The 56301-nt window shown below is 38.8% G+C and carries 72 protein-coding genes and 1 tRNA gene (1 of these 73 cut by a window edge); 2 read left to right on the plus strand and 71 right to left on the minus strand.

What is annotated here, in order from left to right; translation table 11 throughout:
• Positions 1–272: 272 nt before the first annotated feature.
• From EHW90_RS08540 to EHW90_RS08600, 13 genes are all read right to left on the minus strand, one after another.
• Positions 273–458 (minus strand): hypothetical protein, encoded by a 186-nt coding sequence (locus EHW90_RS08540; RefSeq protein WP_124952386.1) that lies wholly within the window; start codon positions 456–458, stop codon positions 273–275.
• A 94-nt stretch (positions 459–552) separates the two neighbouring features.
• On the minus strand, positions 553–2217 hold the full coding sequence (locus EHW90_RS08545; RefSeq protein WP_124952387.1) for a Na+/H+ antiporter NhaC family protein: 1665 nt from the start codon (positions 2215–2217) through the stop codon (positions 553–555).
• Between the two features lie 15 nt (positions 2218–2232).
• Positions 2233–2757, minus strand: a complete 525-nt coding sequence (locus EHW90_RS08550; RefSeq protein ID WP_124952388.1) for a cob(I)yrinic acid a,c-diamide adenosyltransferase — start codon at positions 2755–2757, stop codon at positions 2233–2235.
• A gap of 10 nt (positions 2758–2767) precedes the next feature.
• Positions 2768–3559: a lysine 5,6-aminomutase subunit beta gene (gene kamE, locus EHW90_RS08555; RefSeq protein ID WP_009445697.1), complete on the minus strand. Its 792-nt coding sequence runs from the start codon at positions 3557–3559 to the stop codon at positions 2768–2770.
• Positions 3552–5111 (minus strand): lysine 5,6-aminomutase subunit alpha, encoded by a 1560-nt coding sequence (gene kamD / locus EHW90_RS08560; RefSeq protein ID WP_124952389.1) that lies wholly within the window; start codon positions 5109–5111, stop codon positions 3552–3554. Before kamD ends, kamE begins: the two co-directional genes overlap by 8 nt.
• Positions 5112–5122: 11 nt before the next feature.
• Complete coding sequence (gene kamA / locus EHW90_RS08565) at positions 5123–6379, minus strand: lysine 2,3-aminomutase (protein WP_124952390.1); 1257 nt, start codon at positions 6377–6379, stop codon at positions 5123–5125.
• Positions 6380–6402: 23 nt separating this feature from the next.
• Positions 6403–7437: an L-erythro-3,5-diaminohexanoate dehydrogenase gene (kdd, locus tag EHW90_RS08570; RefSeq protein ID WP_009445693.1), complete on the minus strand. Its 1035-nt coding sequence runs from the start codon at positions 7435–7437 to the stop codon at positions 6403–6405.
• Positions 7438–7449: 12 nt separating this feature from the next.
• Positions 7450–8268 (minus strand): 3-keto-5-aminohexanoate cleavage enzyme, encoded by an 819-nt coding sequence (kce, locus tag EHW90_RS08575; protein WP_009445692.1) that lies wholly within the window; start codon positions 8266–8268, stop codon positions 7450–7452.
• A 6-nt stretch (positions 8269–8274) separates the two neighbouring features.
• Positions 8275–8661, minus strand: coding sequence for a 3-aminobutyryl-CoA ammonia lyase (gene kal, locus EHW90_RS08580; protein ID WP_060930082.1), 387 nt, complete (start codon positions 8659–8661; stop codon positions 8275–8277).
• A gap of 399 nt (positions 8662–9060) precedes the next feature.
• Positions 9061–10218, minus strand: a complete 1158-nt coding sequence (locus tag EHW90_RS08585; RefSeq protein WP_124952391.1) for a PucR family transcriptional regulator — start codon at positions 10216–10218, stop codon at positions 9061–9063.
• Between the two features lie 15 nt (positions 10219–10233).
• A complete protein-coding gene (kamC, locus tag EHW90_RS08590; protein ID WP_124952392.1) occupies positions 10234–11670 on the minus strand; it encodes a lysine 5,6-aminomutase reactivase ATPase KamC in 1437 nt (478 codons plus the stop codon).
• Between the two features lie 2 nt (positions 11671–11672).
• The gene (gene kamB / locus EHW90_RS08595; RefSeq protein WP_124952665.1) at positions 11673–12686 is read right to left on the minus strand and encodes a lysine 5,6-aminomutase reactivase subunit KamB; all 1014 of its coding nucleotides are present in this window, start codon (positions 12684–12686) and stop codon (positions 11673–11675) included.
• Complete coding sequence (locus tag EHW90_RS08600) at positions 12686–13585, minus strand: DMT family transporter (protein ID WP_124952393.1); 900 nt, start codon at positions 13583–13585, stop codon at positions 12686–12688. The genes kamB and EHW90_RS08600 overlap by 1 nt, the downstream gene beginning before the upstream one ends.
• 222 nt (positions 13586–13807) lie before the next feature.
• Between EHW90_RS08600 and EHW90_RS08605 the strand changes: the two genes are divergently transcribed.
• Positions 13808–15088: a hypothetical protein gene (locus tag EHW90_RS08605; protein WP_124952394.1), complete on the plus strand. Its 1281-nt coding sequence runs from the start codon at positions 13808–13810 to the stop codon at positions 15086–15088.
• Positions 15089–15219: 131 nt separating this feature from the next.
• The gene (locus EHW90_RS08610; RefSeq protein WP_124952395.1) at positions 15220–15765 is read left to right on the plus strand and encodes a TetR/AcrR family transcriptional regulator; all 546 of its coding nucleotides are present in this window, start codon (positions 15220–15222) and stop codon (positions 15763–15765) included.
• 33 nt (positions 15766–15798) lie between these two features.
• Here the strand turns inward: EHW90_RS08610 and hydF are convergent, their stop codons facing one another.
• From hydF to EHW90_RS08900, 58 genes are all read right to left on the minus strand, one after another.
• A complete protein-coding gene (gene hydF, locus EHW90_RS08615; RefSeq protein WP_124952396.1) occupies positions 15799–17025 on the minus strand; it encodes a [FeFe] hydrogenase H-cluster maturation GTPase HydF in 1227 nt (408 codons plus the stop codon).
• Complete coding sequence (gene hydG, locus EHW90_RS08620; RefSeq protein WP_124952397.1) at positions 17003–18451, minus strand: [FeFe] hydrogenase H-cluster radical SAM maturase HydG; 1449 nt, start codon at positions 18449–18451, stop codon at positions 17003–17005. Before hydG ends, hydF begins: the two co-directional genes overlap by 23 nt.
• Positions 18433–19557: a [FeFe] hydrogenase H-cluster radical SAM maturase HydE gene (gene hydE / locus EHW90_RS08625; RefSeq protein WP_243113946.1), complete on the minus strand. Its 1125-nt coding sequence runs from the start codon at positions 19555–19557 to the stop codon at positions 18433–18435. Before hydE ends, hydG begins: the two co-directional genes overlap by 19 nt.
• The gene (locus tag EHW90_RS08630; RefSeq protein WP_060930089.1) at positions 19550–19810 is read right to left on the minus strand and encodes a TM1266 family iron-only hydrogenase system putative regulator; all 261 of its coding nucleotides are present in this window, start codon (positions 19808–19810) and stop codon (positions 19550–19552) included. The genes hydE and EHW90_RS08630 overlap by 8 nt, the downstream gene beginning before the upstream one ends.
• Before the next feature lie 209 nt (positions 19811–20019).
• A complete protein-coding gene (locus tag EHW90_RS08635) occupies positions 20020–21309 on the minus strand; it encodes an MATE family efflux transporter (RefSeq protein ID WP_124952399.1) in 1290 nt (429 codons plus the stop codon).
• A 108-nt stretch (positions 21310–21417) separates the two neighbouring features.
• Positions 21418–21954: a bL17 family ribosomal protein gene (locus tag EHW90_RS08640; protein WP_124952400.1), complete on the minus strand. Its 537-nt coding sequence runs from the start codon at positions 21952–21954 to the stop codon at positions 21418–21420.
• A 68-nt stretch (positions 21955–22022) separates the two neighbouring features.
• Positions 22023–22976: a DNA-directed RNA polymerase subunit alpha gene (locus EHW90_RS08645; protein WP_040457991.1), complete on the minus strand. Its 954-nt coding sequence runs from the start codon at positions 22974–22976 to the stop codon at positions 22023–22025.
• Positions 22977–23106: 130 nt separating this feature from the next.
• Positions 23107–23700 carry a 30S ribosomal protein S4 gene (rpsD, locus tag EHW90_RS08650; RefSeq protein WP_009445673.1) on the minus strand — a complete coding sequence of 198 codons (594 nt, stop codon included), beginning with the start codon at positions 23698–23700 and terminating at the stop codon, positions 23107–23109.
• Between the two features lie 15 nt (positions 23701–23715).
• A complete protein-coding gene (gene rpsK, locus EHW90_RS08655) occupies positions 23716–24114 on the minus strand; it encodes a 30S ribosomal protein S11 (RefSeq protein WP_007593313.1) in 399 nt (132 codons plus the stop codon).
• Between the two features lie 93 nt (positions 24115–24207).
• A complete protein-coding gene (gene rpsM / locus EHW90_RS08660) occupies positions 24208–24576 on the minus strand; it encodes a 30S ribosomal protein S13 (protein WP_060930093.1) in 369 nt (122 codons plus the stop codon).
• 30 nt (positions 24577–24606) lie between these two features.
• On the minus strand, positions 24607–24720 hold the full coding sequence (gene rpmJ / locus EHW90_RS08665; protein WP_003497809.1) for a 50S ribosomal protein L36: 114 nt from the start codon (positions 24718–24720) through the stop codon (positions 24607–24609).
• Positions 24721–24799: 79 nt separating this feature from the next.
• Positions 24800–25018 (minus strand): translation initiation factor IF-1, encoded by a 219-nt coding sequence (infA, locus tag EHW90_RS08670; RefSeq protein ID WP_007593317.1) that lies wholly within the window; start codon positions 25016–25018, stop codon positions 24800–24802.
• Complete coding sequence (locus tag EHW90_RS08675; RefSeq protein WP_124952401.1) at positions 24997–25272, minus strand: KOW domain-containing RNA-binding protein; 276 nt, start codon at positions 25270–25272, stop codon at positions 24997–24999. Before EHW90_RS08675 ends, infA begins: the two co-directional genes overlap by 22 nt.
• Positions 25269–26027 carry a type I methionyl aminopeptidase gene (gene map / locus EHW90_RS08680; RefSeq protein WP_124952402.1) on the minus strand — a complete coding sequence of 253 codons (759 nt, stop codon included), beginning with the start codon at positions 26025–26027 and terminating at the stop codon, positions 25269–25271. Before map ends, EHW90_RS08675 begins: the two co-directional genes overlap by 4 nt.
• Positions 26028–26042: 15 nt before the next feature.
• The gene (locus tag EHW90_RS08685; RefSeq protein ID WP_124952403.1) at positions 26043–26684 is read right to left on the minus strand and encodes an adenylate kinase; all 642 of its coding nucleotides are present in this window, start codon (positions 26682–26684) and stop codon (positions 26043–26045) included.
• Between the two features lie 78 nt (positions 26685–26762).
• Positions 26763–28079, minus strand: a complete 1317-nt coding sequence (gene secY, locus EHW90_RS08690; RefSeq protein ID WP_060930096.1) for a preprotein translocase subunit SecY — start codon at positions 28077–28079, stop codon at positions 26763–26765.
• On the minus strand, positions 28079–28519 hold the full coding sequence (gene rplO / locus EHW90_RS08695) for a 50S ribosomal protein L15 (RefSeq protein ID WP_060930097.1): 441 nt from the start codon (positions 28517–28519) through the stop codon (positions 28079–28081). Before rplO ends, secY begins: the two co-directional genes overlap by 1 nt.
• Before the next feature lie 16 nt (positions 28520–28535).
• Positions 28536–28715, minus strand: a complete 180-nt coding sequence (rpmD, locus tag EHW90_RS08700; RefSeq protein ID WP_007593325.1) for a 50S ribosomal protein L30 — start codon at positions 28713–28715, stop codon at positions 28536–28538.
• A 12-nt stretch (positions 28716–28727) separates the two neighbouring features.
• Complete coding sequence (gene rpsE, locus EHW90_RS08705; RefSeq protein ID WP_009445667.1) at positions 28728–29237, minus strand: 30S ribosomal protein S5; 510 nt, start codon at positions 29235–29237, stop codon at positions 28728–28730.
• Positions 29238–29254: 17 nt separating this feature from the next.
• A complete protein-coding gene (gene rplR / locus EHW90_RS08710; RefSeq protein WP_009445666.1) occupies positions 29255–29623 on the minus strand; it encodes a 50S ribosomal protein L18 in 369 nt (122 codons plus the stop codon).
• Positions 29624–29638: 15 nt separating this feature from the next.
• The gene (gene rplF, locus EHW90_RS08715; RefSeq protein ID WP_040457989.1) at positions 29639–30181 is read right to left on the minus strand and encodes a 50S ribosomal protein L6; all 543 of its coding nucleotides are present in this window, start codon (positions 30179–30181) and stop codon (positions 29639–29641) included.
• Between the two features lie 151 nt (positions 30182–30332).
• Positions 30333–30734: a 30S ribosomal protein S8 gene (gene rpsH, locus EHW90_RS08720; RefSeq protein ID WP_007593334.1), complete on the minus strand. Its 402-nt coding sequence runs from the start codon at positions 30732–30734 to the stop codon at positions 30333–30335.
• Positions 30735–30988: 254 nt separating this feature from the next.
• Positions 30989–31174 (minus strand): type Z 30S ribosomal protein S14, encoded by a 186-nt coding sequence (locus EHW90_RS08725; protein WP_008752089.1) that lies wholly within the window; start codon positions 31172–31174, stop codon positions 30989–30991.
• A 17-nt stretch (positions 31175–31191) separates the two neighbouring features.
• Positions 31192–31731 (minus strand): 50S ribosomal protein L5, encoded by a 540-nt coding sequence (rplE, locus tag EHW90_RS08730; RefSeq protein ID WP_060930098.1) that lies wholly within the window; start codon positions 31729–31731, stop codon positions 31192–31194.
• A gap of 17 nt (positions 31732–31748) precedes the next feature.
• Positions 31749–32054, minus strand: coding sequence for a 50S ribosomal protein L24 (gene rplX / locus EHW90_RS08735; RefSeq protein ID WP_060930099.1), 306 nt, complete (start codon positions 32052–32054; stop codon positions 31749–31751).
• An 11-nt stretch (positions 32055–32065) separates the two neighbouring features.
• The gene (rplN, locus tag EHW90_RS08740) at positions 32066–32434 is read right to left on the minus strand and encodes a 50S ribosomal protein L14 (protein WP_008752092.1); all 369 of its coding nucleotides are present in this window, start codon (positions 32432–32434) and stop codon (positions 32066–32068) included.
• Between the two features lie 23 nt (positions 32435–32457).
• Complete coding sequence (rpsQ, locus tag EHW90_RS08745) at positions 32458–32712, minus strand: 30S ribosomal protein S17 (RefSeq protein ID WP_007593341.1); 255 nt, start codon at positions 32710–32712, stop codon at positions 32458–32460.
• An 18-nt stretch (positions 32713–32730) separates the two neighbouring features.
• Positions 32731–32937, minus strand: a complete 207-nt coding sequence (gene rpmC, locus EHW90_RS08750) for a 50S ribosomal protein L29 (protein ID WP_008753880.1) — start codon at positions 32935–32937, stop codon at positions 32731–32733.
• Positions 32927–33364, minus strand: coding sequence for a 50S ribosomal protein L16 (gene rplP, locus EHW90_RS08755; protein ID WP_009445660.1), 438 nt, complete (start codon positions 33362–33364; stop codon positions 32927–32929). The genes rpmC and rplP overlap by 11 nt, the downstream gene beginning before the upstream one ends.
• A 1-nt stretch (position 33365) precedes the next feature.
• Positions 33366–34022: a 30S ribosomal protein S3 gene (gene rpsC / locus EHW90_RS08760; protein WP_060930100.1), complete on the minus strand. Its 657-nt coding sequence runs from the start codon at positions 34020–34022 to the stop codon at positions 33366–33368.
• A 14-nt stretch (positions 34023–34036) separates the two neighbouring features.
• A complete protein-coding gene (gene rplV, locus EHW90_RS08765; RefSeq protein WP_007593354.1) occupies positions 34037–34423 on the minus strand; it encodes a 50S ribosomal protein L22 in 387 nt (128 codons plus the stop codon).
• A gap of 26 nt (positions 34424–34449) precedes the next feature.
• Entirely contained in the window at positions 34450–34728 is a 279-nt protein-coding gene (gene rpsS / locus EHW90_RS08770) for a 30S ribosomal protein S19 (RefSeq protein WP_009445657.1), read from the minus strand.
• A gap of 14 nt (positions 34729–34742) precedes the next feature.
• Positions 34743–35591 (minus strand): 50S ribosomal protein L2, encoded by an 849-nt coding sequence (gene rplB, locus EHW90_RS08775; protein WP_040457988.1) that lies wholly within the window; start codon positions 35589–35591, stop codon positions 34743–34745.
• Between the two features lie 91 nt (positions 35592–35682).
• Positions 35683–35982, minus strand: coding sequence for a 50S ribosomal protein L23 (gene rplW, locus EHW90_RS08780; RefSeq protein WP_060930101.1), 300 nt, complete (start codon positions 35980–35982; stop codon positions 35683–35685).
• Positions 35982–36602 carry a 50S ribosomal protein L4 gene (rplD, locus tag EHW90_RS08785; RefSeq protein WP_007593364.1) on the minus strand — a complete coding sequence of 207 codons (621 nt, stop codon included), beginning with the start codon at positions 36600–36602 and terminating at the stop codon, positions 35982–35984. Before rplD ends, rplW begins: the two co-directional genes overlap by 1 nt.
• A gap of 22 nt (positions 36603–36624) precedes the next feature.
• Complete coding sequence (gene rplC / locus EHW90_RS08790; RefSeq protein WP_124952404.1) at positions 36625–37302, minus strand: 50S ribosomal protein L3; 678 nt, start codon at positions 37300–37302, stop codon at positions 36625–36627.
• 75 nt (positions 37303–37377) lie between these two features.
• Complete coding sequence (gene rpsJ / locus EHW90_RS08795; RefSeq protein WP_007593367.1) at positions 37378–37695, minus strand: 30S ribosomal protein S10; 318 nt, start codon at positions 37693–37695, stop codon at positions 37378–37380.
• A 262-nt stretch (positions 37696–37957) separates the two neighbouring features.
• The gene (locus EHW90_RS08800; RefSeq protein WP_124952405.1) at positions 37958–38500 is read right to left on the minus strand and encodes a folate family ECF transporter S component; all 543 of its coding nucleotides are present in this window, start codon (positions 38498–38500) and stop codon (positions 37958–37960) included.
• Between the two features lie 2 nt (positions 38501–38502).
• Positions 38503–39678 (minus strand): NAD(P)-dependent malic enzyme, encoded by a 1176-nt coding sequence (locus EHW90_RS08805; RefSeq protein WP_124952406.1) that lies wholly within the window; start codon positions 39676–39678, stop codon positions 38503–38505.
• Between the two features lie 182 nt (positions 39679–39860).
• Positions 39861–39943 (minus strand) — tRNA-Leu (locus EHW90_RS08810).
• Between the two features lie 132 nt (positions 39944–40075).
• Positions 40076–41218: a YkvI family membrane protein gene (locus tag EHW90_RS08815; RefSeq protein ID WP_124952407.1), complete on the minus strand. Its 1143-nt coding sequence runs from the start codon at positions 41216–41218 to the stop codon at positions 40076–40078.
• 11 nt (positions 41219–41229) lie between these two features.
• On the minus strand, positions 41230–42267 hold the full coding sequence (locus EHW90_RS08820; protein WP_034213631.1) for an electron transfer flavoprotein subunit alpha/FixB family protein: 1038 nt from the start codon (positions 42265–42267) through the stop codon (positions 41230–41232).
• Between the two features lie 12 nt (positions 42268–42279).
• Positions 42280–43068, minus strand: a complete 789-nt coding sequence (gene etfB, locus EHW90_RS08825) for an electron transfer flavoprotein subunit beta (protein ID WP_009445644.1) — start codon at positions 43066–43068, stop codon at positions 42280–42282.
• Between the two features lie 48 nt (positions 43069–43116).
• Positions 43117–44253: a putative isocaproyl-CoA dehydrogenase AcdB gene (gene acdB, locus EHW90_RS08830; protein WP_060930109.1), complete on the minus strand. Its 1137-nt coding sequence runs from the start codon at positions 44251–44253 to the stop codon at positions 43117–43119.
• 15 nt (positions 44254–44268) lie between these two features.
• Positions 44269–45399 carry a 2-hydroxyacyl-CoA dehydratase subunit D gene (locus EHW90_RS08835; RefSeq protein ID WP_124952408.1) on the minus strand — a complete coding sequence of 377 codons (1131 nt, stop codon included), beginning with the start codon at positions 45397–45399 and terminating at the stop codon, positions 44269–44271.
• Entirely contained in the window at positions 45386–46627 is a 1242-nt protein-coding gene (gene hadB, locus EHW90_RS08840) for a (R)-2-hydroxyisocaproyl-CoA dehydratase subunit alpha (RefSeq protein ID WP_009663532.1), read from the minus strand. The genes EHW90_RS08835 and hadB overlap by 14 nt, the downstream gene beginning before the upstream one ends.
• 20 nt (positions 46628–46647) lie before the next feature.
• A complete protein-coding gene (locus EHW90_RS08845; protein ID WP_009663507.1) occupies positions 46648–47424 on the minus strand; it encodes an acyl-CoA dehydratase activase in 777 nt (258 codons plus the stop codon).
• A gap of 22 nt (positions 47425–47446) precedes the next feature.
• A complete protein-coding gene (locus tag EHW90_RS08850; protein ID WP_124952409.1) occupies positions 47447–48655 on the minus strand; it encodes a CaiB/BaiF CoA transferase family protein in 1209 nt (402 codons plus the stop codon).
• A 385-nt stretch (positions 48656–49040) separates the two neighbouring features.
• Complete coding sequence (locus tag EHW90_RS08855) at positions 49041–49994, minus strand: L-lactate dehydrogenase (RefSeq protein WP_040458130.1); 954 nt, start codon at positions 49992–49994, stop codon at positions 49041–49043.
• Complete coding sequence (gene rlmB, locus EHW90_RS08860; protein ID WP_124952410.1) at positions 49984–50739, minus strand: 23S rRNA (guanosine(2251)-2'-O)-methyltransferase RlmB; 756 nt, start codon at positions 50737–50739, stop codon at positions 49984–49986. Before rlmB ends, EHW90_RS08855 begins: the two co-directional genes overlap by 11 nt.
• Complete coding sequence (locus EHW90_RS08865; protein WP_124952411.1) at positions 50736–51185, minus strand: Mini-ribonuclease 3; 450 nt, start codon at positions 51183–51185, stop codon at positions 50736–50738. Before EHW90_RS08865 ends, rlmB begins: the two co-directional genes overlap by 4 nt.
• On the minus strand, positions 51170–52579 hold the full coding sequence (gene cysS / locus EHW90_RS08870; RefSeq protein ID WP_124952412.1) for a cysteine--tRNA ligase: 1410 nt from the start codon (positions 52577–52579) through the stop codon (positions 51170–51172). The genes EHW90_RS08865 and cysS overlap by 16 nt, the downstream gene beginning before the upstream one ends.
• Positions 52580–52593: 14 nt before the next feature.
• A complete protein-coding gene (gene ispF, locus EHW90_RS08875; protein ID WP_124952413.1) occupies positions 52594–53133 on the minus strand; it encodes a 2-C-methyl-D-erythritol 2,4-cyclodiphosphate synthase in 540 nt (179 codons plus the stop codon).
• 91 nt (positions 53134–53224) lie between these two features.
• Complete coding sequence (locus tag EHW90_RS08880; protein WP_040457813.1) at positions 53225–53467, minus strand: HPr family phosphocarrier protein; 243 nt, start codon at positions 53465–53467, stop codon at positions 53225–53227.
• Positions 53468–53568: 101 nt separating this feature from the next.
• Positions 53569–53835 (minus strand): HPr family phosphocarrier protein, encoded by a 267-nt coding sequence (locus tag EHW90_RS08885; protein WP_009444566.1) that lies wholly within the window; start codon positions 53833–53835, stop codon positions 53569–53571.
• A gap of 80 nt (positions 53836–53915) precedes the next feature.
• A complete protein-coding gene (locus EHW90_RS08890; RefSeq protein WP_207667038.1) occupies positions 53916–54563 on the minus strand; it encodes an epoxyqueuosine reductase QueH in 648 nt (215 codons plus the stop codon).
• Positions 54560–55792, minus strand: a complete 1233-nt coding sequence (gene rpoD, locus EHW90_RS08895; protein ID WP_124952414.1) for an RNA polymerase sigma factor RpoD — start codon at positions 55790–55792, stop codon at positions 54560–54562. The genes EHW90_RS08890 and rpoD overlap by 4 nt, the downstream gene beginning before the upstream one ends.
• Before the next feature lie 214 nt (positions 55793–56006).
• A protein-coding gene (locus EHW90_RS08900) for a MurR/RpiR family transcriptional regulator (RefSeq protein ID WP_009444569.1) crosses the window boundary here: on the minus strand, positions 56007–56301 show its end. The gene runs 563 nt beyond the window's last position; the window shows 295 of its 858 coding nt (coding positions 564–858); its start codon lies off the right edge, out of view; it ends in the stop codon at positions 56007–56009.

Genomic DNA, 56301 nt, shown 5'->3' on the forward strand with positions numbered 1-56301 from the left:
TTTTTGCAATAGGAAGAAATATAAATAAATATCATCGTTTTCTCCATGCAAAACTAAAGAAATTTGAAGGGAAAATACAGGAGAAAACAGCATAGTAAAAAATGCAAAAGCAAAATTTATGCCAAGGGGGTTTTATGCCCAAAAATAGACAGCATTATAGAAAAATAAAATATCCTGACAAAGTCACAAAGCAAAAACGCCTTGTATTTGTCAGGATATTTTTATTTAGTTCTGTGGGAAGTAGAAATGCTTATTTCCCGACAGCCCCTTTATTATTTCTTATCTTCAATCCTTCTTTTATCATTTTGTCCTTTGGTCTTAAAGTCAAAAGCCAACCTCATTCTGAAGTTTATATGCTGACTTAATACAAGTGAAATAACTCTTGCTATAAACAGCAATGTCACCATAAAAACCGCAAAAATTATAAAAGTATTCAGTCTTTCATCTGATTTTTCCATTATTACCTCCTGTATGTACCATTAAGCTTCTTAATATAAGAGTATCACAAAGTGAAAAATCCCTCAACCTTTATGGGATTGAGGGAAGTTTTTATTAAGCTGCGTTTGCTACGCCTTGTTTTGAACCTTCTTTTGATGTAACTTTTTTGATAATGAACAGTACACCTACCATCAATGCTACCGCGATTATAAGTGATATAACCACATTTCTTACGAAAGCTGCGATTATATAGCTTACAAACGATACAGCTGCAACCAACATTGCATATGGCAACTGTGTGTTTACGTGGTTGATGTGATTTGACTGTGCACCGGCACTCGCCATAATGGTCGTATCTGAAATAGGTGAGCAGTGGTCACCGCAAACAGCACCTGCCATACATGATGAGATTGAGATTATCATCATCTGCTGATCCTTGCCTGCGAATACTGCAACAACTATAGGAATAAGGATACCGAATGTTCCCCATGATGTTCCTGTTGAGAATGCAAGGCAAACTGCAACAACGAATATAATTGCCGGAAGAAGTATCTGCATACCTGCTGCCGAATGCTCCATCATAGCGGCTACGAACTGCTTTGCACCAAGTACATCTGTGATAGCCTTCAATGACCATGCAAATGTAAGAATAAGTATTGCAGGTACCATTGCCTTAAATCCTGCCGGTAAGCATTCCATACATTCTGTAAACTTAAGTGATCTTCTTGAAATATAGAATATCAATGTGATAATAAGTGCTATAGAGCTACCCATTGAAAGACCTACTGAAGCGTCACAATTTGAGAAAGCCTCTACAACGCTTGCACCGCTGAATATTCCACCTGTGTAAAGCATACCTACTACACAGCAAACAATAAGTGAAATGATCGGGAAGAGCATATCTACAAGTTTACCGTCCTTATGGCCTCCTCTGTCAAGCTCCTCAAACTTCTCTTCTCCTGTTGTGAAAAGATCGCCTTTCATTGCATTCTCTTCGTGAACCTTCATAGGACCGAAATCAAACTTCCAGAATGTTATTACAAGCATCATTACGATTGTAAGAAGTGCATAGTAGTTGAAAGGGATTGCCTTTACAAAAAGTCCGAATCCGTCTTCACCGTCAACAAAGCCTGTAACTGCAGCTGCCCATGATGAAATAGGTGAAATAATACATACAGGAGCCGCTGTAGCATCTATCAAATATGCCAACTTTGCTCTTGAAACCTGATGCTTATCTGTAATAGGTCTCATAACGCTACCTACTGTAAGGCAGTTAAAGTAGTCGTCGATAAAGATAAGACATCCGAGAAGGATTGATGTAAGCTGTGCACCTACTCTGGTCTTGATTCTTTTAGATGCCCATTTACCGAAGGCATCAGAACCGCCTGTTTTATTCATAAGTGCAACAACCATTCCCAAGATAACAAGGAAAATCAATATACCTACATTGTAGCTGCTTGACAGTACTGAAACCATACCTTGCTCAAATACCGCCTTCATAGTTCCTTCAAAGTTAAACCCTGATGCCAACATACCGCCGAAAATCAATCCGATTGCAAGTGAGCTGTATACTTCCTTACTTATAAGTGCAAGCACGATAGCTACAAGCGGCGGTACCAGTGACCAAAACGTTGCATACAGAGCAGGCTTCGGTGCTTCCGCCTCCGCTCCGAAAACAACTATCGGACACATAACTGCAATAAACAATGCTAAACATAGCACGTATGATTTTTTATCTCTAAAAAACCTCGGTTTACAAGTGTCATTCCCACTATTCATACCGTTTCCTCTCTTTTACATTTCTATACCGACACGGGCCCTTTGCCCCTTGTCAAACGGATGCTTAACCTTTTGAAAATGTGTAAAATAATCAGCAAGTTCTGCTATCTCATTTTTAGGATTTCTTCCGGTCATGACAATTTCGAGATTTTCAGGGCGGGATTTAAGAAAATCCGTCAATGTATCATGATCCACCATATCAAGATTGTAAGCATCTATTACCTCATCCATTACCAATAGGTCATATTTACCTTCAGTGGCAAGATGAATAACGTCTTTTAAATGATTTGTGAAAAACTCCTTTGCTTTAAGTTTCTCAGCATCAGTCATATTAAATGTAAACCCAAAATTAGTTTTTTTTGTATAAACTTCTATATTATCTATTTTTCTAAGCACCTTCAGCTCGTTTGAAGTATCACTTTTTAAAAATTGTGTAAACAGGACTTTTCTGCCGCTACCTGCACATCTTACCGCCAGCCCTACAGCTGCAGTTGTCTTTCCTTTACCGTCGCCTTCGTATACGTGAATAAGTCCTGTCATTTTTACTCCTTTACTTGCCTAAGCCTCTTTTTACCATTTCAGTAACAGCAAATGTTGCTACATCGTCTGCAAACTTTCCGGTTCCGAATCCGGCATCATAGCCAAGTTCCTTAGCAAGCTCATATGTGATTCTTGCACCTCCACATATGAGAATATACTTATCTCTAAGGTCTTCAGCCTCCAAAAGTTCTACAAGATTTGTAAGGTTCTTTATATGAATATCCTTTTGTGTGACTGTCTGTGAAACCAGTAATACGTCTGCATTAAGTTCTCTTGCCTTTTCTATGAACTCTTCATTGGTAACCTGTGCACCTAAGTTATATGCATCAATCATCTCATATCTCTCAAGTCCGTAGTGTCCGGCAAAACCTTTTCTGTTCATTATAGCGTCTATTCCTACAGTATGTGCATCTGTACCTGTGGAAGCTCCGACAACAACTATCTTTCTGTGGAAGTTCTCTTTGATAAATTCATTGACTTCTTCCATGCTCATTGTCTCTTCTTCAACTGTCTGCACATGAATATTGGTATAATCAACACTATGTACTAAGCTACCATAAACCACAAAAAATGTAAACTCCGCATCAAGCGATCTTCTATATGCCACATTGACATCTGAAAGTCCCATCTTCTTTGCAAGTATTCTTGCCGCCTCTTCACCTCTCTCATCATTCTTTATGGGAAGTGTAAAGCTGACCTGAACCTTACCGTCGTTCATGGTATCGCCGTAAGCCTTTACCTTTGTAAGGTCAAGTGTCTTATCAAAGTCGACCTTATTTAGATTATATAAACCGCTACTCATCTTTTACCTCCTTCTTCATAAGAGGAATAAATGGGTTGAAGTATACACTATCTTTTACAACGACTCCGTCTAATCCCTTACCTCCGTTGAAAGGTCTCTTTATATCTGCAAATGTTCCCTTTTCAAGTGTAGCAAACAATCCCTGTGTCTCAATATCCGATAAAAGATTTGCAGCCTTTGTAAGGACTTCATTTGCTCTGTTTCTAATGATACCGTTTTCCTTGAACTCGATTTCTTCTCCCAAATCCTTCATTGTTCTGAAGATATACTGTGCATTTTCTATTGCAAGCGCTCTGTCTGACATAAACGGAGTATGTATAGCCTCTGTCATCATTCCGAGAAGATGTATCTTTTGATGTGTCAGTATGGTCACCATATTAAAGAGTGCATCCTGTACATGACCGCGGAAGATATTTCCTGTCATGAACTTTGTAGGAGGCATATATTTAAGAGGTGCCTTAGGGAAAATTTCTCTTGCCATCTGTGCCTGTGCAAGTTCAAATAAGAATCCGTTTTCGGCATCAGGTGAAATCTCAAATGCGTGACCGAGACCCTGCTGCTCAGGCGGCAATCCGGCTTCAAGAGCGAACTGCTCATTCAAAAACTGTGATGCAAGTACTGTATGTGCTTCTTCTATGGCATCTGCCGTAGTAAGGTAGTTATCCTCACCTGTATTTATGATAACGCCTGCAAATCCGTTGATGATTCTTGAGAAATACTGATCAACCAATGTTCTTTGCATATTTATATCTCTGAAAAGAATTCCGTAGAGTGCGTCATTAAGCATTACGTCAAGTCTTTCCATAGCACCCATTGCCGCTATCTCAGGCATACAAAGTCCTGAACAGTAGTTACACAGTCTGATATATCTGTGTTCCTTTTCACCTACCTCGTCAAGTGCCTTTCTCATAAGTTTGAAGTTTTCCTGTGTAGCATATGTACCGCCGAATCCTTCTGTGGTGGCACCGTACGGAACATAGTCAAGAAGACTCTGTCCTGTAGTTCTGATAACAGCTATTATATCCGCTCCCTGCTTTGCAGCCGCTACCGCCTGCGTGATATCCTCATATATATTTCCTGTTGCAACAATCAAATATATGTACGGACCCTTTGTATCTCCAAACTCTGCCAAGTATTCGTTTCTTTTATCAACATTAACCTGAATCCTATCCACCATAGTCTTTGCTACAGGTACAATTGCATCCTCGATTTCCTTTGATGAATGAATCTTTAATTTTGATAAATCTATCTCACCTTTGTCGATACCCTGTGCTATCTCATTCGGTGTAAGTGACAGCTCAAGCATTGCATTTCCAATCATGAATGCCGCACCCATCGGAAGAAGCTTATGTTCCACCATGTGGTCCACTACCACATTCGGTAGCGGAACCTCCACGCTGTTTACTCCGTCAATCCCTAAAAGTCTGCATACCGTTCTCTCTACAGCTACTGTAGTATGTTCATCAATAAAGGCTTGGACATCCAGCGCAACATTTTTTGCACTATTTCTAGCTTTAGAGATTAAACTTTGATCAAGTCCAAGTTTACTCATGTTTTTATCTCCTATTTTTTCTCATGTGATCTTCTAAATCTTGCCAAATCAGCCGGCTCAATTGTCATAGCATTTCCTTGCTCAAGTCCTGCCACTCCGCCTAACTGCTTTTCTCTCTTGCCCTTGCAAATATCACAGTTGCAATGATTCTCATAATGCTCAGGCTCTGTATATGTTGTGATAACACCTTCATAGTTTCTAAGTATTACCTTGCCCGGACTCTGTGAAATAACATAGTTAGGCATAACAGGTGTCTTTCCGCCGCCTCCAGGTGCGTCAACAACGAATGTAGGAACACAATATCCTGATGTATGTCCTCTAAGGCCTTCTATGATCTCAATACCCTTTGAAACCGGTGTTCTGAAGTGTTCAAGTCCCTGTGAAAGGTCACACTGATATATGTAGTAAGGTCTTACTCTGATTTTTACAAGCTCATGCACGAGATCTGTCATTACATGTACACAGTCATTTACACCTGCTAAAAGCACTGTCTGATTTCCGAGAGGGATACCTGCATCTGCAAGTCTTGCACAAGCCTCTGCAGACTCTTTTGTAATCTCGCTAGGATGATTGAAATGTGTGTTGAGCCAAATCGGATGATATTTCTTAAGCATATTTACAAGCTCAGGTGTAATTCTCTGAGGCATAACAACCGGTGTTCTTGAACCGATTCTTACAATCTCAACGTGATCTATTTTTCTAAGCTCTGAGATAATGTACTCAAGCTTTTCATTGCTGATAAGAAGTGCATCACCGCCTGAAAGAAGTACATCTCTTACCTCAGGATGTCTTCTGATATAGTCAATGCAGGCATCTACCTGTGATGTAGGTACGCTTGTATCATTTTGTCCTGCAAATCTTCTTCTTGTACAGTGTCTGCAATACATTGAGCACTGATCTGTTACAAGGAATAATACTCTGTCCGGATATCTGTGTGTAAGACCGTGAACAGGTGAATCTGTATCCTCATGTAAAGGATCCGCAAGGTCCGCATCAGCTATATGAAGCTCTGATACTGTAGGGATTGCCTGCTTTCTTACAGGATCGTTCTCATCATCAAGATCTATAAGTGAAAGATAGTATGGTGTGATAGCCATTCTTAAGTTCTCAAGACATCTCTTTACACCTTCTTCTTCCTTCTCGGTAAGCTTTACATACTTTTTTAAACTCTCTACATTTGTGATTCTGTTTCTAAGTTGCCATTTCCAGTCATTCCACTCATTGTCCGGAACGTCCACGAATAAACCGTTTTCTCTACTATTTCTCATTTGATTCCCCTTACTTATGTGTATTAAACGTACTTTTTCTCGAATACTTCTCTGATTGCAGGATTTTCACGAATTTCTTGCAATGTTATAACATCATGTCCCTTTGTATATCCGTTTCCGATGATCATATCGATATCTTTACCTACGCCCTCTGCTCCAAGTGCTGCCTTTGTAAAGCTTGTAGCCATTGAGAAGAAGTATACGCATCCGCCGTCATGTACAGGAAGGATTGCACTCATCTCACAGTTATTTACATTTACACAGCATATTGAAACATCATATTCTTTTCCGTCATTAAGCTCCAATGCCTTTTCAAGTACATCTACAGGAAGTGCCGCACTTGCCTGGAATGCCTCATGGCAAAGTCCCATCTTCTTAAGTTCTTCCACGCCTTCTTTGCTGTAGTCCATAGCCACTACCTTACCTGTAGGTCCGACTCTCTTCATAGCTTCATAGCAAACAAGCATTCCGCTCTTTCCGGCTCCGCCAAGTACCAACACGCTCTGTCCCGACTGAACAAGCTTGGCTGTTTGAGCAGGCGCTCCGGCTACATCCAGTGCTGCAAGTGCAAGAGGCTCAGGTAAATCATCAGGGAGTTTTGCATACAATGCACTCTCAAATAATACGGCCTGACCGTCAATGTCCACTCTGTCTATCTCAGGGTGAATAGCCTTGATCTTATCAATCTTTAAAGGTGTCATAGAAAGTGATACCAAAGATGCGATCTTATCACCAACCTTAATGTCTGTCTTAAGGTCCTCACCGATATAGCTTACCGTTCCGATAAACATTCCGCCTGAACCTGTTACAGGATTTTGCATTTTTCCTCTCTCATTTACGATATCAAGGATCATCTGTCCTATCTTTTCAGTATCCTTATTGCAAGCTTCCTCAATCTGTGTAAATGAAGCCGAATCGATGTTCAATGAAATAACGTCACAGATAATCTCATTTGAATATCTCTTTGTCATATCATTGTCGATTTTCTTTGCCGCCTGTGTCAAAACCCCTTGCGGTTCAATAACTCTGTGAATACCGTACTTATTTCCCTTTAACATACTTTCTCCAATCTATTTTAAACCAAGTATTTTTCTTGCTTCATCCGGCGTAGCTATTTCTCTGCCAAGTTCCTTTGCCAGTCTCACGACCTTCTCAACCAGCTCTCCGTTTGACTTTGCCATTACGCCCTTACTAAGATATATATTATCTTCAAATCCTACTCTTGCATGTCCGCCCATAAGAATAGCCATTGTTACCATCGGAAATTCCGCTCTTCCAACTCCTGAAGCGGTCCATGTTGAACCCTGCGGTATGCTCTCCGCCATAAATAATAAATCTCTCGGTGTTCCTGAAATACCGCCGTTTACGCCCATTACAAAATCGAAATGCATAGGAGCTTTTATAAAGCCCTTTTTGTGAAGACGAATTGCCATATCCACCATACCCTTATCAAATACTTCGATTTCAGGTTTTACATTATGTTCATTCATCTTCTTTGCAAAATCCACAATCATATTTTCAGTGTTGACAAAGATCTCGTCTCCACCGAAATTGCAGGTTCCGCAATCAAGTGTTGCCATCTCAGGGTTAAGATCAATCGGTGCAAGTCTTTCTTCATTGCTCATACCCACCGCACCGCCTGTAGAAGGCTGTATAATAACATCCGGCAACTCTTTTCTTATAGCATCAATACATTCTTTGAATCTGTCCGCACTCTGTGTAGGTGTTCCGTCATCTTCTCTTACATGAAGATGTATTATAGCGGCACCCGCATCATAAGCGGATTTTGCTTCTCTTACGATTTCTTCCACCGTATAAGGTACATTAGGATTTTGCTCCTTTGTAACCTCGGCGCCGCATATACATGCTGTAATAATAAGTTTTTCCATATTTGCCTACTTGTTTCTCTGTCTGTCTTTAAGTACTACGCAAGTTCCGCTTGCTCTGCATACCACTACAGGCTCTGTTAATACGTCACATGCCGAATCATTGATATCTGTTCTCGGTGTTATTACCTTTCTTGCCTCAAATACCATCTTTCTTGATGTATTTCCTACAGAAACGATCTCACCTGTCGCCTCAATAAAATCTCCCGCATGAACCGGTGCCAAAAACTCTACGCTGTCATAAGCCTTGAAAAGACCCTCATCACCGTCATTGATGATCAAAAGTTCAGTTGCTACATCTCCGAACAATCCTAACATTCTTGCTCCGTCTACCAACTCACCGCCGTAGTGAGCATCATGAGCGCTCATACGAAGCCTAATAGTTGATTTAACCATTTTTCCTCCTTACATAGATAAGCCGTACTCATCTCTTTTTTATGTAAATATTTTACAATAAACTTAAGAAATTGGGGACTGACTAAATGTATATAAAAAAATACAAGTTAGTGGACAAAATGTATATATCGTATATTTGTTTCCTTTATATAATAAGTTTTTATATTTGAATTTACTATGATATTTTATCCTTGATTATAATACTTTATTATTTCAGCATACTAAAATCCATATTTCATATACGATATGCACATATAAATTTTAGACAGTACTATAGATTGTAAAATTTTATAAATGCCTATTTTGCGATAAAACAATATCTTTTCATTGCATATTTTGCATAATAAAAAAGATACGGATGAAAAATACATTCAGTATTATCTCATCCATATCTTTATTCTAATCAAAGTAATCGTTTAACATCAGTGCCAAAGACAAATCGAGCCTCTCATAGTAGTCGTCAAAGTTGAATCCTGTAATATCTTTTATGGCATCCATTCTGTTTATCAAAGTATGCCTATGGACAAAAAGTCGCTTTGCAGCCCTTGTCACATTGCCGTTTTCTTCCAGAAAAAACCTTACGGTCTTTATATAATCACTGTCGGATTCTCTGTCCTTGTCGATAAGAAGCCTAAGTACCTTATTTTCTTTTGAATAAAGTGTATTTGTTCTATATATTGAATACAGTTTTTTCAAAAATGTCATATGCTCATACATACAGGTACCTCTGATAGCTCTGATACTGTGCAAGGTCTGTAAGGCTTCCATACAGTGTTTAATACAGTTTTCAAGATTGTTGTTCTCAACTGTATCCGCCGTTGCAAATAAGTTTAAACCTATCTTATTTGAAAGTCTTATAAGTACAACCTGTACCTCATCCATCAAATCTCTGAGTTTTGTAGCATTTTCAAATCCCAGACAAAATGTCATCTGTACATTCTTTTCATAATGTCCGATATATGTATCACAGCTGATGACCGACAATGATTTTATATTTTCAAACGCTTCTTCTATATCAGGTCCCACCTCATTGTATACATTGACTGCCGAAACAGCCAAAACAGCTATAATGTTGTCGCTTCCTATACCCCTTTCAAGGCTCTCAGCCAGCTTTTTCTTAAGCTTGGGATAAAAATAGTTGAAATCCAAATAGCTTTGATTGCCTATAACCGACTCTCTGTTTATCTCACTTATAAGAGTCTTTAAAACTTCTGAAAATGAAAAACTTGCAGGCAGCTCAAGCACCGGAAACTTATATTTTCTTGCCGACTCCAATATGTATACAGGTATACTGTCCACATAGTAGCCTGTCTGTACCATAAGCCCTACAACGCCCTTTGCCTTCAGTCTCTTTATCAAATTAAAATATCTGGTATAATCCGCCAGATCGAATCCTGTTGTTATAAGCAGTTCACCGCTGCCTACCATATCTACAGAATCAAGTATCTCCTGTACATTTACCCAACTGACTATATTCCCGGCACTCTCTCTTCCTGTTATAAGTTCGGTGCCCGGAAAAAAATTGTTCTCAATGATGTCCCTAACAGTAAGTGGCATAACCCGGCCTTTCTATTATAGTATATCTAAAAGTTCATTTTGCAGCCCTAAGAGTCTGCAAATCATAAGCGCCTCTTTCGGCGGCTTGGCATCTTTGTCCACCTTAAAGATACCGTAATTCATAAACTGTGAGATGGCTGTAATTTTTGCATCATCATCCGACTTTGTAAGAAGTGCTGAGGAAATCTTGTCCTCCGACACTCCCTGCAAGCCTCTGACCTGGTAGTGACTTTTTGAAAGCTCGGCCACATGGTCAAAATGAGTTACCAAAAGGCTTACAGTCTTCTTTGTATTAAGGAGCGCGACAAGTCCTCTTACCAGACTCTCGCCCTCTTTCGGGTTGGTTCCTCTTGCAAACTCGTCCAAAATTGCAAAGACAAATTCATTTTCTATTTCATTTAAAAGGTTCTTAAGTTCCACAATCTGTGCACCGAAGCTTGAAAGTCCCTTTGCTACAGACTGTGACTCCTCCGATATCATAATTATCTCATCAAAAGCGGGAATACTTGCACTGTCTGCATATACAAAAAATCCACAAAGTGCAAGATATGTGTTTAGCGCCACAGTCTTTAGCGTAACGCTCTTACCTCCCATGTTTGCACCTGTAAGTACCGTAGTTCCAAGTCCCATCTCTATACTTACAGGTGTAAACTTAAGTCTCTTGCTCTCTAAGATATCACATATATACGGATTTATTGTATCTTTCAATATAAGAGTATCTTTTGTGATTTGTGGCAAACATGAAGGATAAAGCTTTGATACACGGTGCTTTTCTATAAGCAAATCAAATCTTGCAACACTATCTATATTCTTTATTACTGTATCAAAATACGGCCTTAACTTTATTGAAAGTTCTTCCCTTATCCTTCTTTCTTCCTTCTCTTCTTTTGCAGTAATATCAAGTCTCTCATCCTTAAGTTCATCAAACAAAGCCGCATCACTTTGCATCCTTAATTCTGTATCACGCTTTTCCTTTCGGATTTCTTTTAAAGTATCCGAATATTCATCATATATTGAAAAAGTAGGTATCCTCCTGCCATCAGGATCAAGTATATCCACCGCTATACTTACAGGCTCTATGAAAAAGCCGTCAAGTCTAAGCTCATCCGACACTCTTTCCACAACAGGCTTAAGCTTTTCAAGTTGCATAAGCAATATCTTTATCTCAAACAGTTCTATATCTGAAAGTGTATTGTCTCTTCCGAACTTTATAGAGCCCCTTACATCCTTCATCTGCATAAGTATTCTTCTTATTGCATTGATATCGGATTTTACCTCTTCATAATTTAAAGACAGCTTATTTAAATTGCTTAATTCAACCTCCAAAATATCTCTTTCATCTTTTCTAAAAGGTCTTATACTCTTTACAAGCTCGGCTCCGAAAGGTGTAGCAGGCAACATTTTGCTCTTTATGAATTCAAAACCTATATTTTCTCTTTGCCAAAAATCCATTTTTACCCCCTATATTTTTCCGCAATATTTATAACCGGCAGATTTGTATATTTCTTCATCATGTATAAGAACTCCCCGGCATCATAATGATTTCCGTATGCTGAAAAAGGATTTATTGTTATTGCCAAAATATTTATTCTGTCAATACATGAAAATATCATACCTCTTTGTATCAGTTTTTCAAAGTTTTCATAATTTATCAATATTCGTGAACCGTCAAAAAATACCAACCGCTTGCCCTCAAGCTTTGCATTGGAAAGCAGCAGCGGCTTTATCATGGCATCGGTCAGAGCACCGTTTACAAATACAGTCTCTATATCACTTTCCTTAGCCCATATTTCCTTTAAATCCACCTTTTCACTATTTCTCTTCAGATGATTTTCTTCTATTATATAGTACTTGTCACTGTAATTTTCTTTGTTGAAATCATCCGGCAGATTCAGTTTATACTCCGGAAGTGAAAAAAGCATTGATGTAAAAATAGTGTCTCTGACAGTCTTTTCCATATCTACACTGTATGAGGCGCCGCTTGAAAGTATTGCCACATTGCTGACCTTGCCTGTAGCAATGCTCTTTCGTTCCAATGCTCCGTCTATCAAAATCTTTCCGTCACTGTATCCTTTGAAACTTTCACATACCTTCGCCATCTGAGTTGCAATAGACGGACCTGCTATCTGCACATACCCGTCACTTAACGCCTTTATTATTATTATCTCTCCCATAGGAGTGTATATACCTGTGCTTTCCACTATTTCCTTGGTTATATCACAGTATTTTATCAAATTCCTTGCAGTCGCAATATAGTCATCCTTATAAATATATATCTCAGGCTTCTTTGTGTTGGTGACAAGGTCAAGTTCCTCACCGTCTCTTCCTATAGAAGTAAGCAGTATATTTTCACCTCTGTTATGTACACTCTTTATCACCTCGTTAAGTACAGTAGTCTTACCGGCATTTTTACACATACCTATAAAAGATATTCTGTCCTCATCCTTTATCAAATCATAAATATCCATCATTCATCCCCTTTTGTAGGCAGCTGTGCCACTATAATAGCGACAAACATCATTATTGCTCCTATAAGCTCACGACCTCCAAGTACTTCACCAAGTATTATCCACGCAAAAATCGCACTGAACACACTTTCAAGACTCATAAGCAGGCTTGCAATACTTGGTCTTACATACAGTTGCCCCACATTTTGCAAAGTATATCCGCAGGCTCCGCTTAAAACTCCTACATATAGAAGAGCCGGCAGTGCTTTTATTATCATATCAACAGGCGGCTTTTCAACAACAATCATCACAACACTTGAAAAACACGCCACTACAAAAAATTGAAATATGGAAAGGTCAAGTACATCCACCTTTTTTACAAAATGTCCGACGGTAATTATCTGCAGTGCAAACAAAAGGGCACAAAATAAAAGTATAGCATCCCCGTACTGTAAGCTGATACCTCCGTGTATACAGAGTAAGAACATTCCTATTATACTGAGTACTACACTTATCCAAAGTCTAATTCCTTCTTTTGCCTTAAAAAAAATAATAGAGATAATCGGAACCAAGATAACATACAGTGCCGTAATAAAGCCTGCTTTTGATGCATTTGACTCTTTTATGCCTATCTGCTGCATTGCGCTTGCAAAAAACAAAAAAAATCCCGAGCAAAGACTTGCAATAAATAATGTCTTTTTATAAGATTTGTCCTTTGTCTTTTCACCACCGGACTTTTTCTTCTTAAAAAAACACACTACAGGAATCATGGCGATAAAGGATATCCAACTTCTTATTGCAAGAAATGTATAAGCATTCACATATCTTGCACCTATACTTTGAGCTGAAAAAGCGGATCCCCATATAATTGCCGCCAGCATCAACATCGTGACTCCAAATGCATTCTTGTTCTTCACCATATTTCCCCCTAATATTGAATAGTAAACTTGCACTAGTTCTTCTATTATATCCTAATCTTGTTATAAAAAAAAGATAAAGATTGTAAGACTCTCGTAATATTTTCAAATTTAATGCAGTTTATACCTCAATTACCGCAATCTATACTTTTTTTGTTCAATCTTTTGAAAATATTATATAATACGAGCATATTAAACAAGTTACAAAAACAAGGAGAAAATATTATGAAATTAAGTTTTAATAAGAGAGCCGTTGCAGTTGCGCTTTCACTTGCATTGGCTACACCGATTATATCAACTACAGCAATACCTACAATCAATGTTTTTGCAGGCGGTTTTGCTACAAACCCGGCGGTAGCACATGGACACGCAATTCCTAATACCGATGCTGTTACTATTTCAGGAAATACAGTTACTGTAGCCCTTGAAGGTACAGGTGTAAGCGACGCTGTAAAGGCAAGTACAGTTGTTGACATATATCCTGACAGCAGAAGTTCTTCTCCGGCTGCCGTACTTACAAATCTTCCTCTTACATGGACAGGCAGCACAGGTGCTTGGACAGGATTCAGCTTCCAGCTTCCTGCAAACTGGCAGACAAGATTCCATAACTCAGAGCAGATGGGTATAAATGTTACATCAACTGTAGGTACATCTACTTTCTCCGCTATGGCAAATAAGATTGTAAACAATGATACACAAATCAGCGTTGAGTTCCCTACAGTAGGTGCTACAACACTTTCAGCTAAGGTAACAGGCGGATCACTTTATAACAACTCCGTTGCACAGAGCTTAAACGACTACACATATGAGTACACTGTTGCTCCACAGACAAGCGGTTCCGTAACAACAGCTATGGCAAACAGCATCTTCAATGCAAGTGCAAATATCGTAGCTCTTTCAAATGCAAGTGCTACAGCAGACGCTTCGGGTAACTTTACACTTAATCTTCCTGCAGGAAAGAGCATCCAAAACCTCGGTGCAAACGATGCAATCTATGTAAGAAGAAAAGCTAAGCACTCAAATGCACAGTATATCTTCATTATAAACAGTGTAAGAAGTGCGGCTCAAACACCTGCAACACCTTCTAACCCAAGACCTGCAACTTCTTCAAACACTGTTGTAAATCCTACAACTCCTGAGAAGAAAGAAACAGATGTTATAATAGCTACAAATTCCAACAGCAGACACAGAAGCTCAGGCGGCGGTTCAGGCAGTTCAGGTTCAAGAAGAAGTGTAAACGGAAGCAGTTACTCATCTCATGCTACAACTACACCTGCTCAGAATCCTGCAGCTCCTACTGCAAACGTGAACAATCAGAATACAGCCGGTAATGTTACAAGAGTTCCTGCACCACAGGGTCCGTCTTCAAATAAGCAGACAAAGAGCAGATTCTCAGTTCCAAAGACTGCAGATGCATCAGATATCGCAAGAAATGTAATCGTACTTTTCGGTTCTGTTGTCGGTATGGCATTTGCTACAATCGGTCTTAAGAAAAAAGAAGACTAATCCCTTAACTTTATAAACTTTATTTCATAGTTCGTTTTAAGGCAATATATATCTCTAAAATCTTCGATATATATTGCCTTTTATTTTTTTTCCTATTATAATGTCGGTGTATTTTTGCTATGGAGAGGTATATGAGACGAAAAAATACTACAACTGAAATGATGATGGGATATATGTGTTCCGCTTTGCTTGAATTGATGCTTGAAAAAGACTATGCAAAGATTTCAATAGGTGATATTGCCAAAAAAGCCGGAGTGGACCGTTCATCATACTACAGACATTTTAAATCAAAAGAAGACATCATATCATTCTTTTTTGATATGGTTTTAAAGGAGTCTCTTGACGGTTTTACAAATCTGTCAAGCATCGACTTTACACTGTATATTCATTCGATATATATGGCTTTTTATAATTATAAGAAGGAGGTCTTGCTTATTTATCATTCCAATCTTTCGTCACTGCTTTTGGATGTGCTTTCAAAAAGATTTCAATTCAGTGAAATTGCAATCGAGTTTCCTCTGACAAAACAATATGAGCTTTCTTATATTATCGGCGGAATCTACAACAATTTGATATTCTGGATGAGCAGAGATATGAATGAAACTCCTGATGAACTTACTGAGATTTCACTCCAGTTCAGAGATGAGGAATCAATATCACTGTTAAGCCTAAGATAATACCCCCTGCAGCCTTAACTGCAAGGGGCACTTTTATATATTTTTTAGAGGCTTCATCGCTCTTTTTAGTATACCGTTCATATATGCTATAGCAATACCGTAGTTTGTCATAGGAATTTCTCTTTCCTTTGCAAATTTCATTCTGGATTTCATCTGATTCTCATTCAACATACAGGCACCGCAGTGTATTATCATCTTGTACATTGACACATCCTTAGGGAACTCTCCTCCGGAACTGAACTCAAAAATAAGATTGTCTTCATCAAAAAGTCCGGTATGTTTTCTTACAAGCTTCGGTATCTTTACACTTCCGATATCTTCACACTGCCTATGATGTGTACAGCCCTCACTTATAAGTATCCTGTCGCCAACTTTTAATGTGTCCAGTACTTTTGCCGCACTGTATAAGCTTTGCAGCGCTCCTTTGTAGTTTGCAAATATTATGGAAAATGATGTAAGCGGTATACTTTCAGGTACCGCCTCATCCACCTCTTTAAATACCTGTGAGTCACATATCACCAGTGAAATATTCTCTATTCTCTCTAAGGCGTCTTTTATCTCATTTACCTGCACTTCTATCGCAATGCCATGTCTGTCAAGTATCTCTCTTATTACCTGCTGCTGCGGCAATATAAGCCTGCCCTTAGGAGCTGAAGCGTCTATAGGAGTCACCAAAAGTATTATATCTTTTTCCTTCATCATATTGCCCAGTATAGTTTTTTCCTTCTTACCTGCAGACAATATCTGTGACATCATGTTTTTAAGCTTATCTATATTGATGTTTTTCAGTGCGGAAACATATATATCAACCTTAAGGTCGTTTTTTATAATATCACAATCACATTTGTTTCCGACTATAAGACATTTTTTATCACTTGACTTTATTTTATCTAAAAATATCAGCTCATCAGAAGTAGCTTCTCTGCTTGCGTCCGCTACAAACAGTATCAAATCAGCCTGATTTATGTAATCAAGACTTTTTTCAACTCTGAGTGTACCAAGTGTACTTTTATCATCAAGTCCCGGAGTATCTGTAATTACCACAGGACCAAAAGGTAAAAGCTCCATAGTCTTTTTAACAGGGTCTGTAGTGGTACCTCTTATATCCGAGACTATTGCTATATTCTGTGAGGTGATTGCATTTATAAGGCTTGATTTTCCTGCATTACAGCAGCCGAATATCACTATACTTGCTCTCTCTCCGACAGGAGTGGTATTCATATTTAAACCGCCCATACTAGAACCTGAAATCCCTTGCATTTGTAGTTTCTATTTCACTTATATACTGTGTGGCCTTTTGTTTTACCACAGGATTGCTTATCTTTTCAAGCTCGGACTTTATCATCTTCATTCCGTCATCCTTGGTATCTTTGGATGCGTAATCTGTCATATATTCGCTTAAAGTCATAAGTGCATTGGGATGACAACAGTTTATAATCTGCCCGCTCTTACATAGGCTCATAAATCTGTCGCCTGTTCTGCCCTCTCTGTAGCAGGCTGTACAAAATGAAGGAATATGTCCCATCTGCATAAGCCAATCCACCACCTCATCCAAAGTTCTTTGGTCGGATACGTCAAACTGCTCGGAATCTGTAGGTCTGATTTCCTCTGTATATCCTCCTACCGAAGTTCTTGAAGCACCGCTTATCTGCGAAATACCTACCTTCAGTGCTCTCTCTCTTACCTTTTGGCTCTCTCTGGTAGAGATAATCATTCCGGTATAAGGAACAGCTATTCTTATACATGCGATGATTTTCTCAAATATATCGTCATCAAGTCCGTTATCAAAGGTCTCAGGGTCTATATCGTCGGCCTTTTTGATTCTCGGTACGCTGATAGTATGAGGTCCTACACCAAATGCCGCTTCAAGGTGTTCCGCATGCATTAAAAGCCCTGCAAACTCATATCTGTAAGACTCAAGTCCGAACAATACTCCAAGTCCCACATCGTCAATACCGCCCTCCATAGCTCTGTCCATAGCTTCGGTATGGTATATATAGTTATGCTTCGGTCCTGTAGGGTGAAGGCTCTCGTAAGACTCTTTATTATATGTCTCCTGGAAAAGGATATATGTACCGATACCCGCATCATGAAGCTTCTTATAATTTTCCACTGTAGTAGCCGCAATATTTACATTAGCTCTTCTGATAGCTCCATTTTTATGCTTGATGCTGTATATTGTCTTTAAAGACTCAAGTATGTACTCAATAGGACTGTTTATAGGATCCTCACCCGACTCTATTGCAAGTCTCTTATGTCCCATATCCTGAAGTGCAATAACTTCATTCTTTATTTCTTCCTGCGTAAGCTTCTTTCTTGCGATATGCTTATTCTTTGCATGATAAGGACAGTATACACATCCGTTTACACAGTAGTTTGACAGATACAGCGGTGCAAACATTACTATTCTGTTGCCGTAAAATGTCTGCTTTATCTCACCTGCCAGTGCATATATCTTTTCTATGATTTCCTTGTCTTCACAGGCAAGAAGTACGGACGCCTCTCTGTGAGTGAGTCCCTCTGCTATAATACCTTTCTCGGTTTTTTTCGGCCTTGCTTTTTCAAGGTATTCTTCTATCAAAGGAATATTGTTTTTATTTTCCTCGGCAAACTTAATTGTCTCCAGTATTTCTTCATGGCTTATAAATTCTTCGGCTTTTTTTGATTTTACATCGTACTTAAACATTTACTATCTCCTCTTACCTTTGCAACTTCATAACCTATATTATTGATTCTGTTGGTAATACATCCGATGCAGTGAGCGGCTTCATCTCCTGTACATACCTTTCCGTCATATAGTTCATATTTTTTTCTTGTCTTCAGCGGTGAAAGATTCGGCATCACCACATTTGCACCTGCCAGTATTCCCTTTTCTCTGCCCAGATTGTCAAGAGTACTGAGTGAGGTTGTAGCAGGTATCAGCATCTTCGGTCTCATTATCCTAAGTATCGCTATAAGAAAAAGCGTCATCTGTATACTTCCGCTTTTCTCATCTTTAAATGCGGTGTCGTGATGTGGGATAAAAGGACCTATTCCACACATATGAGGACCGAACTCTTCTATAAACTTTAAATCCTTAGCCAATGTGGTGGAAGTTTGATACGGTGAGCCTACCATAAATCCGCAACCTACCTGAAATCCTATCTCCTTAAGGTCCTGCAGGCATTTCATTCTGTGATCAAATGACATCTGTTTCGGATGAAGTTTCTCATAATGTTCTTTATCCGCAGTCTCATGTCTTAAAAGATATCTGTCCGCACCTGCGTCAAACATTTTCTGATAGTCTTCTTTCTCATATTCTCCCAAAGAAAGCGTAACGGCAACGTCCTTATACTTTTCCTTGATTTTCTTTACAATACTACATATATAATCCGGTTCAAATTTTCCGTCTTCACCTCCCTGCATTACAAAGGTTCTATAACCGAGCCTATATCCTTCATCCGCACATTCAAGTATTTCTTCTTCTGTGAGCCTGTAGCGGTCACAGTTTCTGTTTGAATGTCTTATTCCACAATAATAACAATCGTTTTTGCAAATATTGCTTATCTCTATGAGGCCTCTGAGATAAACATCTTTACCGTAATTTTCATCGCCTATAATTCTTGCCTTTTTACTGATATAGTCAAATACCTCTTCATTCAAGTTCTCTACAAGATATTTGTATTCTTTAAGGCCAAGGCTTCTTTCTTTTTCAAGTTTATCTATCAGAGCGATACTTTTGTCAGTCTCAACATCTCTGTCATATTCGGTGTCCTTAAATTTTGTCTTATACAGTGATATATCTTTAGCCATTGGCATCACCCACATTTGAATAAGCGGTTTTTATACTTACTCCGGATAATTTTCCTATTTTACCTGAAAGACTTGAAATCACATTGTTAGGTGCGTCGAGAGCGACCGACAACACACTTATGCCTCTTTTGTGATATGGTATTCCCATCCTTCCGATAATATAATCTCCGTACTCATGCAATAAATCATTGAGTTCTTTTACAGAATCTCTGTCCTCAACAATTATTGCCATCAATGCTACTCTGTTATCCATATTTCCCCTTTATAAATAATAGATTTTTGTATTAAAAAAGCCCAAAGCCTCGGTGGCTTTGGGTACTCAAATAAATGTGCCTTCGCACAATCTTATACATTCACAAACCACCTTTCAAGTCAGAGCTTCTTCCTTGTTAGGAGTATCTGTATACAATGTAAATCCTTTTTAGTTGTTTGTCAATATCATTACGTGCTTTTGCATATTTTTTAAGAAGTCTTTTTCATAAGTGCTATGCATAATATCGCGGTAAACATTTCTGCAGCAAAAAATGAGCTCCACACTCCCACAACCCCGAAAAAGCGTGACAGAATAAGTGCAAATACAATAATTGCAACTATTCCTCTTGATATCGCTATAAGAGATGACTCTCTTCCTCTGTCTGTTGCACTGTAAAATCCTGCCGTAATGATATTGAATGCGGCAGGTATAAATCCGATAAAGTAAATTCTGATACCGGGGATTGCATATTTTGCCAATATATCGGACTTTTCACTGTTAAACGCCTCTATAATAACCGGCGCAAATACAAGTACCGAAATTACCAAAGTCAGTGCTATAATCATGGCAACTATAAGTGAATATCTATGTACTTTATTTAAATCTTTTTTCTCTGCTCTGCCGTAGGTCTCACTTGCTACAGGCTGCAAACCCTGTGAAACACCGTTTAACATTGCCACTCCCACAAGTGCCGTATTTGCAATTACTCCATAGGCTGCAACCGCTATATTTCCGACCAGATTAAGCAGTATAAAGTTAAATACAATGGTTATTATACCGTTTGATATCTCGCCTACAAATGCCACTATTCCCAGACTGCAAGCTGATATAAATCTTTTGATTGAAGGCAAAACGAGTTCAAAATGTATACTGTTTTTCTTTGAAAGATAATGTGTCATACATATAGACATACTTACAACAGGTGAAAATCCGGTTGCAAGTGCCGCACCGAGCATACCCAGTCCAAGCGGAAACATCAATATATAGTCAAATATTATATTGAACACTCCGCTAAGCAGTGTTGCCGCCATTGCCGTCTTCGGCGCATTATCGTTTCTTACAAATGCTGTGAATGTGAAGTTGAGCATAAAAAAAGGCGAGAAACATAGTATCACCCTCATATACGAATGTGTTACCGCTTCTATCACATCATCCGCCCCCATCAGCCTTAATACCACATCCGGAACAAATATTCCAAGCATCAAAAAGAACAGGCTGAATAGTAATGTAAATATAAATGAGTTTGAGAAGTATTTATTCGCCTCCTCTTTTTCACCCAGTGACTTTAATAGTGCATATTTTGTTGCAGACCCTATTCCTATCATTGCACCTATTGAATAGGTTATTGCAAATATAGGCAGTACCAAATTCAAACCTGTTATTCCATTGGCTCCTTCAGCTAAGGATATAAACCATGTATCTGCCAATACATAGCATGATGTACCTGTTGTCGCTAAAATATTTGGTAGGATATATCCTCTAAGTTTTTTTTCTATCATAAAAAGCTCCTGTAACAGTCAATGGTAGTTAAGCTTTATTCTAAAGCTGTAACCTCATTATGGTGAAAAAAATAGCAGTCAGTGACTGCTATCTTTTTATGTTTAAGATTATACTAACTCAAGTAAAACTTCCATAGCTGCATCGCCCTTACGAAGACCGATCTTAACTATTCTTGTGTATCCACCGTTACGATCTGCATACTTAGGACCGTACTCATCGAAAAGCTTCTTTGCAAGGTCAAGTGACTTTGTGTTCTTCTTCTTAGCAGCGCCCTTTGTAGGAACCTCTGTAGGAACATAAACTACAGCATTGATTTTGCTTCTTGCATGAAGTCTTGAAGGCTTATCTTTCTTGATCTCCTTCTCTACCTCATCATAAACGGTAACTTTCTTGCCGTCTACAACTTCTTTTACTCTCTTGCCGTTTGCATCTTTTCTTGCAACCTTTGCATTTACCTTTACAAGTTCGAAGTTATCCTTCTCCTTAACAGCCAATGCTATAAGCGGCTCAACGATCTTTCTGATCTCTTTTGCTCTTGCCTCTGTTGTGACAATCTTACCATGCTGTAAAAGTGCTGTAACCTGATTTCTTAATAATGCTTTTCTCTGACTGGATGTCTTTGAAAGTTTTCTATACTTTGCCATTTTTTCTCCTCCATAGGAAACATATATATGCTAACTTTGGACTTACTATATATGTCTATTATTCTTTTTTATGATTCTTCGCTCTCACGAAGGTGAAGACCAAGCTCTTCAAGTTTCTGAAGAACCTCTTCTAATGATTTTCTACCCAGATTTCTGACTTTCATCATATCATCCGGTGTACGTGAACACAACTCCTCAACTGTATTGATTCCTGCTCTCTTCAAACAGTTATAGGATCTAACTGACAACTCAAGTTCATCTATATTCATCTCCAGAACTTTTTCCTTGTCATCCTCTGCTTTTTCTACCATCACATCAACAGTTTTAGCATTGTCAGACAAATCTATAAACAGATTAAGGTGCTCACTCAAAACTTTGGCAGCCAAACTTACCGCCTCATCCGGTGCCAATGTACCGTTTGTAGTAACATCAAGTGTCAGCTTATCAAAGTCTGTCATCTGACCTACACGAGTATTTTCAACACGAAGATTTACTCTCTCTACAGGTGTGTATATGGAATCAATTGCTATAACGCCTATAGGAGTATCCTCTCCCTTGTTTTTATCTGAACTTACATAACCTCTACCGTTTGTTATTGTCAATTCCATATAGAACTTGCCTTCTGAAACTGTTGCAATAACCTGGTCTTTGTTAATGATTTCTATACATGGATCACATTGAATATCTTCTGCAGTGATAACTCCCTCACCATCAAAATCTATATAAGCAACCTTCGGCTCACCGTCTTCAGCTGAATTCTTGATCGCCAAGCTTTTTACATTCATTATGATCTCTGTTACATCTTCCTTTACTCCCGGTATAGAAGAAAATTCATGTAACACGCCGTCAATCTTAACCTGACTGACAGCTGATCCTGGGAGGGATGAGAGCATGATTCTCCTTAGGGAATTACCTAAAGTTGTTCCATAACCTCTCTCCAGTGGTTCACATATGAATCTGCCGAACTTCTTATCCTCGGAAATCTCTGCAATCTCAATATTTGGTTTTTCAAAATCGAACACGAATGTCCCTCCTTTTAGATAAACTATGCCAATGCCTGACAAAACCGAGCCGTGGCCGATATTCAGGCTATATTTCTACTATTAGCAAATCAGCTGATACGAAAATAAGTATCAGCTGTTAAGATTCCTATTACTTAGAGTACAACTCAACGATAAGAAGTTCGTCTACAGGAACATCAATTTCTTCTCTTGTAGGAAGGCTCTTTACAGTACCTTTTAAATTTTCAAGATCTGCATCAATCCAAGCCGGTACGATTCTTCCGGCTGTTGACTCTACAACTTCCTTATATCTTGCAGAAGATTTTGCCTTCTCCTTGATCTCGATAACATCGCCTGCCTTTACAAGATAAGACGGAATATTTACACATTTACCGTTTACTAAAACATGCTTATGATCTACGATCTGTCTTGTTTCCTTTCTGGTTCTTCCGAATCCCATACGGAAAACAACATTGTCAAGTCTTCTCTCCAAGAGAATCATAAGGTTCTCACCAACCTGACCCTTCATTCTCTCAGCCTTAGCATAATAGTTTCTGAACGGCTTCTCTAATACGCCGTAGATGAACTTTGCTTTCTGCTTTTCTCTAAGCTGCATACCGTACTCACTAAGCTTACGGCCTGCTCTTTTTGTATCTCTGTTAGACTTTTTATCTATTCCCAGAAAACCAGGCTCAAGGCCAAGTGATCTGCATCTTTTAAGAACGGGAACTCTATTAATTGCCACTTTTAGTACCTCCTATTAGACTCTTCTGCGTTTTGGTGGACGACATCCATTATGTGGTACCGGAGTCACATCCTTAATACTTGTTACTTCTATTCCACATGCAGCCAACGCACGAATAGCTGCTTCTCTTCCTGAACCGGGTCCCTTTACCATAACATCTACATACTTAAGTCCATGTACTAAAGCTGCCTTTGCAGCAGTTTCTGCAGCCATAGATGCCGCATATGGAGTAGATTTCTTTGAACCTCTAAATCCTAGACCACCGGCACTTGCCCATGATATTGCATTACCCTGGGTATCAGTTAATGTAACAATTGTATTGTTAAATGATGACTGAATATGTGCCTGTCCGCGTTCAACGTTTTTCTTTACGCGCTTCTTTGTCACCTTCTTGGTGGACGCATTCTTTGCCATTAAACTAACCTACCTTTTCAAACTTTACTACGCTCCTGTTTTTAAAACATACAGCGAAAATTACTTTTCGAAAAAATATAAGTGTATCACTTATTATTTCTTCTTGTTTGCTACTGTCTTTCTTGGACCCTTACGTGTTCTTGCATTTGTCTTAGTTTTCTGTCCACGAACCGGAAGATTCTTTCTATGACGAATGCCACGATAACAACCTATTTCCTGAAGTCTCTTGATGTTCATTGCGATCTCTCTTCTAAGATCACCTTCTACCATCTGAGTATCGGAAATAACCTGTGCCAACTCTTTTACTTCATCGTCTGTAAGATCCTTTACTCTTGTATCAGGATTTACATTAGCCTCTTTCAAGATACGCTTTGAACTTGTAAGACCTATACCATAGATATATGTCAAACCAATCTCAACACGCTTTTCTCTTGGTAAATCAACGCCTGCTATACGAGCCATTTACCTACTTCCTCCTTATTCCTATGCAGATCAACCTTGTCTCTGCTTGTGCTTTGGGTTCTCACAAATTACTCTGATGGAACCTTTTCTCTTAATAATTTTGCATTTTTCGCAAATCGGTTTCACTGAAGATCTGACCTTCATTGTAACTCTCCTTTCATCGCTACTAATAAAGACGCCATAGTATTATACCATTAAGCAGTATAATATGCAAGGTCTTATTTTATTTATCACGCCAAATGATTCGACCCTTTGTCAAATCATACGGTGATAATTCTATAGTAACTTTATCACCCGGCAAAATTCTGATATAGTTCATTCTGAGTTTGCCGCTGATATGCGCCAATACCTGATGCCCGTTTTCAAGCTCTACCTGAAACATTGCATTAGGTAATTTCTCAACAACTGTTCCCTCAATCTCTATAACGTCTGATTTAGACATTTACTCCTCCAATTTTTCAAGAGATATTTTAACTTAACGTCGTTAAAGTTATTATCACTTTTTCTAATATCAATAAATTCATCACTTTTTCCAAGCCTGCTGACATGTTTTTTGTTTTTCTTCTTCGGCTTGTCAAGAGTCTTTAATCTGCCGTTTGCAACATAGATAAAATCTTTGTCACATTCTATGACCAGATAATACTCTCCTCTGTCATGACCTGCTGTTGATACTACGATATCACCTATATTTATCATAATTTTCTTAAAGAAAGAATCTCAGGCTCACCGTCCGTTATCAAAATAGTATTCTCATAATGTGCCGCCAGTGAGTTGTCATCTGTAACAACCGTCCAGTCGTCATCAAGCCATACCACTTCGTCTCTTCCGGCTGTAATCATAGGCTCTATTGCAAGAGTCATACCCGGCTGTAATTTGATTCCTCTTCTCTTCATATCAAAGTTCGGAACCTCAGGGTCTTCGTGCAGATGTGTGCCGATACCGTGACCTACCAAATCTCTTACAACACCGTAACCTCTGTCTTTTGCATATGTGCCTATAGCCTTACAGATATCATTAAGGTGATTGCCTGCAATCGCGTACTTGATTCCCTCAAAAAAGCACTCTTTAGTCACCTTTACAAGTGCCTTTGCCTCTTCGCTTCCTTCGCCTATTATATGGGTTCTGGCAGCATCTGAATGGTAGCCTTTCCAAATAACACCTGCATCAAGACTTACTACATCTCCGTCTCTTAAAATTCTTTTCTTTGACGGAATACCGTGTACCACCTCTTCATTTACAGATACACATATTGAAGCAGGGTAGCCGTTGTAGTTCAAAAATGAAGGAACACAACCAAACGACCTTATTATCTCGTCTCCGATTTTGTTTACTTCATATGTGCTCATGCCTGCATGCAATGCCTTTTCCAGTTCTTCATGAGTTTTTGCCAGTATCTCGCCGGCTTCTCTCATTAACTGTATTTCCCTTTCAGATTTTATTGTTACCGCCATCTTAATCCTCACAATCTATCCCAAAACTGCAATAATGTCTAAGAACACTTCTTCCATATCCTTTGTACCGTCTACACTTGCAAGTATTTTCTCATTGTCATAGTAGTCTATCAAAGGCTGTGTCTGCTTATGATATACATCAAGTCTTTTCTTTACAGTCTCCGGCTTGTCGTCATCTCTGATAACAAGTTCACTGCCGCAATTATCACATATATTTTCTTTCTTCGGTGCGGAATACTTTATATGATATGTACTTCCACAGCTTAAGCATGCTCTTCTGCCGCCCATTCTTGTAATGATGGACTCATCCGGAACATCTATATTTATAGCATAGTCAATACTCTCATTCAGTTTTGACAACGCTTGTGTCAAAGACTTTGCCTGCGGAATTGTCCTTGGGAAACCGTCAAGCACAAAGCCGTCTTTACAGTCCGCTTTATGTATTCTGTCAAGAAGCATTCCGATAGTGATGTCGTCAGGGACCAACTCTCCCTTATCCATATACTCTTTTGCTCTCTTTCCAAGCTCGGTTCCTTCTTTTATATTTGCTCTGAATATATCTCCTGTGGATATATGCGGTATATTATATTTTTTTGCAATTCTCTTTGCCTGTGTACCTTTTCCGGCACCCGGAGCACCTAACATAATAATCTTCATGGTGTATCTCCCCCATTTTTTGTTAGTAACCACGAAAAACCCCTGAAGAATATACCCCAGTGGTTTTTCGTAAGATGATTAGTCTAATAAGAATCCTCTGTAATTTCTTACAAGCATTAATGATTCAATTGCTTTTAATGTCTCAAGGACTACACCGACAATAATTATCAGAGATGTTCCGGTAAACGAAAGTCTACTGATATTGAACAATCCTGAAATTATTATAGGGATAATACATACTATTATAAGTCCTGCAGCACCTATAATGATTATATAACTTAATATCTTTGAGAAATAGTCGCTGGTAGGCTTACCCGGTCTTATTCCCGGTATGAAACCTCCCGACTTCTTCATATTATTAGCAACCTCAAGCGGGTTAAAAGTAATTGATGTATAAAAATACGCAAATAAGATAATCAAAATGATATAAACTATAAGTCCGACTGAGTACTTCGGAGCTTCAGGCTTAAACCACATTGATGAATTCATATATGTTAATATCTCACCTATTATTGAACCGTTATTAACTTGCAAGAATTGGCCAATAACTATAGGTGTAGAGAATATTGAAGAAGCGAAAATAACAGGAATAACACCTGCAGTATTTACTTTGAGCGGAATATTTGATGATGTTCCGCCTACACTTCTTCTACCCTGCGTTTTGGATGAATATTGTACAGGAATTCTTCTTTCAGCATCCTGTAAGACAATGGTGAATACTACCATCGCTACTATAAAGGCTATTATAATAGCTGCAGCAACTACCATCTTAGCTACTGTCTGTCCCTTTAAAAATCTCACATAAAGATTGTTAAAGTCAGATGGTAATGAAGCAAGAATATTCAGAAGAAGTACTATCGAAATACCGTTTCCTACTCCGTTCTCTGTAATTCTTTCTCCAATCCACATCAAAAATGCACTACCTGCCGTCATTGTAACTATAGCTACAACTACACTCTTTATTCCAAAATGTATTAAAAGTCCTTGTCTACCGAATCCAATTGCCATGGCTGAAGACTGTAAGAGGGCTAGTGCGACAGTTAAGTATCTTGTGTACTCTACTATCTTTTTTCTTCCGTCTTCTCCATCCTGTTGTAATTCCTCAAGTGCCGGAATCGCAATTGTTAAAAGCTGTATTATGATAGAACTAGTAATATAAGGAGTGATGCTAAGTGCAAGCACACTCAAACTTTCAAATGATCCACCGGTGATGGCGTTGAAAAATCCGAACGCATCCCCGGCTTGTTTTTCAAAGAAATCTTTGAAATAAGTTGTATTCACACCCGGTATAGGTAAATTACTGCCGAAGCGAATAATTACCAGCATTATAAATGTGTACAGAAGCTTCTTTCGTACATCCTTTACTTTAAATGCATTTAGGAGTGTTGTGAGCATTAGATCACCTCACAAGTTCCGCCTGCAGCTTCAATCTTAGCTTTTGCACTTTCACTAACAGCAATATACTTAACAGTAAATTTCTTTGTTACTGAACCGTTTCCTAAAAGCTTAACTCCGTCTCTTGTATGTCTTATAATTCCGGCAGCCAATAATGTATCAGGAGTAACCTCAACGCCGTCCTCAAGACGATCAAGAACTGAAACGTTAACAGCTACGATATCCTTAGAGTTACGATTTGTAAATCCTCTCTTAGGGATACGTCTGTATAAAGGCATCTGACCACCTTCAAATCCAGGTCTTGTAGGTCCTGAACGCGCTTTCTGACCCTTGTGACCCTTACCGGCAGTCTTACCGTTACCTGAACCATGTCCACGGCCACGTCTGAAATTATCGCTGTGCTTTGAGCCTAATGCAGGCTGTAAATTAGATAAATCCATCACTACACCTCCTTCTTTAGACTTCTTCAACTTTTACAAGATGTCTTACATGCCAAATCATACCTCTTACAGCATCATTGTCAGGCATCTCAACTGTCTTGTTTAACTTTCTCAAACCAAGTGCTTCTACAGTTGCTCTCTGCTTTGGGATAGCACCGATAGGAGACTTAACCAATGTAATTTTTAACTTTGCCATATTTTCCTCCTATTATGCTAGTATTTCTTCAACTGACTTACCACGAAGCTTTGCAATCTCTTCAGGTGTCTTAAGTGCTGCCAAACCTGCAAGTGTAGCAAGACATACATTTGTCTTGTTATTTGAACCTAAAGACTTTGAACGGATATTCTTATATCCTGCAAGCTCCAATACCGCACGTGCAGGACCACCTGCGATAATACCTGTACCTTCAGGTGCTCTCTTCAAAAGTACGCTTGCACTTCCGAACTTTCCTGTGTAATCATGTGGAACACTTGAATTCTCATCTATTCTAACCTCAACCAATGACTTGGTTGCTGCCTCTTTACCTTTACGGATAGCCTCAGGTACCTCTCCTGCCTTTCCAAGACCGATACCGACATGACCATTACCGTCACCTACAACAACAAGAGCAGAAAACTTCATTGTACGTCCACCTTTTACGGTTTTGGATACACGCTTGATATTTACGACTCTGTCATTTAACTCCAATTTGCTTGGATCGATGATTTGTCTCTTCATGTATGTTTCTCCTCCTATTAGAATTGTAATCCTGCTTCACGTGCAGCTTCTGCAAGTGCGGCAATCTTACCCTGATAGATGAATCCTCCTCTATCAAACACAACTTTGTCTATACCCTTCTCAAGGGCTCTCTTTGCAACAAGAGTTCCAACATATGCTGCAGCGTCTACATCATTTGTTTTTGAAAGCTCTTCTCTTACACTCTTCTCAAGTGTTGATGCACTTACTACTGTATTTCCCACTGTGTCGTCAATAATCTGAGCGTACATATGGTTGTTGCTTCTAAATACAGCAAGACGTGGTCTCTCAGTAGTTCCGCTGAGACGATTACGCAATCTGGAATGCTTTTTGATTCTGAGATCGCTCTTTGATTTTTTGCTAACCATTTAATTACCCTCCTATTATTTCTTACCGGTCTTACCGACTTTACGTCTGATAACTTCAGTAGAGTACTTAATACCTTTGCCCTTGTATGGCTCAGGCTTTCTTTTGCTTCTGATCTCTGCAGCGTACTGTCCGACTTTTTCCTTGTCGATACCCTGTACTTTGATGATGTTCTGTCCGTCAAGAACTGATGTGATACCCTCAGGATCCACCATCTCTACCGGATGTGAATATCCGAGTGAAAGCACAAGCTTATTTCCCTGCTTTGCCGCTCTGTAGCCAACACCGTTTACCTCAAGCACCTTCTCATAGCCTTCGGTTACACCAACTACCATGTTATGTATAAGGGTTCTTGTAAGACCGTGTAATGACTTGTTTTTCTTTAAGTCGTTAGGTCTGCTTACTACGATATCATCACCTTCCTGCTTAATGGTCATCTCTAAAGGTAATGCTCTCTCAAGTGTACCCTTAGGACCTTTTACAGTCACATGATTATTTTCTGCAATTGTAACAGTTACTCCTGCCGGAATTGCGATAGGCATTCTTCCAATTCGTGACATGCCGTCTTCCTCCTTAAATTTGTCGTGAGCTTTTCGCTCAGGTTTTCAGGTTTATATCATCTAATAGGAAGTCATTAAAGAAAAATTTCTTTATGACTGCTATTAGAGTTGAAACTTAATTTATAATATTATTATATTCTTTCGTTTGGAATTACCATACGAAAGCGAGCACCTCTCCACCTACGTTAAGCTTTCTTGCTTCTTTGTCTGTGATAACGCCGTTATTTGTTGAAATAATAGCTGTTCCTAGACCGCCAAGAACTCTTGGAAGCTCTTCTCTGCTTGCGTATATACGTAAGCCCGGCTTTGAAATTCTCTTCAATCCACTTATTATTCTCTCGCTCTTGTTAGCTGTATACTTAAGGAATATTCTGATATCCTTGAAGTTACCATTGTCAACAAGTTCGTACTTCTCTACATAACCTTCTTCTACAAGTATGTTAGCTATTGCTATTTTCATCTTTGAGGAAGGAATATCAACTGAGTCATGTTTTGCAGTATTTGCATTTCTGATTCTGGTAAGCATATCTGCAATTGGATCGCTCATTGTCATGGAATTTTTTCCTCCTGTTTATTTTAAATGTATCTTGTATAAATTCTTTTCTTTGCTTTGATTAAGCTTAAGCTGAGGAAACACTTCCCAACTAAGTTCGCACTTCGTTACGCTCGTGCTCACTATCTGCCGGGTGGCGTCCACTCGACTAAGCTCAAACTTCGCTTCGCTCGTTTTCACTAAGGCTCGGGACGGGCTTTCGCACTAAATTCGCACTTCACTTCGTTCGTGCTCATTAAGTGCTCAATGCCTGCCTACCAGCTGGCTTTCTTAACTCCCGGGATCTGACCCTTATAAGCCAATTCACGGAAGCAAATTCTACAGATACCATACTTTTTAAGATAAGCATGTGGACGACCGCAGATTCTGCATCTGCTGTATTCTCTTGTAGAGAATTTTGCCGGTCTAGCCTGCTTGATCTTCATTGAAGTCTTTGCCATGAAATCTTCCTCCTAAATTATTTGAAAAATGGCATATTGAATAATGTCAAAAGTTCTCTAGCTTCTTCATCTGTGTTTGCAGTAGTAACGAAAATAACGTCCATACCACGAACCTTGTCAATCTTATCATACTCTATCTCAGGGAAGATAAGCTGTTCCTTAACTCCAAGAGCATAATTTCCTCTACCGTCAAATGCATTAGGATTTACACCTCTAAAGTCACGCACTCTAGGCAGAGCAAGATTTATAAGTCTGTCAGCAAACTCATACATCTTTGAACCGCGAAGAGTTACCTTACAACCTATAGGCATACCCTCTCTAAGTTTAAAGTTAGCAACTGATTTCTTAGCCTTTGTAACTACCGCCTTTTGTCCGGAGATAATTTCAAGATCTCTAACTGCAGCATCTAACACTTTTGCATTGTCTTTTGCCTCACCGACAGCCATATTGATAACGATCTTATCAAGCTTCGGTACCTGCATAGGATTCTTATATCCAAACTTCTCAGTCATTTTCTTGACGATTTCGTTGTCATACATTTCCTTTAATCTTGCCATGTTTTCCTCCTTTCCAATTAGTCGATAGCCTTACCGGTCTTCTTAGCTACACGAACTTTCTTGCCGTCTTTTACTTCAAAACCGACTCTTGTAGCCTGACCGTCAACAACCAACATTACATTTGATATATCAATAGTTCCCTCTGTATTTACGATACCGCCGTTCTGGTTAGCCATACTTGGCTTTGTATGCTTTGTAATCATATTACAGCCTTCAACTATTACTCTGTTCTTCTTAGTATCAACCTTTAATACTTTACCTGTCTTGCCTTTATCTTTTCCAGATATGATTTTAACCATATCATCTCTTTTGATTTTATGCACGCTAGACCTCCTTATAATACTTCAGGTGCGAGAGATACAATCTTCATGAACTGCTTCTCACGAAGTTCTCTTGCAACCGGTCCAAAGATACGAGTACCTCTTGGAGTCTTGTCATCCTTGATTATAACTGCTGCGTTTTCATCGAATTTGATGTATGAACCGTCTTTACGGCGTGTGCTATTGACTGATCTTACTACAACAGCCTTAACAACATCACCTTTCTTAACAACACCGCCGGGTGTTGCATCTTTAACGGTAGCGACGATTATATCGCCGATATGAGCATATCTTCTAGTTGAACCACCCATAACACGAATTGTAAGCAATTCCTTTGCTCCGGTGTTATCGGCTACCTTCAATCTTGTTTCCTGCTGAATCATGCCGGATACTCCTTCCTACCTAATTATTTTGCCTTCTCAATTATCTGTACAAGTCTCCATCTCTTATCCTTTGAAAGAGGTCTTGTCTCCATAATCTTTACAGTATCGCCAATGTTACATTCATTCTTCTCATCATGTGCCTTGAACTTAACAGTCTTCTTTACAATCTTGCCATAAAGTGGATGCTTTACATGGTCTTCGATTGCAACAGTGATTGTCTTATCCATCTTATCGCTAACAACCTTGCCGATACGGGTTTTTCTAAGATTTCTCTCCACGGTTTATCTCCTTTATCTTTATGCCAATTTTGCATTCTCAGTGATAACTGTCTGAATTCTGGCAATGTTCCTACGAACTTCCTTAATTCTTGAAGTGTTATCCAACTGGCTGGTTGCATTTTGGAATCTAAGGTTGAAAAGTTCCTTCTTTGCCAAAACCAATTCCTCATTTAACTGTTCTAAGCTTTTTGACTTTAATTCGTTTACATAATTCTTAGTTTTCACTTGCTTCACCGCCTTCCAAATCAGCCTTTGAAACTATCTTACATCTGCAAGGAAGCTTATGCATTGCAAGACGAAGTGCCTCTCTGGCAATCTCTTCAGGTACGCCTGCGATCTCGAATAATACACGACCCGGCTTTACAACAGCTACCCAATACTCTGTAGCACCCTTACCTGAACCCATTCGAGTCTCAGCAGGTTTTGCTGTAACAGGCTTATCAGGGAAAATCTTTATCCAAACTTTACCGCCACGCTTGATATAACGAGTCATAGCAACTCTGGCAGCCTCTATCTGGTTTGACTTTATCCAACAAGGATCAAGGGATACTAAACCATACTCACCGTAAGTGATCTTATTGCCTCTTAGGGCCTTACCTGCCATAGAACCTCTAAACTGTTTTCTACGCTTTACTCTCTTAGGCATTAACATATTATTTTACGCTCCCTTCCTGTGTTTTTCTTTGAGGAAGCACCTCACCTGTATAAATCCAAACCTTAACACCGACTTTACCGTATGTTGTGTTTGCCTCTGCAAAACCGTACTGAATGTCGGCTCTCAATGTCTGAAGCGGGATAGTACCCTCTGAATAGAACTCTGTACGAGCCATATCCGCACCGCCAAGACGTCCTGAACAGCTTGCCTTGATACCAAGTACTCCTGCCTTCATACTTCTTGACATTGTTGACTTCATTGCTCTACGGAATGAAATACGGTTCTCAAGCTGTGCAGCGATGTTCTCAGCTACAAGCTGTGCATCTCTGTCAGGTCTCTTGATTTCTTTAATATCAATGAATACTTTCTTATCTGTAAACTTTGATACTTCCTTCTTTAATTTCTCAACTTCAGCACCCTGCTTACCGATAACAACACCCGGTCTTGCAGTATGAAGTATTATTCTAACTCTGTCTGAAGCACGCTCTATTTCAATATCTGATACGCTTGCTGAATAAAGTTTCTTCTTTAAGAACTTTCTGATATTGTAGTCTTCCACTAAACAATCAGCGAAATCCTTATCAGCGTACCATCTGGAGCTCCAGTCTTTTATAACACCGACTCTAAGTCCATGTGGATTAACTTTCTGTCCCATTTTCGCGTCTCCTCCTATCTTTCATCTAAGACCACTGTGATATGGCTCATTCTCTTCTCGATACGATAAGCTCTACCCTGTGCTCTAGGCTTAATTCTCTTCATTATAGGGCCGTCACTTGCGTAACACTCTGCAATATATAACTTAGACGGATCTAAATTGTTGTTGTTCTCAGCATTAGCAACTGCTGACTCTACCAATTTCTTGATAACACTTGACGCATATCTTGGGCTATACATAAGAATACCCAAAGCCTCACCAACATTCTTACCTCTGATAGCATCCAGCACGAAACATGCCTTCTGAACAGGTACTCTGGCATATGAGAGCTTAGCTGATGGTCTGGTGTCCTTAACTGCATTTCTTTCTCTTTTAATCTGGGATCTATGTCCTTTTGCCATTTAAAAAACCTCCTTTCAACCCTCTCTTATCTTGAAGCTTTCTTATCGTCAGCTTTATGTCCTCTGTAAGTTCTTGTAGCAACGAACTCACCAAGCTTATGTCCTACCATATCCTCGGTAACATATACCGGAACATGCTTTCTTCCATCATGAACAGCAATAGTATGACCTACCATCTGTGGGAAGATTGTAGAACGGCGTGACCATGTCTTGATGACACTCTTGTCGCCGGCTTTGTTCATTGCGTCAACTTTCTTTAATAAACTTGCATCTGCAAATGGTCCTTTTTTAAGTGAACGTGACATTTATCTTTCCTCCTTTATTTAGTAGCGGCCTTACCATCTCTTCTTCTGATGATTAGCTTATTAGACTGTTTCTTCTTGTTTCTAGTCTTAAGACCAAGAGCCGGTTTACCCCAAGGAGTAGATGGACCCGGACGACCGATTCCGGTTTTACCTTCACCACCACCGTGTGGATGGTCATTAGGGTTCATGACAGAACCACGAACTGTAGGTCTGATACCCATGTGGCGCTTTCTTCCCGCCTTACCGAGCTTAACAAGTGAATGCTCACCGTTTCCTACTATACCGATAGTAGCTCTGCAAATGATCGGAACCATTCTCATCTCGCCTGAAGGAAGACGAAGAGTTGCATACTTTCCTTCCTTAGCCATAAGCTGTGCAACATTTCCTGCTGAACGAACAAGCTGTCCGCCCTTTCCAGGGTAAAGCTCGATGTTATGAATCTGTGCACCTACAGGAATCTCTGCAAGTGGTAAACAGTTTCCGATTCTTGCCTCTGCACCTGAACCGCTTACGATTGTAGCTCCAACCTGAAGTCCTTCAGGAGCAAGGATATAAGCCTTTGCACCGTCTACATATGAGATAAGTGCAATATTTGCTGTTCTGTTAGGATCATACTCTATTGCAACAACTTTTGCAGGAACTCCATCCTTTGAATTTCTCTTAAAGTCGATAATTCTGTATTTTCTCTTTGCACCGCCACCACGATGTCTAACTGTTATTTTACCTTGATTGTTTCTTCCTGAGTTCTTCTTGATTGGTGCCAACAATGACTTCTCAGGAGTACTCTTAGTGATTACGCTAAAGTCCAAACCTGTCATGTTTCTTCTTGACGGTGTATACGGACTATACTTCTTTATTCCCATTTTATCTCCTTCTTGTGCTATGCACTTTATCACGGCAGGATGCCGTATAATATTACTCAGATATTATCTGAGAAAAAGCAACATTTGTTGCTTATAATCCCTGGAATAACTCGATATCCTTACTGTCCTCTGTAAGCCATACAATAGCCTTTTTAACCTTTGCTGTCTTACCTGTTGTCATTCCTCTTCTCTTTGACTTTCCGTCCTGGTTCATAGTATTTACTCTTGAAACCTTAACGCCGTCAAACATCTTCTCAACAGCTTCTTTGATCATTGTCTTGTTTGACTCAGGATGTACAAGGAAAGTATACTTTTTATCAGTCATGCCGAGCATGCTCTTCTCTGTAATAACCGGCTTAAGTATTACATCATAGTATTGTATGTTTGCCATTACGCATATACCTCCTCTATAGTCTTAACAGCGTCCTTTGAAGCTACCACTGTGTTGTACTTTAAGATATCATATACATTGATAGTCTTAGGTGAAGCAGCCTTAACACCATATATATTTCTAACAGAAAGTACAGTGTTCTTCTCATTCTCAGCACATACAACAAGTGCCTTCTTAACATTTAAGTTGTTCAAAGTCTGCTGCATCTTCTTTGTCTTAATCTCGCTCATTGCAAAATCATCAACTACGATGAACTTGTTCTCAAGAACTCTGCTTGTAAGAGCACTCTTAAGAGCGATTCTCTTCTCTTTCTTATTGAGATTGATTGTATAATCTCTTGGAGTAGGTGCAAATACAACACCGCCACCCTTCCACTGAGGTGATCTTGTTGAACCCTGACGTGCATGTCCTGTACCTTTTTGCTTCCAAGGCTTTCTACCGCCACCGCTAACTTCGGAACGGGTCTTTGCCTTTTGTGTTCCCTGACGCTTGTTTGCCAACTGTGCAACAACTGCCATATGAACTAAATGCTCGTTAACATTAACTCCGAACACAGCATCATTTAATTCTATACTACCTACTTCTTTTCCTTCAATATTAAATACTGATATATTAGCCATTTGTGTTCCTCCTTTCTGTTAGTTATTTCTTCTTAACAGTCTCTTTTAATGTTATTAGAGCCTTCTTTGAACCCGGCATTGAACCCTTTACAAGGATAAGATTCTTATCTGCATCAACTCTTACGATTTCAAGATTCTGTGTTGTCACCTTCTTTGCGCCCATATGTCCAGGCATTCCTTTACCCTTGAATACATGGCTCGGATCTGAAGATGAACCGTTTGAACCCTGATGACGGTGGAACTTTGAACCGTGACTCATAGGTCCTCTTGACTGTCCGTGACGCTTGATAGCACCCTGGAAGCCCTTACCCTTTGAGATAGCTGTTGCATCAACTTTATCTCCTGCAGCGAAGATATCTGCTTTGATTTCAGCCTTTGGAGCATACTCTGATGCATTCTCAAACTTGAACTCTCTGATAAATCTTCCGGCAGCAAAAACTTCTCTCTTCTTATCACCGTTCTCAACTACAGTCTTCTCAATTCCTGCCTTAGCAAGATGACCTGACTTAGCCTTATTAACCAACTTTGTACGGATCTGTCCATATGCAACCTGAACTGAATTGTATCCGTCATTCTCCTCTGTCTTAACCTGTGTAACAACACATGGTCCTGCAAGAAGAACTGTTACAGGTATTAACACGCCGTTCTCATCGAAAATCTGTGTCATACCTACTTTTCTAGCAAGTATTGCTTTCTTCATTATTATACCTCCTGGTTTATTCTACAGCGGAGCACTATGTGCTCATCCTAGAGCAGGATTAACGCTTATAGCGGATTATCTACTCTTCATTTTGATGTCAATGTTCACACCTGCAGGCATTTCCAATCTGGAAAGTGCATCAACAGTCTTCTGTGATGGTGCAATGACATCAATCAATCTCTTGTGAGTTCTCTGCTCGAACTGCTCACGAGAGTCTTTGTACTTATGTACAGCTCTAAGGATAGTAACCACTTCCTTCTTTGTTGGTAGTGGAACAGGTCCTGAAACAGCTGCTCCTGTCTTCTTTACAGTATCAACAATTCTTGCAGCACAGCTGTCAACCAATTGGTGATCATAAGCTTTTAATGTGATTCTCATTACCTGATTTGCCATAAAAAAAGCCGCCTCCTTTTCAATCTTTATAAAAGAAATTGACAAGCGGTGACTGTACACTCTTCCGTGCGTGTCGTAAAACTTAACCACACGAAATACTCAATATGAGATGCTGTTTGTACAGTGACTTGTCGCCAGTTTTTGCAACATGACCTTCGCTCCACATAAAACCCGTAAACGGCAACCTATGCTTCTTAGCTATCAATGTCACAGCTGTTCTAGGATAGCACAGATTGAATCTGATTGCAAGCACTTTTTTATTTTATTTTATTTTTTGTTTGTACTGCTCCAAAAACTTCAGTATAGCATATGCCATAAAGCTGTTTATAGGCAGAAGAATTATATTCTTCAAAGCTCTCATAGGTAAAATGGCAAGAAAAGCCTTTCCGTATAAAACATTCAGCCAAAGTGTGCCAAGTAAGATATTGCAAAACAGACTTACAAAAAACTCTGCAATAAAAATCCTCTTTATATCCACTTGCTTCTTATATAATATACTTCCGTAAATGAATCCTGCAATAATCGCATTTAAAGTAAATCCCGGAAAGAAAGGTCCTGTAGGCTTAATCGCATACTTTACAACATCTGTTATCGCTCCAAAAACCGAACCTACAATAGGTCCGAACAAATATCCAACACTTACAGTAGTCAAAGATGAGAAACCGATCTTTAAAAAATTGCCGATAGGGACTGTAAAAGCCCCCAATATAATCGACAACGCCACAAACATAGCTACTGTTGTAATAGTTCTTACCTTCTTAAGTTCCCTATACGAGAACAAAAATATATCTTTAATATCCGTCATAATCACTTCCTAACACATCCGCTCTCTTTAGCCGCCTTAGCTACAGCATCCGCTACAGATTTTGCCACATTCTTATCAAGTGCGGAAGGTATAATATTTTGTGCATTCAAATCTTCAGGCTTTATATACTCCGCAATAGCCTTTGCCGCAGCCTTTTTCATATCATAATTTATATCTCTTGCACCCGCATCCAGCGCACCTCTGAATATTCCCGGGAATACCAGTACATTATTTATCTGATTCGGTCTGTCACTTCTTCCCGTGCCCATTACAGCCACACCGGCTTCCATAGCGTCGTCATATGAGATCTCAGGATTCGGATTTGCCATGGCAAAGACTATCGGCTTGTCAGCCATTGTCTTTATCATATCTTTTGTGAGGATATTTGCTACAGAAACTCCTATAAACACATCCGCACCTACAAGAGCATCTGATAAGCTTCCTCTCATATCGTTAAGATTGGTAACCGTACACAGCCATTCCTTATGATCTTTTATACCCTGCGGTCTGGTTTTATACAGTATACCGAACTCATCACAGGCCGTTATATCCTTGACACCCGATTCCAAAAGCATTTTGATAATAGCCGTACCGGCGCTTCCCGGTCCGTTCAAGACCACCTTTATATCGGACATTTCCTTTTTTACAAGCTTAAGCGCATTGATAAGTGCCGCTGTAACAACTATTGCGGTACCGTGCTGGTCATCATGAAATACAGGTATTTCAAGCTCTTTCTCAAGTCTTTCTTCTATTTCAAAGCATTTCGGCGAGGCAATATCTTCCAAGTTTATTCCACCGAAGCATGGCGCAATATTCTTTACAGTTTTTATTATCTCCTCAGTATCCTTTGCATCAAGGCATATAGGAAAAGCGTCAACATCTCCAAACTCTTTAAAAAGTATTGCCTTACCCTCCATTACAGGCATTGCAGCTTTCGGTCCTATATCTCCAAGTCCAAGCACAGCCGTTCCGTCTGAAACTACCGCCACAAGATTTTTCTTTGCCGTATACTTCCATACATTTTCAGGATCCTTTGCAATCTCTCTGCAAGGCTCGGCTACACCCGGAGTGTATGCCGTACTGAGATCATCTCTGGTATTTATTTTTATTTTACTTACAACGGCAACCTTACCGCCATTTTTCTCGTGTAATTTTAATGCTTCTTTACTATAATCCATATCTCCACCTTATATGATTTCTATAAAATATTTGAATGTATTCTAGCATAAAAAAATTCACTTTTCCATTTTATAGAAGTATTTTTAAAACTTTCTATGCTATGTCTAATTTTACATCTCAATATCCGATTTGATACTATATTTTTGCATTAAAAAAGCTGTATGAAAATCATACAGCTAACTGCCGGTGGCGAGACTCGAACTCGCACACCCTTTCGAATAACAGATTTTGAGTCTGTCGCGTCTGCCATTCCGCCACACCGGCTCACTACCTAACAATATTAACATAGGAAGCCACTAAATGCAAGCAGTTTTTTATTATAAAGCAAGCTAAACTCAAACATTCCACAACTCAGGTTTACCATATCACATATACAATAAACCTGAGTGATAAAATTTACTCTACTTCAGGATGTTCCTTTTTAAACTTTGCGTTCTTTATAGGAGCCACAACTGCCAATGGGATTACAAGCAAAAATACACAAACTCTACCTATCCATCCGTAACCTACAGCTATAAGCTTTGTAAGTCCTGCAAATGACAACAATGTAGCTATCACAATTGAAATGAGTGATATAATTATTCTTCTTTGCTCAATATTTAATGATTTAAATCCAACTTTCTCAAATCTTGTTACAAGTCCAAATACTACTCCTACACCTGTTGATACAAACGCACAGAATAGAATCAAAGAATATGCATATAACAAAATAGGTGCATTTATAAATTTAGCAATATTAAATATAGGAAGGCTCATTCCATCTTCCAGCTGTGTAAGTGAATTCATATTACCTAATATCATTATGGCACACAACGCAGTCATAAGACCGTTTATAATAGTTCCAATCACAGCAAATCCCATACATTTTTTTGTAGTATTCAATAACTGTGATGTACTTATGATTGATGCAACAACTAAACTTTGAAAACCGGCATAAAGCAGACCATTCCATATTGCTGTTGTAAAAGAGCCTTCTATATGCCTTGTTGCAATCACCTCTTTTACTCCCGAATGTCCCATAGTCAATCCCGGTATTAAAAGAGCAATCAAACAAACCAAAATCATAATTGTTATAATAGTAGAAGCTTTTCTAACAAGTCCTGCTCCAAATATAGTCAGAACAAAGAATATCGCTCCTGTTATTATACAACCGATGTAAAAGTTCAATCCCCAAAGGCTTGCAAACAACTTTCCTCCACCTGCAATTGCAATACCGGCACCTACTACAACCAATACGAAGAAAGCAATATCAAAAAACAATTTACCTGCAGATGAAAATGGAGCATACAAGTGATGTGCTAATTCATCATAACGGAAAGCTTTGTGATTCTTAGCCATTACTGCACCATTATAATAACACCACCCCAAAAGTATTATTACCAATGCAGGCATAAACAGGGCGGTAAATCTATACTTTACAAAATACTGTACCGTTTGATTACCTGTTGCAAATCCACCACCTACATGTGTGCCAAACCAAACCGCCGCAACTGAAAACATTGCCCCTAAAGCCGATTTTTGAGAAGTATTCTTATCCATATACTTCCTCCTTAACCTTTATTAAATAATTCTTCTAAACGAGCACCATCTTTTAAAAGCTCTATTAGTTGTGGGACTACTTCATATATATCTCCTACAATACCATAATCAGCTACATCAAATATAGGTGCGTTGGGATTTGTATTAATAGCAACAATAATTCCCGAATCCTGCATACCGGCCAAATGCTGTATAGCACCTGAAATACCACATGCAATATACACTTTTGGACGTACAGTTGTTCCTGTTTGCCCAACTTGTCTTGATCTGTCAATCCATCCGGCGTCAACTGTAGCTCTTGAAGCACCAATAGTGCCTCCTAAAATATCTGCAAGTTCCTTTAATAGTTTGAAACCGTCCGCATTTTTGATTCCCATTCCACCTGACACTATAATATCCGCATCAGTTAAAGGAATCATATCCTTTTTTATTTTTATTATATCTAATACTTCTGTTCTTATATCATCCTCGGATAAATCGACCTTTACGTCAATGATGTCTCCTGTTTTTGATGTATCTTTTATAGCCTTATCCATAACTCCCGGACGGACTGTACACATTTGAGGTCTTGTTTCAGGACAGATAATAGTCGCCATCAAATTACCGCCAAATGCAGGTCTTGTCTGCAAAAGCTTTCCATCTTCTTCATCTATTTCAAGCTTTGTACAATCTGCAGTAAGTCCTGTGTTGAGTTTTGAAGCAATTCTTGGTGCCAAATCTCTACCTATATGGGTGGCTCCAATAAGAATTATCTCAGGCTTATACTCTTCTACTGCCTTTTCCAACACCTTTGCATACCCGTCTGTAGTATAATTATGTAATAACTTGTTATTCACATAATATACCTTATCAGCACCGTGCTGTATAAGCTCAGGTATCAAATCATCAACATTATCTCCTGCAAGAAATGCACATAGTTCAACGCCAATCTTACTTGCAAGTTTCTTTCCTTCTCCCAAAAGTTCAATAACTACAGGTGTAAGTACTCCCTGACGCTGTTCGGCAAATACCCACACTCCTTTAAATGATTTTATATCTCTGTTATCCATGCTTTCCTCCTATCAGATAATGTGATGATGTTTAAACTTGACAGCCAATTGTTCAACCATATCTTTTACGCTTCCTTCAAGCATAACAGAATTTCCCTTAGCCGGTGGAGTAAAGGATTTATATACTCTTGTAGGAGAAGCCTTAAGACCTACATCTGTTGGTGATACATCCAAATCGTTAATATTCCAACGTGTTATATCCATCTTCATAGCTTCAAATATTCTATCAACACTCATATATCTTGGACTGTTTAGTTCTTTAACAGCAGTTAACATAGCCGGTGACTTTACTTTTATTACTTCATATCCATCTTCCAACTGTCTTTGTACCGTTACAGTGTTATCGTCATTTAATACAATATCCTGCACATATGTTATCTGTGGAATTCCAAGTTTTTCTGCTGTCTGTGGCCCTACTTGAGCTGTATCTCCATCTATTGCCTGTCTTCCACCAAATATAAAATCATAATCTTTCAACTTGCGACACGCCGATGCCAATGCATTTGATGTAGCCCATGTATCTGATCCGCCGAATGCTCTGTCTGAAATCAAATATGCTTCATCCGCACCCATAGCCAAGCACTCTCTAAGCATGTTTTCAGCCTGTGGCGGTCCCATAGAAATGACACTTACTATTGTATCAGGTAACTTATCTTTTATTGTTAATGCTGCCTCCAAGGCATTTGCATCATCCGGGTTTAAAATACTAGGTACACCATCTCTTATAAGCGTATTTGTTTTAGGATCTATACGCACTTCTGTAGTATCAGGTACCTGTTTTGCACATACTATAATTCTCAAAATAAATCCTCCATGTTAATTAAAATAAACTATAAGCTTGTTATTTTATCACTTTTTTATCACATGGCCTGCAATAACCATTTGTTGTACCTGTGATGTTCCTTCATAAATTGACAAAATCCTTGCATCTCTATATATTCTCTCAATAGGATAATCCTTGATATATCCGTATCCTCCATGGAGTTGTAGTGCTTTATATGCAACCTCGTTTGCAGTTTCTGCTGCATAATATTTTGCCATAGCTGACTCAAGTCCCGGTACTCCGCCACTATCTTTTTTCATAGCTGCATCATACACAAGCAATCTTGCAGCCTGAACCTTTGTAGCCATATCTGCAATGGTAAACTGCGTATTTTGGAATTTTGCTAAAGGTCTATTAAACTGAATTCTTTCTTGAGTGTACTTTATCGCTTCATCTAATGCTCCTTGTGCAACTCCAAGGGCCTGTGCAGCGACTCCAATTCGTCCGTAATCCAATGTGTTCAGCATTATCTTAAAACCACGACCTTCTCCTCCAAGTAAATTAGACTTAGGCACCTTTACTTTATCTAATATAATATCTGAAGTCTCTGTACCACGAATTCCCATCTTATCTTCATGTGCACCGACTGAAAAACCATCCCATTTAGATTCAACTATAAAAGTACTTATTCCCTTAGTTCCCTTACTTTTATCCGTCATTGCTGAAATTATTGCAAAATCACAAATAGGAGCGTTAGTTATAAAACATTTTCTTCCGCTTAATTCGTAATATTCACCCTTATCAATAGCAATTGTTTGTCCTGCTCCTGCATCTGATCCTGCTCCCGGTTCCGTTAGTCCAAAACTTCCAACATATTTTCCTTCTGCAAGCGGTCTTAAATACTTCTCTTTTTGTTCAGGTGTTCCAAAGTTTACCAAAGGGAGTGCAACCAGAGATGACCCTGCTGTAATGTATGTACCGGTAGATGCACATCTTCTACTGATTTCTTCCATAATTATGGCATAAGAAACATAATCTGCTCCTGCACCACCATATTCCTTTGGAATTATTGATGAAATAAACTTATACTTTACCAGTTTATCAATAACTTCCTCCGGGATTTTCCCGGTTTTATCAACCTCATCAGGATAAGTAGACATCTCTCTTTCTACAAAATCTCTGATAGTTTTTCTTAGCAATTCGTGTTCTTTTTTTAAAATCATATTACCCCCGCTTTTTTAAAGCATTTCAGCAAATGTTTGTAATCTTGTCCTTATTTGTTCAATGCTACCCGACTCCTGATCAATTTCAATTGTAACAGCCTTTAATCCTGCATCATGAATATCGTCCAACAAAATAGGAGCATCATACTCTTCTGTATCACAGAATTTTAAAAGTGCAAATACAACACCTTCCGCATCTCTATCTTTTGCAAGCTTAGCAACCATCTTTCCTCTAATTCTAAAAGGATCATAGGCGAAAGAGCATCCTTCTATTTCTGACCACTGTGTTGCAATGCTTAAGAGTGCATTTTCTTTTCTTGGTACATCGGTTCTGAACTGTCTTGTTTCATGAGCAATATCATCACCAACAATCCTTAACGCGTTAGACTCCATAATTTCAAGAATTTCTTTGGAATCCAGAATGAATCCAGTTGTTATTATCTTGTGACCGTCATACTTTTCTTCAGGTAATTTTTTTAACTCATCATTAATGAGCTTTACCTTTTGTGTATGTTCTTCCTTTAACATGAAGTAAGCTGACTTTATTATATGGCTTCTTTGTACATTATTTATAGAATTAGGATGTGTTGCTGCCAACTCAACAAACTCTCTCATAGTCTTTCTATGCTCATTGTAAATATCTATACTGTTAAAAATTGCTTCCTCAGATATTTCTTTTCCACAGACCTTCTCTAATTCTTTTTTTACGTTCTCAAGTTCAGAAACAAGATACTTTACACCTGCAGATAATTTTCTATTCTGTGGGTATACAAGTGTAATAAAAGGAATATCCTTAACAGCAGCTTTCCAGTTTTGTCCCAAACAAATCAATGTATCATCCATACCGGGAATTATAGCTGCGGACAATTGATTATATGTGCCTTTTAATGCTAATTCCATACAAGTAAACACTACAGAATTGCAGAATGCAGGAAAATATTGTTTGGCCAGATCTAATGTAACATTTTGCCCACCCCAAATGCCTACCGGCAACATACCTGCTGCATGAACCAGCTCTTCAGGTGTGTATACAGGTGCAACTCCAACTGCTTTGCTTCCTGTTTTACTCAAATAATCAGCAACCGCTTCTCTTGGATTTTCAGCAATATGTTCCAATTCACTTATTAATTTATCAATTGTTGTCATCTGCCTTACCTCCATTTTCTTTTTGATGTTCCATGACTTCTACTAAACCTTGAAGTCTGGTCTCAAATTGTGCGTCTGAAAAAGCTCTCGGATCGGCTTGGTCTCCATCGAATGAAGCATATGGTAAACCTGTTTTTTCATGTACTTCTCTAGCCATTTGATATTGTATAAAGCTCATAAGCTTACAGCTACGATTCATGTGGTAGAATACTCCCTCACAGTTTCCGTCTTTAAGAGCGTTTACTCTGTAGTCTGTCATCTTATTCAAATCAACATTGTTGAACATACTACAGTATGCTCTTGCTAATCCGTCAAGATCATTCTTCTCATATACTAAAGCCCATGCATGAGGATAAACACTTCCTGTCATGTTTACACCATATTTTCCAAAAGACTTCATCTTGTATCCGATATATGGCCAACAAGGTATTCCTTCCATCATTATCCTGTACTTTTCTTCACATCTGTTAGAAGTTGTACCGTTCTTTATATGTTCCTTAAGTTCCGAAATAAGTAGCTTAAAGGCCTCTGTAGTTTCTTTCTTACCTCTATAACAAACTATAACTGCCATATATGAAAATAAGTCGAACCCATTCATTGGAGCAGGATATACATCTTTTGATAATGACATTGACTCTTTCCATAGCTTTCCGTTTTCGGATGAAATAGCCATAACTTCTTCTAATTTTTTAGGATCGAACTTCTTTCCTGAAATTTTTTCCAATTGATTTGCAGCTTCTTTAAATTGCTCTACAAAATAGTCAATACGACTCTGACTAACTTCACCTGAATTATTATATGCTGCATCAATCATTATTAAAGGTATATTAAGTTCTCTTGCAAGACTCTCATACCATTTTATAACTTCATTACAAATATTATTGCAACAACACACAAAATCCGGCTTAGGCATATTAAGATTTTCAGATCCGCCGTTTTCAAGTAATCCAAAATTTGTTCTTGCATATGCACATAAATCAATAGAATATCCTCTTGATTCAGCCTTTTCCTGTAATGACAATGATTCCTTCTTAGCTGCCACACCGGCCGCCTGGTTTTCCGGATATAATAAAGGTAATCCAAAACACTCTACAATTTCCTGTGGAAATACAGATGTAGACCAACCTACCGGAATTCCTTTTTCTTTAGCCTCCCACGCCTCTTTGTAAGACTTGGCTAAAAGACCGTTAATCATCTTCATCGCAGTGATTTTATTTTCTTCTGCCATTTTTCCTCCTTTACTTATTATCACTTATTCAATGCTTCGAATGCGAAAAGGGCTGCACCTAAAGCTCCTGTCAACTGAGCGAGTTTAGGAACTTCTATATTCTTTCCAAGTGCATCTTCCATAGCCTTCACGACACCTATGTTTTTTGCCACTCCACCAACCATGACAACTTTATCCTTTATACCAACTCTTTTCGCAAGTGCTGCCACTCTACCTGCTACAGAAATATGGATTCCGGCTATTATATCTTCTTTATTAACACCTGCAGACAAATGTGAAATAACTTCCGACTCTGCAAATACTGTACATGTACTGCTTATATTAACAGGTGATTTTGACATCATTGAAATTTCACCCAACATTGAAACCTCTGTTTCCAATACTCCTGCCATAACATCTAAGAACCTGCCTGTACCTGCTGCACATTTATCATTCATGACAAAATTAGATAAATTTCCATTCTTATCTAATAAAAGTGCCTTTATATCCTGTCCACCAATATCAATAACTGTTCCCACATCCGGAACAAGAAAATGTACTCCTTTAGCATGACAACTCAACTCACTAATCTGCTTTTTTGCTCCCTGATATGTCATTCTTCCATAACCGGTTACAACAACAGCCTCCATATCACTTTCTAAAAGATTACTTTCCGTTAACAATTTTTCCTTTACACGTTCCGGTCCACTGGTGCCTGTGCCTGAGGTAATAATTGCCGTACAAACGATTTCTTTACCATCCTTTAGCACAACTCCCTTTGACGCAGTAGAGCCGAAATCCAATCCCATTGTATACACTTTTCTACCTCATTAATTATGATTAATTTATAACTTTGTTTTCTCTGAGTTTGCTAAGCTCATCATCACTGTATCCTGCCTCTTTTAATACTTCTACTGTATGTTCTCCAAGTAAAGGTGAAAGCTTGTACTCTTCCTTTTCTCTCTTTGGGAATTGTACAGGATTTGTGAACATAGTTCTTTCATTTCCATTTCTGTATTTTATTTTAATCAAGAAGTCATTATCCCAACACTGCATATCATTTGCAATATCAACAGGAGTCTGTAACTTTTCAAATGGAATACCTGCTTTTTGTAATCTCTCACACCATTCATTTATAGGACGTTTTGCAAATTCAACTTCCATCATATCTACAAATTCTTCAATATAATTTACAACACTTTTCATTGTGCTATATTTAGAATCCTTCAAATCCGGACGTTCTATTACTATATCGCAAAATCCCGGGAACCACTTGTCGTATTGGAAAAACGCTAATTGCAACCAATTTCCATCAGAACACTTATATGTAGTATTAAGTGGATTTGGAGGATTCTTACGTGTTATCGGCATATTATATCCATACTGCGCCGCATTAACATATAAGCCTAATCCAAATACAGCTGTATGGAATAAAGACACTGTTACTTTTTCGCCTTCTCCTGTCTGACCTTTATTATACAGAGCAGCCAGTATACCTGCTGTAAGGTTCATTCCGGCATAATGATCGCCTAATGCCGCCGCTGAATTACATGGAGATGTATCCTTCTCCATAAGACTTGCTGCTACTCCACCTCTTGCAAAATATGCAGTATAATCAAATGCCGGATTATCCTTTGCAGGACCTTTTTCACCATATCCCAACAAATGAGCATATATAATATGCGGGAGTCTCTTGTGAATACTTTCATAATCTAAACCGCTCTTAACCAAAGCCTTTTCTCTAGTATTAGTCAAAAAAATATCAGCAGATTCAAGTAGCTTGAATATTATCTCGACTCCCTCAGGTGTTCCTGTGTCAACTACAATACCCTTCTTTCCGGAGTTTTCCATCTCAAATAGTGGACATTCATCTTCTCCGGTAGGAAAATTCCATTGCATTCCTACGGCTCTAGTCATATCTCCAAATGCAGGTTCAATTTTTATTACTTCTGCACCCCAATCTGCTAAAACTCTACCGCTTATAGGTGCTGCAACAAAATTCGCATATTCGATGACTCGTATGCCTTCTAACAACTTCCTTTTACCCATATTTTATCCCTCCTTATTAAATATGTGAAAAATGTATCTAATTTCATTATGTATAGTTAAATATATATAGTCAAGTGTTATATAAATAAATATAAAATAAAAATAGATATAAACTTTGTATATAAATATTTTTTATATATTATAAAAAGCAACATAATTTTAGATATATTTATAGAAATATAAAATATATGAAGTTGATATTTTTATGAATAATAAATATTATTAATCCTATCGATTATCTACTTATTTGAGTATTGTGAAATTTTATCCAAGATTATTGTATATGATTTTACATACTAAATTTTTTTTATACTAAAAAGACTCCCTCATTGGAAATTCCAACTTCAGGAGCCTTTTATTTAAAAATTACTATATTTTCTGTTTTTTATTTCTCATTCAACTCATCATATGTCTGTCTCAGCTCTTCACATGACTCGGCGAACTTTGCCTTCTCTTCGTCTGTGAGTGATATCTCAAGTATTCTCTGGATACCTGAACTGTTTACTACACATGGCACTCCTACAAAAACATCGTTCTGTCCGTACTCACCGCGCAGGTTAGCCGAAACTGTTATGACCGAGTTCTCGTTTCCAAGGATTGCCTTTGTAATCCTTGTGAGGCTCATACCGATGCCGTAGTATGTTGCTCTTTTAGCTTCAATTATCTTGTAAGCCGCCGTTCTTACCTCTTCCTCGATACGGCTGAGCTCTTCCATCTTAAGCTTACCCTTTGACTCGGCTATGATGTCGTCGATAGGCTTGGTTGCAAGCAACGCATTTGACCAAGGTACAAACTCGGAGTCGCCGTGCTCACCGATAACATAAGCATGTACACTTCTGGGATCCGCCTGTATATAAGAGCCCAAAAGATATTTTAATCTTGCAGAATCCAGTGCGGTACCAGATCCTATTACTCTTCTCGGGTTGAAACCGCTAAGTTTATATGTGATCTCGGTCATTATATCTACAGGGTTTGTAGCTACCAAAAAGATACCGTTGAAGCCGCTCTCTGTGATAGGATCTATTATTGATTTGAAGACCTCCATATTTCTCTTTAGAAGATCTCTTCTGCTTTCACCCGGAGCCTGAGCTACACCTGCACAGATAACCACAATATCCGCATTGTTGCAGTCATTGTAGTCTCCTGCCCATATTCTCATATGTGATCCTGAGAATGCAAGGCCATGGTTAAGGTCCATAGCTTCGCCTTCGGCTCTAAGTCTGTTGACATCTATAAGAACAAGTTCGTCCACTGTATTCTGGTTTAACATGGCATAAGCATAGCTCATACCTACCATACCGCATCCTACCAGTACGACCCTTCTTTTATCACTTCTCATATTTTGCTCCTTTCGCAATCCTCTGTCTGACTATTTCATATGCAAGTACACCGCAGGCTACTGATGCATTCAATGAATCTATGTCTCCCTTCATCGGTATAGAAGCTATGAAATCGCAATTTTTCTTGACGCCTTCGCTTACTCCGTCCCCCTCGTTTCCTATGATGAGGCCTATACTGCCTGTCAAGTCTATATTATACATCTTTTCGCCACCCATGTCAGCACATACGAACCACATTCCTGCATCCTTTAACTCTTTCATGGTCTTGTTGATATTTGTAACCTTGGCCACAGGTGTATAATTGATTGCTCCTGCAGAGGCTCTGGCAACCGCGGCGGTAAGCCCTACGGCTCTGTGCTTCGGAATGATCACACCGTGCGCACCGCAAAGGTTTGCGGTTCTTATGATGGCACCCAGATTGTGCGGATCTTCTATACCGTCCAAAATAAATATAAAAGGCGGCTCACCGTTTTGTCTTGCTTTTTCCAAAATATCTTCCACACTTGCATACTCATATGCGGCAACTATTGCAACGACTCCCTGATGCTTCCCTGTTTCACTCATGCCGTCAAGTCTGTCCTTACTTACAAAGTTTACATATGTACCGTGCTTTTTCGCTTCACGAAGAATGGTTGAAATGGCGTAATCCTTCAGTCCGTCCTGAATATACAGCTTATCAACAGTTTTACCGCTTCTAAAAGCCTCTATTACTACATTTCTACCCTCAACGGCATTCTCATTCATATCTTTACTCCAATATCATTTTTATTCAAATACAGATCAATTCCAAGTTTTACAAGCTCCAACGCCCTGTCACACCTGTTATCCAAGTACAAAAAACCTATAAGTGCTTCAAAGCCTGTAGCATATTTGTAATCGGTCATGCTGGCATTTTTTGCCATAGTATGAGGCGAAGAGTTCCTGCCTCTTTTAAAGACGGTGTACTCTTCCTCACTCAGATTATCACTTATCAGCTTTATAATCTCGGACTGTGCACCGGCCTTGACTAAAGAAGTGGCGTCCTTATTTAACTTGTTTACAGGTCTGTTCCCCATGGAAACCAATATACTTCTTACTATAAGCTCATATACGGCATCGCCTATATAGGCAAGTACCAAAGGCGAAAACTCCGTAGCTTCTTTTCTTTCTATATTAAAGGGCTTTAGAAGATAATCTAAGATCTCTTCCATTTAACACCTTCTCTGGTATCTTCAAGTACAATTCCCTTATCAAGAAGATCATTTCTTATCTTATCAGCAAGTGCAAAGTCCTTATCCTTTCTGGCCTGAGTTCTCTGCTCTATCAGATCCTCTATCTCACTGTCAAGGATTTCAGTTTTTCTTTCCGTGATAATTCCTAGAACATCACAAAGAGGCTCAATTACTTTCAAAAGCCCTTTTGCATACTCTGCGGTTGAAGTTTCATTCAACGTTGTATTTGACAGCTTGATAAGCTCAAATATTGCACTGATGGCATCCGCAGTATTGAAATCATCATCCATTGCAGCTACAAATTTATCCTTAAGCACCTTGGCAATCTCAAGATTTGAAAGCTCCGCATCACTAATCGGTGCCTTATTGTCTCTTTGTATAGCACTCTTTATGTTGTCAACACCTGTAAGTATTCTCTCAAGGCTGTTCTTTGCAGCTTCCATAAGATCTGCTGAGAAATTGAGCGGACTTCTGTAGTGTGCCGAGAGCATAAAGAATCTTAATACCTGAAGATCGTACTTCTCACTGATATCTCTTACCGTAAAGAAGTTTCCTGCAGACTTACTCATCTTTTTATTGTCAATATTTAAGAATGCATTGTGCATCCAATAATTCGCAAAACTCTTACCGCTTGCCGACTCCGACTGGGCTATCTCATTCTCGTGATGAGGGAAGATAAGATCCTCACCGCCACCGTGGATATCTATCTGATCTCCAAGATATTTCTTGCTCATTACCGAACACTCTATATGCCAACCCGGTCTGCCTTTTGACCAAGGTGAATCCCAAAAAGGCTCTCCGTCTTTTTTCGGCTTCCAAAGTACGAAGTCATTGCTGTCTTCCTTGCCGTCTTCTCCTGTCACCTTTATTTCTCTAAAGCCCGACTGAAGCTCGTCTATATTCTTATGTGAAAGTTTTCCGTAGTCTTTAAAGCTCTTTACTCTGAAATAAACCGTACCGTCCTTTGCAACATAGGCGTGACCGCTCTTTATAAGCTCTCCTATCATATCCTCCATTCCGCCTATTTCCTGTGTGGCAAGCGGATTTTTGGTGGCAGGAAGCACATTCATAGCCGCCATATCTTTTTTACATTCATCTATGTATCTTTGTGAAATAACTGCGGCGTCTACGCCCTCTTCGATAGCCTTATTGATTATCTTATCGTCTACGTCTGTAAAGTTTGAAACATAGTTTACTTTATAACCTCTGTACTCAAAATATCTTCTTACAGTATCAAAAAAAATCATAGGTCTGGCATTACCGATATGTATCAAATTATATACTGTAGGTCCGCAGACATACATTCTGACTTTTCCCTCTTCTATAGGTACAAACTCTTCTTTTCTTCTGGAAAGTGTATTAAAAATTTTCATATTTTCCCTTTTTATTATTTATTTTGGCAGCCTCCACAGCTTTCGCAATCTCTGACGGAAGGATTTATATAAAATGCATCTCTGACAGAGTTCAAAAGACAAACGCTATGTGCCGCAATACCGCTTTCATCTCCTGTAAAGCCGAGTCCTTCTTCGGTAGTTGCCTTTATATTTAGCTGATTAGATGAAATGTTTAAAGTATCACATATCACCTCTTTCATCTTTTCAATATATGGTGCAAGCTTCGGCTTTTGAGCTATTACGGTAGCATCTATATTTTCTATTATATATGTGTTCTCGTCAAGTATATTAGCAACTTTTTTCAAAAGTTCTACACTGCTTATTCCTTTATATCTGTCATCACTGTCCGGGAAATGCTTTCCTATATCTCCCAAAGCTGCAGCGCCGAGCAGGCTGTCCATTATTGCATGCAAAAGTACATCCGCATCGGAGTGACCCAAAAGTCCCAAAGAATGTTCTATTTCAACGCCGCCTATTATAAGTTTTCTGCCCTCTACAAGCTTATGTACATCATATCCGTGTCCTATTCTCATATTTACCTTTCATAAAAAAACAGGCAAGTCAAAGACCTGCCTGTAAATACCGGACAAGCCGGTTTCATATCAAATTGTAATCTAAAATTAACTAAGCAATCTTTTCAATACCATTCATATGACTATCTAAGAATGCTTCCAATTCTTCATTCTCGCCGTTATAAGATACTACCAAAACATGTCTAAGATCTAAGCTGAGCACTCCTAAAATTGATTTTGCGTCGATCACTATGCTGTTATCGTACAAATCCACATCAAAATCACATCCTGTAGTGACTTTTACGAAGTTCTTAGCATCTTCAACAGATTTAAGGCGTATTTTTCTTTCCTTCATATCAACACCTCTTTCAAAAACGTAACCCAAACTATCTGAGCTACGATTCCATATTAAAGCACTATGCTTAGTATATGTCAAGTGCGATATGTTAAAATTTTTTATTTTTCTCCAAGTCCCGACTCGATAGCCTCAACTAATGTATTCATTGCCTCTTCTTCGTCTTCACCGTCAACTATCAAGTTTACCTCTGTACCTGACTTGATACCTGCAGCCATAACATTAAGCACACTCTTTGCAACTATCTTCTTCTCGCCATACTCTATAATAATATCTGACTTGAACTTCATTGCAGTCTGTGACAAAACTCCTGCCGGACGAAGGTGCAAACCTGAAGGATTTTTAATAGTAATTTTTCTACTTAACATAAGACTCTTCCTTTCACAATATCGGATTAAATATCCGCATAACTATTACTGAATTATTATAAAGCAAACTATAACAATCGTCAAATATTATTCTCTCTTTCCTTGGCCCTTTCTATCGATTCACGCTTTGAAAAAGAGCATCCGCAGTAGTCCTGTCTGTAGAGACTGTGCTCCTTTGAAAGGTCTACTGAACGCTTATAGCCGTTTTTCTTTTTAAAGTCGCTCGGTAAATAACGTACATTATACTCCTTTGCCACTTCCTCACCTATCTCACACAGTTTGTTTGCATTTTTCATAGGCGAAATGGTAAGTGATGTTGTAAAGTAGTCAAATCCGTAATCACATGCGGCCTTTGCCGCCTCATGAAGCCTTAATTCAAAGCAGATATCACATCTTTTGCCGCCTTCTTTTTCATTTTCATAGCCTTTTATCTTACTGTGAAAGATACTCGGGTCGTAATCTCCTTCTATGAACTTCACTTCACTTTTAAAGTTCATCTCCTCTATAAGTCTCTTTGCCTCCTCGACTCTGTGTCTGTACTCTTTTGTATCATCAATATTCGGATTATAGAAAAACACGGTCAAATCAAAGTATTTTTCCAGATATTCCATACAATATGATGAACAAGGTCCGCAGCAGGCATGCAGAAGAAGCCTTGGGCGATTGCCCAAAGCTTCCTCTTTCTTTATAATATCTTCCAATTCTTTTTGTAAATTTCTCTTTATCATGCCAAAAAGTCCCTGATTCTCTTTGATCTGACAGGATTTCTAAGTTTTCTGAGTGCCTTGGCTTCAATCTGTCTGATTCTCTCCCTTGTAACCTTGAACTCCTTGCCTACTTCCTCCAAGGTTCTCGGGTGTCCGTCTTCAAGACCGAATCTAAGTACAATAACCTGTCTTTCTCTTTCCTTCAAGTCTCCAAGTAATGTATCTATATGCTCTCTAAGCATAACCGATTCGACATTTCCCTCAGGTGTCAAAACATTGGAATCGGCCACAAAATCTCCAAGGTTTGAGTCGTCCTCTTCACCTATAGGAGTCTCAAGGGAAGCCGGCTCCCTTGCTATCTGCATTATTTCCATTACTTTCTCTTCAGTCATATCAAGTGCATTTGCAAGCTCGGTCACACTCGGCTCATAGCCAAGCTCAAGTGTAAGCTTTCTTTGCATCTTACTCATCTTGTTGATAGTCTCTACCATATGTACAGGTACTCTGATGGTCCTTGCCTGGTCTGCAAGCGCTCTTGTCACAGACTGTCTTATCCACCATGTAGCATAGGTTGAAAGCTTAAATCCTTTAGTATAATCAAACTTCTCAACGCCCTTTATAAGTCCTAAGTTTCCCTCCTGTACAAGGTCCAAAAAGCTCATTCCTCTTCCTGTGTATCTCTTGGCGATACTTACAACCAGACGAAGGTTGGCTTCTATAAGACGCTGCTTTGCATATTCGTCGCCGTCCTGCTTTCTCTTTGCAAGCTCAAGTTCTTCATTGGCTGTCAAAAGAGGTACCGTACCGATCTCTTTTAAGTACATTCTGACAGGGTCTTCAGTACCCACACCTTCCAAAAGGTCTATGGCGCTTAAATCAATATCTTCTTCAGAATCCTTATCGAACTCATCGTCATCATCTAAGAGTAATGAGTCCTCATCGGCGATATTGTCTATATTATCAATGTCAATATTCAAATCATCAGAAGTATTTTCATTGATCTCAATACCCTTATTTTCAAGATAAGAATATATTTGCTCTATGCTTTCAGAGTTCAATTCAATACCTGCAAAGAAATCATTTATCTCACCGATATTAAGTTTCATATCTGAAGCAATACCCTTATTTACAAGGTCTTCCAGTTTTTGTAAGAACTCCTGCGGTGACATCTTCTTCTTGTTTGCACTGTCCGTGCCTTTTGATGCCTTATTTCCTGTAATATTTCGGTTTTCTTTAGCCACTAAGATCATCCCTTCACAAATAGTTGCCGATAATTGACATATCTATTTTTTATTTTAACTGCAACCTTAAACGGTTGTAAAGCTTAAAGAGGCAAAAACCTAAGTTCTTCCCTCTTTATGCAGCTATCAATAATATAAAGGTATACATATACCATTGTATTTTTCTTGTTATCTGCATCGCCATTATAATACTTTTGATGCAGTTTTTCAAGTAATTTTTCTCTTATCTGAACCTGTCGGGTCTTGATAAATAGAATCTCTTATCGTCTTCCTTCTTATTTAAAGTGGTCACGGTATCTTCAAGAATTGCACTCTTTATGACACTGTCAATATTTATGTACTCGCTGTATACAAGGTCAAGTACAAGCAACATAGGAAACTGTGGTGAAATAAGGTTTCCGTTCTCAAGGTATTCAAGTGATGCGACAACCACCACCTCATCACAAAACTCGTGCAGTGACTGGCTGTCTGCCGATGTAAAGAATATAGTCTTTTTACCTCTGTCATGTGCAGACTTT

The organism is Lachnoanaerobaculum orale (assembly GCF_003862485.1).
GTDB classification, from domain to species: Bacteria; Bacillota; Clostridia; order Lachnospirales; family Lachnospiraceae; genus Lachnoanaerobaculum; species Lachnoanaerobaculum orale.

What these genes read in the sequence shown, in the direction of transcription:
- EHW90_RS08640 (WP_124952400.1), bottom strand. Translation starts at nt 21,954, where the DNA reads ATGGCAAAGTATAGAAAACTTTCAAAGACATCCAGTCAGAGAAAAGCA.
- EHW90_RS08540 (WP_124952386.1), bottom strand. Translation starts at nt 458, where the DNA reads ATGGAAAAATCAGATGAAAGACTGAATACTTTTATAATTTTTGCGGTT.
- kdd (WP_009445693.1), bottom strand. Translation starts at nt 7,437, where the DNA reads ATGTTAAAGGGAAATAAGTACGGTATTCACAGAGTTATTGAACCGCAA.
- kamE (WP_009445697.1), bottom strand. Translation starts at nt 3,559, where the DNA reads ATGAGTAGCGGTTTATATAATCTAAATAAGGTCGACTTTGATAAGACA.
- EHW90_RS08630 (WP_060930089.1), bottom strand. Translation starts at nt 19,810, where the DNA reads ATGGATAACAGAGTAGCATTGATGGCAATAATTGTTGAGGACAGAGAT.
- EHW90_RS08685 (WP_124952403.1), bottom strand. Translation starts at nt 26,684, where the DNA reads ATGAAGATTATTATGTTAGGTGCTCCGGGTGCCGGAAAAGGTACACAG.
- EHW90_RS08820 (WP_034213631.1), bottom strand. Translation starts at nt 42,267, where the DNA reads ATGGATAACAGAGATATAAAATCATTTAAAGGAGTGTGGGTATTTGCC.
- EHW90_RS08815 (WP_124952407.1), bottom strand. Translation starts at nt 41,218, where the DNA reads ATGGATAAGAATACTTCTCAAAAATCGGCTTTAGGGGCAATGTTTTCA.
- EHW90_RS08885 (WP_009444566.1), bottom strand. Translation starts at nt 53,835, where the DNA reads ATGTTAAGTAGAAAAATTACTATTAAAAATCCTTCAGGTTTGCACCTT.
- ispF (WP_124952413.1), bottom strand. Translation starts at nt 53,133, where the DNA reads ATGAGAATAGGACACGGATATGATGTACATAAGCTTGTAGAGGGCAGA.
- rpsH (WP_007593334.1), bottom strand. Translation starts at nt 30,734, where the DNA reads ATGACAATGAGCGATCCAATTGCAGATATGCTTACCAGAATCAGAAAT.
- kamD (WP_124952389.1), bottom strand. Translation starts at nt 5,111, where the DNA reads ATGAGTAAACTTGGACTTGATCAAAGTTTAATCTCTAAAGCTAGAAAT.
- hydE (WP_243113946.1), bottom strand. Translation starts at nt 19,557, where the DNA reads ATGGCTAAAGATATATCACTGTATAAGACAAAATTTAAGGACACCGAA.
- kce (WP_009445692.1), bottom strand. Translation starts at nt 8,268, where the DNA reads ATGGAAAAACTTATTATTACAGCATGTATATGCGGCGCCGAGGTTACA.
- rplB (WP_040457988.1), bottom strand. Translation starts at nt 35,591, where the DNA reads ATGGGAATAAAGAAGTATAGTCCGTATACACCGTCAAGAAGAAACATG.
- hydF (WP_124952396.1), bottom strand. Translation starts at nt 17,025, where the DNA reads ATGCAAGGGATTTCAGGTTCTAGTATGGGCGGTTTAAATATGAATACC.
- rpsE (WP_009445667.1), bottom strand. Translation starts at nt 29,237, where the DNA reads ATGAAGAGACAAATCATCGATCCAAGCAAATTGGAGTTAAATGACAGA.
- rplD (WP_007593364.1), bottom strand. Translation starts at nt 36,602, where the DNA reads ATGGCTAATATATCAGTATTTAATATTGAAGGAAAAGAAGTAGGTAGT.
- EHW90_RS08545 (WP_124952387.1), bottom strand. Translation starts at nt 2,217, where the DNA reads ATGAATAGTGGGAATGACACTTGTAAACCGAGGTTTTTTAGAGATAAA.
- kal (WP_060930082.1), bottom strand. Translation starts at nt 8,661, where the DNA reads ATGGTTAAATCAACTATTAGGCTTCGTATGAGCGCTCATGATGCTCAC.
- EHW90_RS08675 (WP_124952401.1), bottom strand. Translation starts at nt 25,272, where the DNA reads ATGATAAATATAGGTGATATCGTAGTATCAACAGCAGGTCATGACAGA.
- rplE (WP_060930098.1), bottom strand. Translation starts at nt 31,731, where the DNA reads ATGGCAAGATTAAAGGAAATGTATGACAACGAAATCGTCAAGAAAATG.
- rlmB (WP_124952410.1), bottom strand. Translation starts at nt 50,739, where the DNA reads ATGAATGAGAATGCCGTTGAGGGTAGAAATGTAGTAATAGAGGCTTTT.
- EHW90_RS08880 (WP_040457813.1), bottom strand. Translation starts at nt 53,467, where the DNA reads ATGAAGGAAAGAAAAATACGCCTTAAATCTGTTGAAGATGCTAAGAAC.
- hadB (WP_009663532.1), bottom strand. Translation starts at nt 46,627, where the DNA reads ATGGCAGAAGAAAATAAAATCACTGCGATGAAGATGATTAACGGTCTT.
- EHW90_RS08635 (WP_124952399.1), bottom strand. Translation starts at nt 21,309, where the DNA reads ATGATAGAAAAAAAACTTAGAGGATATATCCTACCAAATATTTTAGCG.
- rplV (WP_007593354.1), bottom strand. Translation starts at nt 34,423, where the DNA reads ATGGCAAAAGGACATAGATCCCAGATTAAAAGAGAAAGAAATGCAGTT.
- acdB (WP_060930109.1), bottom strand. Translation starts at nt 44,253, where the DNA reads ATGATTTTAAAAAAAGAACACGAATTGCTAAGAAAAACTATCAGAGAT.
- rpsS (WP_009445657.1), bottom strand. Translation starts at nt 34,728, where the DNA reads ATGTCACGTTCACTTAAAAAAGGACCATTTGCAGATGCAAGTTTATTA.
- rplN (WP_008752092.1), bottom strand. Translation starts at nt 32,434, where the DNA reads ATGATTCAGCAGGAAACAAGATTGAAGGTAGCCGATAACACCGGAGCA.
- rpoD (WP_124952414.1), bottom strand. Translation starts at nt 55,792, where the DNA reads ATGATCTTAGTGGCTAAAGAAAACCGAAATATTACAGGAAATAAGGCA.
- EHW90_RS08800 (WP_124952405.1), bottom strand. Translation starts at nt 38,500, where the DNA reads ATGACGGATATTAAAGATATATTTTTGTTCTCGTATAGGGAACTTAAG.
- hydG (WP_124952397.1), bottom strand. Translation starts at nt 18,451, where the DNA reads ATGTTTAAGTACGATGTAAAATCAAAAAAAGCCGAAGAATTTATAAGC.
- EHW90_RS08585 (WP_124952391.1), bottom strand. Translation starts at nt 10,218, where the DNA reads ATGCCACTTACTGTTAGGGACATCATTGAGAACAATTTTTTTCCGGGC.
- EHW90_RS08805 (WP_124952406.1), bottom strand. Translation starts at nt 39,678, where the DNA reads ATGGATTATAGTAAAGAAGCATTAAAATTACACGAGAAAAATGGCGGT.
- EHW90_RS08610 (WP_124952395.1), top strand. Translation starts at nt 15,220, where the DNA reads ATGAGACGAAAAAATACTACAACTGAAATGATGATGGGATATATGTGT.
- EHW90_RS08605 (WP_124952394.1), top strand. Translation starts at nt 13,808, where the DNA reads ATGAAATTAAGTTTTAATAAGAGAGCCGTTGCAGTTGCGCTTTCACTT.
- rplP (WP_009445660.1), bottom strand. Translation starts at nt 33,364, where the DNA reads ATGTTAATGCCTAAGAGAGTAAAGCGTAGAAAACAGTTTAGAGGTTCT.
- EHW90_RS08855 (WP_040458130.1), bottom strand. Translation starts at nt 49,994, where the DNA reads ATGAGAAGTGATAAAAGAAGGGTCGTACTGGTAGGATGCGGTATGGTA.
- map (WP_124952402.1), bottom strand. Translation starts at nt 26,027, where the DNA reads ATGGCGGTAACAATAAAATCTGAAAGGGAAATACAGTTAATGAGAGAA.
- EHW90_RS08850 (WP_124952409.1), bottom strand. Translation starts at nt 48,655, where the DNA reads ATGGGTAAAAGGAAGTTGTTAGAAGGCATACGAGTCATCGAATATGCG.
- rpsK (WP_007593313.1), bottom strand. Translation starts at nt 24,114, where the DNA reads ATGGCAAAGAATGCGTCCACCAAGAAGGTGACAAAGAAGCGCGTAAAG.
- EHW90_RS08600 (WP_124952393.1), bottom strand. Translation starts at nt 13,585, where the DNA reads ATGGTGAAGAACAAGAATGCATTTGGAGTCACGATGTTGATGCTGGCG.
- rpmJ (WP_003497809.1), bottom strand. Translation starts at nt 24,720, where the DNA reads ATGAAGGTCAGATCTTCAGTGAAACCGATTTGCGAAAAATGCAAAATT.
- kamB (WP_124952665.1), bottom strand. Translation starts at nt 12,686, where the DNA reads ATGGATATTTATGATTTGATAAAGGATGAGGACAGAATATCTTTTATA.
- rplC (WP_124952404.1), bottom strand. Translation starts at nt 37,302, where the DNA reads ATGAAGAAAGCAATACTTGCTAGAAAAGTAGGTATGACACAGATTTTC.
- rplW (WP_060930101.1), bottom strand. Translation starts at nt 35,982, where the DNA reads ATGGCAAACATACAATACTATGATGTAATACTTAAGCCGGTTATTACA.
- kamC (WP_124952392.1), bottom strand. Translation starts at nt 11,670, where the DNA reads ATGGATTTTTGGCAAAGAGAAAATATAGGTTTTGAATTCATAAAGAGC.
- infA (WP_007593317.1), bottom strand. Translation starts at nt 25,018, where the DNA reads ATGTCTAAATCAGACGTTATAGAGATTGAGGGAACAGTTGTTGAGAAA.
- EHW90_RS08835 (WP_124952408.1), bottom strand. Translation starts at nt 45,399, where the DNA reads ATGACAACAATTGATAAATTAATAAGTGAATTGGAACATATTGCTGAA.
- rplO (WP_060930097.1), bottom strand. Translation starts at nt 28,519, where the DNA reads ATGGATTTATCTAATTTACAGCCTGCATTAGGCTCAAAGCACAGCGAT.
- secY (WP_060930096.1), bottom strand. Translation starts at nt 28,079, where the DNA reads ATGCTCACAACACTCCTAAATGCATTTAAAGTAAAGGATGTACGAAAG.
- EHW90_RS08890 (WP_207667038.1), bottom strand. Translation starts at nt 54,563, where the DNA reads ATGATAAAGAGAAATTTACAAAAAGAATTGGAAGATATTATAAAGAAA.
- rpsM (WP_060930093.1), bottom strand. Translation starts at nt 24,576, where the DNA reads ATGGCTCGTATAGCAGGCGTTGATTTACCAAGAGAAAAGCGTGTTGAG.
- EHW90_RS08865 (WP_124952411.1), bottom strand. Translation starts at nt 51,185, where the DNA reads ATGGAAGAGATCTTAGATTATCTTCTAAAGCCCTTTAATATAGAAAGA.
- kamA (WP_124952390.1), bottom strand. Translation starts at nt 6,379, where the DNA reads ATGAGAAATAGTAGAGAAAACGGTTTATTCGTGGACGTTCCGGACAAT.
- rplF (WP_040457989.1), bottom strand. Translation starts at nt 30,181, where the DNA reads ATGTCACGAATTGGAAGAATGCCTATCGCAATTCCGGCAGGAGTAACT.
- rpsJ (WP_007593367.1), bottom strand. Translation starts at nt 37,695, where the DNA reads ATGGCAAATCAGGTAATGAGAATCACATTAAAAGCTTATGATCACCAA.
- rpsC (WP_060930100.1), bottom strand. Translation starts at nt 34,022, where the DNA reads ATGGGACAGAAAGTTAATCCACATGGACTTAGAGTCGGTGTTATAAAA.
- rpmD (WP_007593325.1), bottom strand. Translation starts at nt 28,715, where the DNA reads ATGGCAAAGTTAAAAATTACATTGGTTAAGTCTCCTATCGGTGCTATC.
- cysS (WP_124952412.1), bottom strand. Translation starts at nt 52,579, where the DNA reads ATGAAAATTTTTAATACACTTTCCAGAAGAAAAGAAGAGTTTGTACCT.
- EHW90_RS08550 (WP_124952388.1), bottom strand. Translation starts at nt 2,757, where the DNA reads ATGACAGGACTTATTCACGTATACGAAGGCGACGGTAAAGGAAAGACA.
- rplR (WP_009445666.1), bottom strand. Translation starts at nt 29,623, where the DNA reads ATGGTTAGCAAAAAATCAAAGAGCGATCTCAGAATCAAAAAGCATTCC.
- EHW90_RS08725 (WP_008752089.1), bottom strand. Translation starts at nt 31,174, where the DNA reads ATGGCAAAGACTTCAATGAAGATCAAGCAGGCTAGACCGGCAAAATTC.